50 protein-coding genes (1 of these 50 running past the window's edge) are annotated in these 56,252 nt (G+C 73.4%); 20 read left to right on the forward strand and 30 right to left on the reverse strand.

Translation table 11 applies throughout. From position 1 onward, the window contains the following. Window positions 1-81: 81 nt before the first annotated feature. The 9 genes from ACFYVJ_RS32605 to ACFYVJ_RS32645 form a co-directional block, all read right to left on the reverse strand. Entirely contained in the window at window positions 82-2,967 is a 2,886-nt protein-coding gene (locus tag ACFYVJ_RS32605) for a molybdopterin cofactor-binding domain-containing protein (protein ID WP_388899369.1), read from the reverse strand. A gap of 151 nt (window positions 2,968-3,118) precedes the next feature. Beyond that, on the reverse strand, window positions 3,119-4,333 hold the full coding sequence (locus tag ACFYVJ_RS32610; protein WP_388899372.1) for an ABC transporter substrate-binding protein: 1,215 nt from the start codon (window positions 4,331-4,333) through the stop codon (window positions 3,119-3,121). Next, on the reverse strand, window positions 4,330-5,568 hold the full coding sequence (locus ACFYVJ_RS32615) for a branched-chain amino acid ABC transporter permease (protein ID WP_388899375.1): 1,239 nt from the start codon (window positions 5,566-5,568) through the stop codon (window positions 4,330-4,332). The genes ACFYVJ_RS32610 and ACFYVJ_RS32615 overlap by 4 nt, the downstream gene beginning before the upstream one ends. Continuing rightward, on the reverse strand, window positions 5,561-6,454 hold the full coding sequence (locus ACFYVJ_RS32620; protein ID WP_388899378.1) for a branched-chain amino acid ABC transporter permease: 894 nt from the start codon (window positions 6,452-6,454) through the stop codon (window positions 5,561-5,563). Before ACFYVJ_RS32620 ends, ACFYVJ_RS32615 begins: the two co-directional genes overlap by 8 nt. 2 nt (window positions 6,455-6,456) lie before the next feature. Then, window positions 6,457-8,145: an ATP-binding cassette domain-containing protein gene (locus ACFYVJ_RS32625; RefSeq protein ID WP_388899382.1), complete on the reverse strand. Its 1,689-nt coding sequence runs from the start codon at window positions 8,143-8,145 to the stop codon at window positions 6,457-6,459. A 565-nt stretch (window positions 8,146-8,710) separates the two neighbouring features. Further along, window positions 8,711-10,315, reverse strand: a complete 1,605-nt coding sequence (locus ACFYVJ_RS32630; protein ID WP_388899385.1) for a serine/threonine-protein kinase — start codon at window positions 10,313-10,315, stop codon at window positions 8,711-8,713. A 268-nt stretch (window positions 10,316-10,583) separates the two neighbouring features. Continuing rightward, a complete protein-coding gene (locus ACFYVJ_RS32635; RefSeq protein WP_388899388.1) occupies window positions 10,584-11,570 on the reverse strand; it encodes an alpha/beta hydrolase family esterase in 987 nt (328 codons plus the stop codon). A 256-nt stretch (window positions 11,571-11,826) separates the two neighbouring features. Beyond that, the gene (locus ACFYVJ_RS32640) at window positions 11,827-12,957 is read right to left on the reverse strand and encodes an MFS transporter (protein ID WP_388899521.1); all 1,131 of its coding nucleotides are present in this window, start codon (window positions 12,955-12,957) and stop codon (window positions 11,827-11,829) included. 376 nt (window positions 12,958-13,333) lie between these two features. Further along, a complete protein-coding gene (locus ACFYVJ_RS32645; protein ID WP_388899391.1) occupies window positions 13,334-14,110 on the reverse strand; it encodes a DeoR/GlpR family DNA-binding transcription regulator in 777 nt (258 codons plus the stop codon). A 271-nt stretch (window positions 14,111-14,381) separates the two neighbouring features. On the opposite strand from ACFYVJ_RS32645, the gene ACFYVJ_RS32650 reads away from it, so the two are divergent. The 7 genes from ACFYVJ_RS32650 (at window position 14,382) to ACFYVJ_RS32680 (ending at window position 22,347) form a co-directional block, all read left to right on the forward strand. Beyond that, a complete protein-coding gene (locus tag ACFYVJ_RS32650) occupies window positions 14,382-15,848 on the forward strand; it encodes an APC family permease (RefSeq protein ID WP_388899394.1) in 1,467 nt (488 codons plus the stop codon). Next, a complete protein-coding gene (locus ACFYVJ_RS32655; protein WP_388899397.1) occupies window positions 15,845-17,272 on the forward strand; it encodes an FGGY family carbohydrate kinase in 1,428 nt (475 codons plus the stop codon). The genes ACFYVJ_RS32650 and ACFYVJ_RS32655 overlap by 4 nt, the downstream gene beginning before the upstream one ends. Beyond that, entirely contained in the window at window positions 17,269-18,705 is a 1,437-nt protein-coding gene (locus ACFYVJ_RS32660) for an NAD(P)/FAD-dependent oxidoreductase (RefSeq protein WP_388899400.1), read from the forward strand. Before ACFYVJ_RS32655 ends, ACFYVJ_RS32660 begins: the two co-directional genes overlap by 4 nt. Continuing rightward, entirely contained in the window at window positions 18,702-19,955 is a 1,254-nt protein-coding gene (locus ACFYVJ_RS32665; protein WP_388899403.1) for an NAD(P)/FAD-dependent oxidoreductase, read from the forward strand. The genes ACFYVJ_RS32660 and ACFYVJ_RS32665 overlap by 4 nt, the downstream gene beginning before the upstream one ends. Window positions 19,956-20,133: 178 nt before the next feature. After that, window positions 20,134-21,003: a helix-turn-helix domain-containing protein gene (locus ACFYVJ_RS32670; RefSeq protein WP_388899406.1), complete on the forward strand. Its 870-nt coding sequence runs from the start codon at window positions 20,134-20,136 to the stop codon at window positions 21,001-21,003. A gap of 176 nt (window positions 21,004-21,179) precedes the next feature. Beyond that, on the forward strand, window positions 21,180-21,944 hold the full coding sequence (locus ACFYVJ_RS32675) for an SDR family oxidoreductase (RefSeq protein ID WP_388899410.1): 765 nt from the start codon (window positions 21,180-21,182) through the stop codon (window positions 21,942-21,944). Window positions 21,945-22,032: 88 nt separating this feature from the next. Further along, window positions 22,033-22,347: a nuclear transport factor 2 family protein gene (locus ACFYVJ_RS32680; protein ID WP_388899413.1), complete on the forward strand. Its 315-nt coding sequence runs from the start codon at window positions 22,033-22,035 to the stop codon at window positions 22,345-22,347. 111 nt (window positions 22,348-22,458) lie between these two features. Here the strand turns inward: ACFYVJ_RS32680 and ACFYVJ_RS32685 are convergent, their stop codons facing one another. Next, window positions 22,459-22,971, reverse strand: coding sequence for a phospholipase A2 (locus tag ACFYVJ_RS32685; protein WP_388899415.1), 513 nt, complete (start codon window positions 22,969-22,971; stop codon window positions 22,459-22,461). Between the two features lie 150 nt (window positions 22,972-23,121). Then, window positions 23,122-23,400, reverse strand: coding sequence for a hypothetical protein (locus tag ACFYVJ_RS32690; RefSeq protein WP_388899418.1), 279 nt, complete (start codon window positions 23,398-23,400; stop codon window positions 23,122-23,124). 237 nt (window positions 23,401-23,637) lie between these two features. Between ACFYVJ_RS32690 and ACFYVJ_RS32695 the strand changes: the two genes are divergently transcribed. Next, window positions 23,638-25,461: an alkyl/aryl-sulfatase gene (locus ACFYVJ_RS32695; RefSeq protein ID WP_388899421.1), complete on the forward strand. Its 1,824-nt coding sequence runs from the start codon at window positions 23,638-23,640 to the stop codon at window positions 25,459-25,461. A gap of 12 nt (window positions 25,462-25,473) precedes the next feature. On the opposite strand, the gene ACFYVJ_RS32700 is transcribed toward ACFYVJ_RS32695, so the two are convergent. Both ACFYVJ_RS32700 and ACFYVJ_RS32705 read right to left on the reverse strand, forming a co-directional pair. Then, window positions 25,474-25,785, reverse strand: coding sequence for a hypothetical protein (locus ACFYVJ_RS32700; RefSeq protein WP_388899424.1), 312 nt, complete (start codon window positions 25,783-25,785; stop codon window positions 25,474-25,476). A 77-nt stretch (window positions 25,786-25,862) separates the two neighbouring features. Beyond that, window positions 25,863-26,138 carry a hypothetical protein gene (locus ACFYVJ_RS32705; RefSeq protein WP_388899426.1) on the reverse strand — a complete coding sequence of 92 codons (276 nt, stop codon included), beginning with the start codon at window positions 26,136-26,138 and terminating at the stop codon, window positions 25,863-25,865. 130 nt (window positions 26,139-26,268) lie between these two features. On the opposite strand from ACFYVJ_RS32705, the gene ACFYVJ_RS32710 reads away from it, so the two are divergent. Then, on the forward strand, window positions 26,269-26,655 hold the full coding sequence (locus ACFYVJ_RS32710; RefSeq protein WP_388899429.1) for a VOC family protein: 387 nt from the start codon (window positions 26,269-26,271) through the stop codon (window positions 26,653-26,655). A 24-nt stretch (window positions 26,656-26,679) separates the two neighbouring features. Here ACFYVJ_RS32710 and ACFYVJ_RS32715 read toward each other — a convergent pair whose 3' ends face one another. Continuing rightward, window positions 26,680-27,063, reverse strand: a complete 384-nt coding sequence (locus ACFYVJ_RS32715) for a winged helix-turn-helix transcriptional regulator (RefSeq protein ID WP_388899432.1) — start codon at window positions 27,061-27,063, stop codon at window positions 26,680-26,682. 99 nt (window positions 27,064-27,162) lie between these two features. Between ACFYVJ_RS32715 and ACFYVJ_RS32720 the strand changes: the two genes are divergently transcribed. Further along, window positions 27,163-27,564: a Rid family hydrolase gene (locus ACFYVJ_RS32720; RefSeq protein WP_388899435.1), complete on the forward strand. Its 402-nt coding sequence runs from the start codon at window positions 27,163-27,165 to the stop codon at window positions 27,562-27,564. 10 nt (window positions 27,565-27,574) lie between these two features. On the opposite strand, the gene ACFYVJ_RS32725 is transcribed toward ACFYVJ_RS32720, so the two are convergent. The 3 genes from ACFYVJ_RS32725 to ACFYVJ_RS32735 all read right to left on the reverse strand — a co-directional run bounded on the left by ACFYVJ_RS32725 (window position 27,575) and on the right by ACFYVJ_RS32735 (window position 31,107). Further along, window positions 27,575-28,051 carry a (2Fe-2S)-binding protein gene (locus ACFYVJ_RS32725; RefSeq protein WP_388899438.1) on the reverse strand — a complete coding sequence of 159 codons (477 nt, stop codon included), beginning with the start codon at window positions 28,049-28,051 and terminating at the stop codon, window positions 27,575-27,577. A 15-nt stretch (window positions 28,052-28,066) separates the two neighbouring features. Beyond that, window positions 28,067-30,358 carry a molybdopterin cofactor-binding domain-containing protein gene (locus ACFYVJ_RS32730; RefSeq protein ID WP_388899440.1) on the reverse strand — a complete coding sequence of 764 codons (2,292 nt, stop codon included), beginning with the start codon at window positions 30,356-30,358 and terminating at the stop codon, window positions 28,067-28,069. A 125-nt stretch (window positions 30,359-30,483) separates the two neighbouring features. Beyond that, window positions 30,484-31,107 carry a TetR/AcrR family transcriptional regulator gene (locus tag ACFYVJ_RS32735; RefSeq protein ID WP_388899442.1) on the reverse strand — a complete coding sequence of 208 codons (624 nt, stop codon included), beginning with the start codon at window positions 31,105-31,107 and terminating at the stop codon, window positions 30,484-30,486. Between the two features lie 48 nt (window positions 31,108-31,155). Between ACFYVJ_RS32735 and ACFYVJ_RS32740 the strand changes: the two genes are divergently transcribed. Next, window positions 31,156-31,449, forward strand: a complete 294-nt coding sequence (locus ACFYVJ_RS32740; RefSeq protein ID WP_388899445.1) for a hypothetical protein — start codon at window positions 31,156-31,158, stop codon at window positions 31,447-31,449. Window positions 31,450-31,487: 38 nt separating this feature from the next. Here ACFYVJ_RS32740 and ACFYVJ_RS32745 read toward each other — a convergent pair whose 3' ends face one another. From ACFYVJ_RS32745 to ACFYVJ_RS32785, 9 genes are all read right to left on the reverse strand, one after another. Beyond that, window positions 31,488-32,342 (reverse strand): indole-3-glycerol-phosphate synthase, encoded by an 855-nt coding sequence (locus tag ACFYVJ_RS32745; protein ID WP_388899448.1) that lies wholly within the window; start codon window positions 32,340-32,342, stop codon window positions 31,488-31,490. A 13-nt stretch (window positions 32,343-32,355) separates the two neighbouring features. Beyond that, complete coding sequence (locus ACFYVJ_RS32750; RefSeq protein ID WP_388899451.1) at window positions 32,356-32,484, reverse strand: hypothetical protein; 129 nt, start codon at window positions 32,482-32,484, stop codon at window positions 32,356-32,358. A 6-nt stretch (window positions 32,485-32,490) separates the two neighbouring features. After that, entirely contained in the window at window positions 32,491-33,180 is a 690-nt protein-coding gene (locus ACFYVJ_RS32755) for a transglutaminase family protein (RefSeq protein WP_388899454.1), read from the reverse strand. Window positions 33,181-33,195: 15 nt separating this feature from the next. Further along, on the reverse strand, window positions 33,196-34,347 hold the full coding sequence (locus ACFYVJ_RS32760) for an acyl-CoA dehydrogenase family protein (protein ID WP_388899457.1): 1,152 nt from the start codon (window positions 34,345-34,347) through the stop codon (window positions 33,196-33,198). Between the two features lie 125 nt (window positions 34,348-34,472). After that, window positions 34,473-34,658: a hypothetical protein gene (locus ACFYVJ_RS32765; protein ID WP_388899460.1), complete on the reverse strand. Its 186-nt coding sequence runs from the start codon at window positions 34,656-34,658 to the stop codon at window positions 34,473-34,475. Window positions 34,659-34,775: 117 nt separating this feature from the next. Continuing rightward, window positions 34,776-36,248: an AMP-binding protein gene (locus ACFYVJ_RS32770; RefSeq protein ID WP_388899462.1), complete on the reverse strand. Its 1,473-nt coding sequence runs from the start codon at window positions 36,246-36,248 to the stop codon at window positions 34,776-34,778. A gap of 250 nt (window positions 36,249-36,498) precedes the next feature. Further along, the gene (locus tag ACFYVJ_RS32775) at window positions 36,499-37,395 is read right to left on the reverse strand and encodes a DUF3152 domain-containing protein (RefSeq protein WP_388899465.1); all 897 of its coding nucleotides are present in this window, start codon (window positions 37,393-37,395) and stop codon (window positions 36,499-36,501) included. 16 nt (window positions 37,396-37,411) lie between these two features. Beyond that, window positions 37,412-38,044, reverse strand: a complete 633-nt coding sequence (locus tag ACFYVJ_RS32780; protein ID WP_388899468.1) for a superoxide dismutase family protein — start codon at window positions 38,042-38,044, stop codon at window positions 37,412-37,414. A gap of 133 nt (window positions 38,045-38,177) precedes the next feature. Continuing rightward, a complete protein-coding gene (locus tag ACFYVJ_RS32785; RefSeq protein WP_388899471.1) occupies window positions 38,178-38,822 on the reverse strand; it encodes a hypothetical protein in 645 nt (214 codons plus the stop codon). A gap of 602 nt (window positions 38,823-39,424) precedes the next feature. Between ACFYVJ_RS32785 and ACFYVJ_RS32790 the strand changes: the two genes are divergently transcribed. The 3 genes from ACFYVJ_RS32790 (at window position 39,425) to ACFYVJ_RS32800 (ending at window position 42,412) form a co-directional block, all read left to right on the forward strand. Then, window positions 39,425-40,444: a glycoside hydrolase family 6 protein gene (locus ACFYVJ_RS32790; RefSeq protein ID WP_388899474.1), complete on the forward strand. Its 1,020-nt coding sequence runs from the start codon at window positions 39,425-39,427 to the stop codon at window positions 40,442-40,444. Window positions 40,445-40,671: 227 nt separating this feature from the next. Further along, window positions 40,672-41,397, forward strand: coding sequence for a tRNA-dependent cyclodipeptide synthase (locus tag ACFYVJ_RS32795; RefSeq protein WP_388899477.1), 726 nt, complete (start codon window positions 40,672-40,674; stop codon window positions 41,395-41,397). Further along, window positions 41,384-42,412, forward strand: coding sequence for a squalene/phytoene synthase family protein (locus ACFYVJ_RS32800; RefSeq protein ID WP_388899480.1), 1,029 nt, complete (start codon window positions 41,384-41,386; stop codon window positions 42,410-42,412). Before ACFYVJ_RS32795 ends, ACFYVJ_RS32800 begins: the two co-directional genes overlap by 14 nt. Before the next feature lie 78 nt (window positions 42,413-42,490). Here ACFYVJ_RS32800 and ACFYVJ_RS32805 read toward each other — a convergent pair whose 3' ends face one another. Continuing rightward, window positions 42,491-42,874: an SH3 domain-containing protein gene (locus ACFYVJ_RS32805; protein ID WP_388899482.1), complete on the reverse strand. Its 384-nt coding sequence runs from the start codon at window positions 42,872-42,874 to the stop codon at window positions 42,491-42,493. A 276-nt stretch (window positions 42,875-43,150) separates the two neighbouring features. On the opposite strand from ACFYVJ_RS32805, the gene ACFYVJ_RS32810 reads away from it, so the two are divergent. Next, window positions 43,151-43,606, forward strand: a complete 456-nt coding sequence (locus tag ACFYVJ_RS32810) for an iron chaperone (RefSeq protein ID WP_388899486.1) — start codon at window positions 43,151-43,153, stop codon at window positions 43,604-43,606. A gap of 140 nt (window positions 43,607-43,746) precedes the next feature. On the opposite strand, the gene ACFYVJ_RS32815 is transcribed toward ACFYVJ_RS32810, so the two are convergent. Continuing rightward, a complete protein-coding gene (locus tag ACFYVJ_RS32815) occupies window positions 43,747-46,533 on the reverse strand; it encodes an ATP-binding protein (RefSeq protein ID WP_388899489.1) in 2,787 nt (928 codons plus the stop codon). 147 nt (window positions 46,534-46,680) lie between these two features. Here ACFYVJ_RS32815 and ACFYVJ_RS32820 point away from each other — a divergent pair, with 147 nt between their 5' ends. After that, on the forward strand, window positions 46,681-47,148 hold the full coding sequence (locus ACFYVJ_RS32820; protein ID WP_388899492.1) for a pyridoxamine 5'-phosphate oxidase family protein: 468 nt from the start codon (window positions 46,681-46,683) through the stop codon (window positions 47,146-47,148). 367 nt (window positions 47,149-47,515) lie between these two features. Here the strand turns inward: ACFYVJ_RS32820 and ACFYVJ_RS32825 are convergent, their stop codons facing one another. Next, entirely contained in the window at window positions 47,516-47,776 is a 261-nt protein-coding gene (locus ACFYVJ_RS32825; protein ID WP_388899495.1) for a DUF6059 family protein, read from the reverse strand. A 421-nt stretch (window positions 47,777-48,197) separates the two neighbouring features. Here ACFYVJ_RS32825 and ACFYVJ_RS32830 point away from each other — a divergent pair, with 421 nt between their 5' ends. From ACFYVJ_RS32830 to ACFYVJ_RS32845, 4 genes are all read left to right on the forward strand, one after another. Beyond that, window positions 48,198-50,930: a LuxR C-terminal-related transcriptional regulator gene (locus ACFYVJ_RS32830; RefSeq protein WP_388899498.1), complete on the forward strand. Its 2,733-nt coding sequence runs from the start codon at window positions 48,198-48,200 to the stop codon at window positions 50,928-50,930. Window positions 50,931-51,137: 207 nt separating this feature from the next. Beyond that, entirely contained in the window at window positions 51,138-51,920 is a 783-nt protein-coding gene (locus ACFYVJ_RS32835; protein WP_388899501.1) for a thioesterase II family protein, read from the forward strand. Window positions 51,921-51,947: 27 nt separating this feature from the next. Next, complete coding sequence (locus tag ACFYVJ_RS32840; protein ID WP_047014281.1) at window positions 51,948-52,175, forward strand: acyl carrier protein; 228 nt, start codon at window positions 51,948-51,950, stop codon at window positions 52,173-52,175. Then, window positions 52,172-53,119: a 2-oxo acid dehydrogenase subunit E2 gene (locus ACFYVJ_RS32845; RefSeq protein ID WP_388899505.1), complete on the forward strand. Its 948-nt coding sequence runs from the start codon at window positions 52,172-52,174 to the stop codon at window positions 53,117-53,119. The genes ACFYVJ_RS32840 and ACFYVJ_RS32845 overlap by 4 nt, the downstream gene beginning before the upstream one ends. Before the next feature lie 130 nt (window positions 53,120-53,249). Here ACFYVJ_RS32845 and ACFYVJ_RS32850 read toward each other — a convergent pair whose 3' ends face one another. After that, window positions 53,250-56,252 carry the final stretch of an SDR family NAD(P)-dependent oxidoreductase gene (locus ACFYVJ_RS32850; RefSeq protein ID WP_388899507.1) on the reverse strand. Its footprint extends 11,841 nt past the window's final position, so the window shows 3,003 of its 14,844 coding nt (coding positions 11,842-14,844); its start codon lies beyond the right edge, outside the window; it ends in the stop codon at window positions 53,250-53,252.

Consider the following 56,252-nt stretch of genomic DNA (forward strand, 5'->3'; position numbering starts at 1 on the left):
GGCGAGCGTGTTGTGGGCGCTGCTGCGTGACGGACGGACCTTCACCCCCACCCCGCCGGTCACGCACACGGCTTGACTCCATCATTGAGACTCCTCGTCCTGTCGGGTCGGGCCGGGTCGTCCGTCGGATCCCTCCGCGGCCGGTGGGGAAGGGGTCTCGGCGGCGGCGAGGACCGCGTCGACGATGTGGGTGTAGGCGCCGCAGCGGCACAGGTTGCCCGCCAGGTGGCGGCGTACCTGGTCCCGGCTGGGGCGGGGGGTGTGCTCCAGCAGTGCGGTGGCGGCCATGAGCATTCCCGGGGCGCAGTAGCCGCACTGGACCGCGCCGTGGTCGACGAATGCCTGCTGCAAGCGGCTCAGCTCTCCGGGGCGGGCGAGGTCCTCGACGGTGCGGACCGTGCCCGCGGTGCGGGCGGCCGGGGTGCGGCAGGCGCGGACCGGATGCCCGTCCAGCAGTACGGTGCACGTTCCGCATACGCCCTCGGCGTCGCAGCCCGCCTTCGTCCCGGTCAGTGCGAGCCGCTCCCGCAGCAGGCGCAGCAGTGACATTCCCGGCGGGATCTCCGCCGGTTCCCGCCCGTTGACGATCAGCGGCCCGGCCGCGCGCGCGGGCGGCTGCCCGGCCGGGGGCGCGGGGCGCTCGGGGAACAGGTCGGCGGGCAGGGGCAGGGCGGTGTGGCGGGTGCCGGTGGCGGCGTGCAGTGCGTTGCCGAGTGCGGCGGGCACGGGGACCAGGCCGATCTCGCCGATCCCGCGGGCACCGCCGGCCGGGCCGTCGGCGGTGGGGGTCTCCACCACCACGGCCTCGATGCCGGGGGCGCCGGTCATGGTGGGGATGCAGTACTCCCCCAGCCCCACGGCGTCCGGGCGTCCGGTGGAGAAGCCGACGTGTTCGGTGGTGGCCATCCCCCAGCCCTGGAGGGCCGCGCCGATGACCTGCTGCTCGCATGCCAGCGGGTTGACCGCTCTGCCGGCGTCGACCGCCACGGTCAGTCCTGCGGAGGTGATCCGCCCGGTGGCGGTGTCGACGCCGGTGGTGACCGCGGCCGCGGCGTAGGACCAGAAGGGTGTCGGCCGGGTCGAGCGGCCGGTGTGCGGATCGATCGGCGTGGTGGTGCCGTGCCCCGTCCGGCCGTGCCCGAGCAACTCACCCGGCCCCTGGAAGTGCCGGGCGAGCAGCGCGGCGTAGGACAGGTGCCGGCCCCGGGCGCCGACGGTGCCCTGGGCCATGACCACCTCCGCCTCGGTGGCGTGGAGTTCGGTGGCGGCGATGGCCCGGAGCTGGGCCGCGACGGACCGGGCGGCCGCCTGCACCGCACCGCCCACCGCGAAGGTGGTGCGCGAGGCGGTCGAGCCGCGGTCAAAGGACGGGGACGAGGTGTCGGTGTCCGCGAGGTGGATCCGCCCGGGCGGCAGCGACAGTGCCGCCGCGGCGATCTGCGCCATCGCGGTGCGGGCGCCTTGTCCGTTGTCGACGGCCGCGCAGGCGACCTCCGCGCTGCCGTCGTGCAGCAGCCGCACCGTGGCGAAGGACACCGCGGGCGCCAGCGCCGACTTCCACGCCAGCGCGTACCCGGTGGCGCGCCGTACACCCGCCGGACCCGCGCGAGGCGGCCGGCCGGGGCCGAGCTCGGTGCCGGGCTGGGGGGCGGGCCCGGTGCGGGCGGCGACCGCGTCCAGGCATGCCCGGGCGCCTACGTCCCGCATGACCTCTCCCGTCGCCGACACGTCACCGTCGCGCAGCAGGTTGTGCCGGCGCAGCTCCAGCGGGCCGATGCCCAGCTCGGCGGCGAGCGTGTCGATCTGCTGCTCGCCGGCCCAGCAGGTCTGCGGCGTACCCAGGCCCCGCATCGCCCCGGCGGGCAGCCGATTGGTGTACACGAGGCGGGCGTCGACGCGTACGTGCGGGATCCGGTAGGGCCCGGGTGAGCCGTAGCCGCAGTTGCGCAGGATCAGGGGCGCCGCGTCGGCGTAGGCACCCTGCTCGCCGACGATGGCGACCTCCCGCACGGTCAGCGTGCCGTCGCGGCGGGCGCCTGTGCGCATGCGGATCCGCATCGGCATCCGTCCGGTCGCCGAGGTGAACTCCTGGGCGCGGGTGAAGACGAGCCGCACCGGGCGGCCGGGTACGCAACGGGCCAGCAGCACGGCGGCGGGGTTGAGGGCGCGCAGGTACATCTTCGCGCCGAAGGCGCCGCCCACGTACGGCACCCGCACGGTCACCTTGTTCAGCGGGAGGTCGCACAGCTCGGCGAGCATCGCGCGCAGGGTGTGGGGCCCGGGCGTGGCCTGCCAGACCGTCAGCGCCCCGGCCGGGTCGAACCGGGCCACGACCGCGTGCGGTTCCAGGTGTGCGTGCTGCACGAAGGACGTGGTGTAGGTGTCCTCGACGACGACGTCGGCGGCGGCCAGCCCGGCCTCGGCATCGCCGGCGCGCAGCCGGAAGCGGAAGGGACTGTTGCCGTGCGGGTCGAAGCGGATGCCCAGCGCCCCGGTCAGCTCGTAGTGCCGCCAGCCGGGGTGGATGAGCCGGGCGTCGCCGGCGAGCGCCTCTTCGGGGGTGAGGAGGGCCGGCAGCGGCTCGTACTCGGCCTCGATCCGCTCGACCGCTTCCGCGGCCGCCTCCTCGGTCTCGGCGGCGACCGCGGCCACCACCTCCCCGTAGTGCCGCACCTGGTCGAAGGCGAGCGCGGGCTGGTCGCGGACGAACGGGCCGTGCCGGCGCGGCCAGTCGGCGCCGGTGACCACCGCCCTGACCCCCGGCACCCGCCGGGCCCTGCTGGTGTCCAGCCGGCGGATACGAGCGGCCGGGAGCGGGGACGTGAGCACACGTGCGGTCAGCACCCCGGGCGGCGCCACGTCCACGCCGTACTCGGCGGCGCCGGTGACCTTGGGTACCGCGTCCAGACGGGGCAGCGAGGCCCCCAAGGCGTCCGAAGCCGCCGCGTGCCGCCGGTCCTTGCCCATGTGGCCTCCCTCGGTCGGTCCGCCCGCGGATCAGCTCGGCAGCGCCGCGGACGGCCGCCGCCCCTCGCCGTCCCCGGCCTGCGCCCGGTGCAGCGTGCGTGGCCCGGTGTCCGGGTCGAGGGCCGCGCCGGGCGCATGCACGTGGTCGTGTTCACCGGGTGCCGGGGTTGGGGCGCAGTTCGGTCAGGAGTTTCAGCCCGCCGGGCTGCCCGGGGTCGGGGCGCAGCAGGTAGGAGGTGTGGGTGGGCGGTTCGCCGCGGGCGGTGAAGTCCAGCGCGGGCAGCAGTCCGCCGGTGTCGACCCCGGCGAGGTCGCGGTAGGTCTTCTCCACGTTCTCGCGGGTCAGGTCGCCTTCGGCGCAGGTGGCCTTGAGGACCTTGTGCATCACTTCCGCGGCACCGGCGCCGTGGACGACGGGCGGGTTGGGCATCTGGTCCGGCCATTTTTTCTCGAACGCCTCCAGGATGCGCGCGGGACCTTCCTGGCCGCTGGACAGAGGCGCCAGTGCCGAGGTCTGGTAGAAGTGCTCGGCCAGGGGGCCCTTCGCGCTGCCGTCCAGGAGGGAGGGCACGTAGGTGAAGGTGGAGCCGATGAAGTCGGCGTCGTAGTCGAGCGCCTTGGCGACCGAGACCGCCGAGGCGGTCTGGGTGGGGGCCGTGGTGAGCATGACGTAGTCGGCGCCGCTGCTGCGCAACGCGGAGACCTGCGCGGTCAGGTCCTTGTCGCTCGCCTTGACGACCTGGGCTGCCACCTCGCCCAGTCCGAGCTCGGCGGCCGCGTCCTCGGTGCCGGCCAGCGCGTCCTCGCCGTACTCGCCCTGGAGGTAGATGTGGCCGATCTTCTTGCCGCCCTTGAGCTTGCCGGTCTCCTGAAGCCAGTGGACGGCGTTGGACATCTCCTGCCGGTAGGTGGTGCCGGTGAGCGCGATGAGAGGACTCCGAAGGAGATTGCCGGCGAAGCTGGAGGGGACGGTGAGGACTTCGTCCTTGCCGATGCTGGGGGTGAGCGCGCTGACCATGGGTGAGCCCAGGAGCATCTGGAAGGCCAGGACGTCCGGCTCCATCTCGGTGTACTGACTCACGGCGGTCTCCGTGTTGTAGCCGTGGTCCTCGACGGCCAGCTCCACCTTCCTCCCGCACACCCCGCCCTCGTCGTTGATCTCGTCCCACTGCAGTTGCAGGCCGCGCAGCGTGTCCGTACCGCCGGCGACGAACGCGCCGGAGAGGTCGGTCAGCACGCCGAGGCTGATGGTGTCGCCGGCCACGCCCGGTGCCGCGGCGGACTGCGACGCCTTCGGCGAGCAGCCAAGCAGGACCAGCGACACGGCGGTGGAGACGGCCACGGCGGCGGGGAAAGAACGGTTCATCGGATTCCTTCCTTCGTGGCGGTGGGGCGGCGGCGCGGGCGCACCGCGGCACGGCAGGCTCCGGCCAGGCCGCCCCGGGCGAAGAGGAGTACGGCCACCACGGCGGCGCCGTAGAGGATCTGTGCGGCCACCCCGGCGCTCAGGCCGCCGGAGCCTTCGGCGGCCAGCAGCGGCAGTTGATCGCTGTAGTGGCGCAGCAGAATCGGCAGGGAGGTCACGAACGCGGCGCCCAGGACCGCGCCGAGGGGCGAGCCGAGGCCGCCGATGACGATCATGGCCATGTAGGAGAAGGCCAGTTCCACCTCGTACGAACCGGGCACCAGGCGCTGGAGGGTGAGCGCGAGCAGGACCCCGGCGGCGCCCGCGTAGGCGGCGGCGATGGCGAAGGCCGCGGCCTTGTAGCGGGGCACGTGGACGCCCATGGCGGCGGCCGCGGTCTCCCCGCCGCGGATGGCCGCGAGTGCGCGGCCGGGCCGGGTGTTGCGCAGCGAGGCGTACAGCGCGTACGCGGCGACCGCCGCCGCCAGCGCGACGTACCACAGCCTCTCGACGCGGCCGAACGGCACACCCAGGAGGTCGCCGCCGCCGTCGTCGAAGGCCAGCCCGAAGAGGTTCAGGGGCGGGGCGTCGCGGCCGTCGTAACCGCCGGTCAGGTCGGTGAGGTTGAGCAGCAGGTGCTGGCCGAGGACGACCAGGCCGAGGGAGGCGACGGCCAGGTAGATGCCCCGCACGCGCGCGGAGATCGGTGCGTAGCAGCCGCCGGCGACCCCGGCCAGGACGATGGCGCCGAGCGCGGCGAGCCCGGTGGGCCAGCCGGCGCCGGCCAGTTCGCCGGTGCCGTCGGAGGCGAGCGCGGTGTACCCGTAGCCGCCGATCGCGATGAAGAACGGGTGGGCCAGGGAGATCTGCCCGGTGTGACCGACCAGCAGATCCAGGCCGAGCGCGCCGACCACGGAAGCGGCGACCAGCAGGCCGAGGTGCAGCCAGAAATGGTCCAGGTAGAACGGGAGGGCTGCGGCGACCACCAGGGCACCGGCCGCGGCCGCCCCCCGCGCGGCAGCAGACCGCCGCCCCGGCCGCCGCAGCCCCGTCCCCGGCCCCCCGGTCCCCTGCCTCCCGGGCTCTTGCCCCCTGGTCTTCGCCTCGCCGGTCTCCGGCCGGCCGGTGCCGGTGTCCGGACCGGTCGTCGCGGTCTTCGTGGTCCTGCCGCTGCCCGCAGGGCGGTCGTCAGACACGGGCCACCTCCCGGCTGCCGAACAGCCCCGCCGGCCGGGCCAGGAGAAGGGCCATCATCAGCAGGTACGGCACGACGGAGTAGAAGCCCTGGCCGAGGAAGTCGATCCGGCTCTGGTAGCCCTGGGCGAGCACCTCGCAGGTCCCGACCAGGAATCCCCCGAGGACGGCGCCTTCCAGGGAATCGAGGCCCCCGATGATCGCGGCGGGCAGAGCGCGCAGCGCGACCGTGGCGGTGGTGGAATCCAGCCCCGGCGACGGGAAGGCGGTCAGGAACAGCACCGCGAGGGCGGCCAGCAGCCCGGCCAGTGCCCAGGCCGCCAGCGTGATCCGCCGCAGCGGGATGGCCATCAGTTGGGCCGTCTCGCGGTCCTCGGTCGCGGCCCGGGCCGCGATGCCCCAGGAGGACAACCGCAGCCAGGTGAACAGGGCCGCCACCACGACCAGGGTGACGGTGATCGCGACCGCGCGGCTCTCCGCCACGCTGAGGCCGCCGATGTCCAGCACACCCGAGCCCCAGGGGTCTTCGAGGTCGAGCACCCGTGAGCCCAGCCGCCGGTTGATCTCGGCCTGCAGCATGATGCCCGCGCCCAGGGTGACGATGGACGCGGTGACCACTGCCTGCGCCGCCACCGCGCGGGAGGTGAGGAACTCCAGGACCACGCCGATGGCGGCCGCCGCGCAGACGCCCGCCAGCACGGACAGGGCGAACGGGGCGTGCAGGTCGGTGACTTGCCAGGTGACCACCCCGGCAGCCATGACCATCCCGGGATGCGCGAAGTTCAGCACCCCGGTGGCCTTGAACACCACGACGAGCCCCAGTGCGAGCAGCGCGTAGATCGCACCGAGGGCCAGGCCACCGGTCAGGTGCGTGAGGAACGTATCCACACTCACTCCTCCCCGTCCACGCCGGACCGTCCCTGCACGCCCTGCCTGCGGCGCTGCCGGGGCGCGTCGCACCCGCCGGGCCGCCCGGTTTCTTCGCCGGTGCCGAGGTAGGCGGCGATGACCGCCGGGTCGGCGCTGACCTGCTCCGGTGTGCCGTGGGCGATCCGGACGCCGAAATCCAGCACGGTGACCGTCTGGGCCAGATCCATCACGACGTGCATGTCGTGGTCGACCAGGACCACGGTGGAGCCCAGCTCCCTGTGGCAGTGCCGGATCGTGGCCGCAACCCGGAGCTTTTCCTCCCTGTTCATCCCGGCCAGCGGCTCGTCCAGCAGCAGCACCGGCCGCTCCATGCACACCGCCCGCGCGACTTCCACGCGCTTGCGGTCGCCGTAGGACAACTCCCCGACGTCCTGGTCCAGCAGCGCCGCGATGCCCAACTGCCCGGCCAGCTCCCGCACTCTGCGGCGGTGCGCCCGCTCCTCGGCCCGCGCCGCGCGGGTACGCACCGCCGCGGCGGCGAAGGCCAGCGGCCCGCCCCGCATCAGGTGGTGCCGGCCCAGCAGGAGGTTGTCCTCGACCGACTGGTCCCCGTACAGGGCCAGGTTCTGAAAGGCCCGGGCCACGCCCAGCCCGGCCGCCGCATACGGTCGGCGGTGCGGCAGCACGCGGCCGCCGACCCGTACCGTTCCCTCGTCCGGGGCGAGGATGCCGCTGAGGACGTTCAGCAGCGTGGTCTTTCCCGCCCCGTTGGGGCCGATGATCGCGTGCACGGTGCCCCGGCCCACATCCAGATCCACCTTGCGCAGCGCCGTCACTCCCCCGAAGCGCACGGTGAGCGCCTCGGCCTTCACCAGCGACTCGGCCTTCTGTGCGGGGGCTTCCGCGGCGGCGGCAGCGGGAGCAGGTCGCGGAGCCGGGGGCCGGGAGCCGGGAGGCGTCCGGCCGGCCGTACGCACCCTCCTCGTGCCGTCCGGGCGGTTCCCTGCGGTGGCACCGAGGTAGCGGGCGGCCAGGTCGTCGCGCGCCAGTTCCTCCGCCGGGCCGGAGGCGACCACGCGGCCGGTCTCCAGCACAAGACCGGAGGTGGCGGTCTTGACCAGCGCGAGATTCTGCTCCACCAGCAGGACCGCGATGCCCTGTCCGGCGATCTTCTCCAGGTCCCGGCCGATGCGCTCGATGACCAACGGCGCCAGACCCAGGGTCGGTTCATCCAGCATCAGCAGCCGCGGACGGGACATCAGTCCCCGTCCGATGGCGAGCATCTGCTGCTCACCGCCGGAAAGGGTGGAGCCCGGCTGGCCCATCCGGGCTGCCAGTTCGGGGAAGAGGTCCAGCACGAGCTTCCGCTGCTGCCTCCGGAGCGGCTTGGGGGAGCCGAAGGCGCCGATCCGCAGGTTCTCGGCGACGGTGAGCGGGAAGATGCGCCGGCCCTCGGGTACGTGCACGACGCCGGAGCGCATCACGTCCTCCGTCTTGCCCGGCAGCGGCGCACCGTCGAACTCGACGCGGCCGCGGGCGTGGCCGCCGCGGGGCAGAGTACGGGAGATCGTCCGCAGCAGCGTCGTCTTGCCCGCACCGTTGGAGCCCAGTACCGCCACCACCTCACCGGGGCTGACCTGCAGCGACAGTCCGGCAAGGGCGTGGCCGGCGCCGCCGTAGCCCACGTGGAGGTCTTCGATGGTCAGCATCGGCGACCTCCGCCGCCCGGCGGGCCGGGCACATGAACGCCGTCAGTAGTGCTGACGAGAAGGTCGGTAGTCATGCGGGGCCTCCCGGGAGAGGCAGGAGGGAGAAGAGGGAGAAGGGGCAGCGGAGGCGATCTTCTCCGCGCGACTGGCCGGGCACGGGCGGGCCGCGCGCGGCGTACACAGGCCGTCGGGGTGGCCCGACCCGGTAGGGCAGGCACCGTATCGATCTGGTATACCGAATTGGTACTCCACTTTGGTATACCAGCGTGGGATCGGCGTCAATACCCCCGCCACGGACGCAAGTCGGTCTCCCCCGGGCGGTATGCGCCGGACCCGGTCACGGCCTGGCGGCCCACCCGGTGCCCGTCAGCAAGCGACAGGGGAGCACGTGGCGAGCGACGTGGGAGGAGGTTCGCGCGGGTCTGGCCGAGATGCCTCGACGTATCGCCGTACCGCGGGAATGGGGCGCCCTCGTCGGCAGAATCACTGGGCAAGATCCCGGCGGGCGTCGTGTGTGCGGTCCGCGACGATGGCCCCGGTGGCACATGGTCGCGCGGGTGTCAGGTCAACGCGCTCCGGTTGCGTCGGTCTCCAGGCGGATGCCGTCGCTCACGTTCTCGAACACCGGCTCGTGGAGATCCCAGTCCGCGCTGGGCGTGGAGAGGTAGATCGCGTACTCCTTCTCGCCGGGGCGTCCGAACCCCAGGTCCCGGGCGCGCCATTCGCGGGCGCGGCCCTGCCAGGTGAACTCCCAGATCGCGGCCGGCATGCCGCGGTAGGTCGTGCTCTGCATCCGCAGTTGGCGGTAGCCGGGGAGCTTTCCCTCCTCGATGGACTTGGTCTCGTTGTCCTTGAAGTGCTGCAGAGGGTCGCTGCTGGCGTAGTCGAGGGCGACGACGCGCAGGCCGGCCATTCCGGTCGGGTCGATGTACGCGATGCCCTCGCCTTCCTCCTCCAGGTCCTGGCGGGTCCAGCCGTCGGGTACGGGGAAGGAGATGTCGAACTCCTCTTCCCGCACCAGTTGGTAGCCCTCCGGGACGGGCGCGGGGGCCGGATCCGGCTTGGGCTTGGGCTTGGGGGCGGCGGTCGGGGAGTGCTTCTTCTCGGGGGTGGCGTTGCCGGAGTCCTTGCCGTCGTCGGGCAGCGCGAAGTAGACACCGGCGAGCACCGCCGGCACCGTGACGGCCATCGCCGTTGCCCAGACGCCGGTACGCCGTCCTCGTCCGCGTCCGTGCCGGACCGTGGCGGCTTCCGTTCCGTACGCCGGCGGTGGTGGCACCGGGGGCGCCGTGGCCGGAAGCTCGGGCACGGTGGGGCGTGCGTCCGCGACGGAGCCGGCGTCCGCCAGGTACCGCAGTCGCCGCTCCACCTCCGGGGCCGAGGGCCGGGCCTCCGGATCCTTGGCGAGCAGCTCCGCGATCAGGGGGGCCAGCGCCTGGCCGCCGGCCGGCTGTTCGAGTGGGTCGACGGCTATCGCGTACGCGGTTTCGAGCGGCGTGGCCCGGCGGAACGGCGGCCGCCCCTGCACCGCTTGGTAGAGGGTCGCGCCCAGGGCCCAGAGGTCGGAGGCGGGCGCCGGGTCCGCGCCCTTGAGGCGTTCCGGGGCGCAGAAGTCGACGGAACCGACCAGCTCACCGGTGCGCGTGAGGGTGGAGGTGTCCGCGACTACCGCGATCCCGAAGTCCGTCAGGACGACCCGCCCGTCGGCTCCGAGCAGGACATTGCCGGGCTTCACATCGCGGTGGAAGACGCCGGCCGCGTGCGCGGCCCGCAGCGCCGCGATCACGCCGATGCCGATTCTGACCGCCTCGGCGGTCGCCAGTGGGCCGTCCTTCTTCAGCACCTCGTCGAGCGCGGGCGCCGGCACGTACTCCATGACGATGCAGGGCAGTCCCGCGTCGTCCACCACGTCGTGCACCACCACGACGTTGGGATGCGTGATCCGGGCGGCGCTGCGCGCCTCCCGCCTCGTGCGCTCGAAGAGGGTGGCGCGTTCGGCGTCCTTCAGGTGCGGCGGCAGGTGCAGCTTCTTGAGCGCGACGTGCCGGCCGAGCACCTCGTCCTCGGCGTGCCAGACGGTACCCATGCCACCGCGGCCGATCCGCTCCAGCAAGCGGTACCGCCCCGCGATCAGCCGCCCGGGCCCGTCAGCCGCCGTGTCGTCCCCCACGTGATGCCCCTCATTCCGCGCCCGTGTACAAACTCGCGTCCGGTGTCGTGACCTTGACACGATATCCGTCCGGCCGCCGGCGACTTGGATGTACGTACAGACACGGACCGGCCGGCAGCCGCGAGTTCTGACCCGACACCGTAGACGGCCCGGCCGACGCCAAGTCCGGCGGGGCGCGGTCAGGTTGGGCCGTACGGCGCCGGACACACCCCGCCAGGGAACGCAGCACCGGGCCCGGCCGAGGACCGGGCCCGCTGCTGAGCCGGTGTCAGATCAGGCCCCAGAACTGCGCCGTGTAGTAGCTGGAGCAGATGCGGTCCGGGTAGTACGTGCCCGTGGCCCCGCACTGCCCGGCGGCCGTGCCCGGGTCGACGGGCAGGCCGTGGGCCATGCCGGAGATCGCGTACGTCTCCACCACGGAGCGGCCGGATGCGTCCTCGTACGCGGCCCGCGTCGTGCCGCCGGGCAGCGTCGTCGTCTCCGCCGGCGTCTGGCCCGTACCCCATACGTCCGTCCACTGGTCGCGCGACTCGGCCGCGTTCGCCGGCACCACCGTGGTGTCGCCGGTGCCGTGCCAGATCGCCACCCGCGGCCACGGCCCGCTCCAGCCGCCGGAGGCGGCGCGCGCCAAGTCGCCCCACTGCTGCGGGGTCTTGCCGGGCGGGACGTACATGCACGTGTACGCGTCGACGAGGCTGCGCGCACAGCCGGCCGGGATGCCCGCGGCGATGGAGCCGCCCGCGAAGACATCGGGGTACGCAGCCAGCAGCCCCGCGGTCATCGCGCCGCCGGCGGACAGGCCGGTGACGTAGACGCGGTCGGGGTCCGTGCCGTACAGCGCGGTGGCGTGATCGGCCATCTGCTTCACGGACAGCGCCTCGCCCTGGCCGCGTGCGGTGTCTCCCGACTGGAACCAGTTGAAGCAGGAGTTGGCGTTGTTGACGCTCGTGGTCTGCGGGTAGACCACGGCGAAGCCGTGTGCGTCGGCCAACTCGGCCCAGCCGGAATGGCCGTGGTAGTCGCTCGCACTCTGCGTGCACCCGTGCAGCGCGAGCACCAGCGGCGCGCCGGCGGACAGGCCGTCGGGCACGTAGGCGTACATGGCGAGGTTGCCGGGGTTGGAGCCGAAGCCGGTGACCGGCGTGAGGGCGGCAGCCGAGGCGCTCGCCGGCGCCGCGAACATCCCGGCGACCAGGGCGAGCAGCGCGAACAGCACCGCCCGGGGGCGAGCACGGGTACGGTCACGAACCGCCATGGGGTTCTCCCGTCGTGAGGGGGGTGTAGGACGGGCACCCGGCCAGGCCGTCCCTGTGCCGGGTGCCCGGTCTCGCACGCTAGGCACGCACCGCGGCCACGCCATCGGAGAGGCCGCACACACCTGCCGGCTCCGGCCTGTGGCCGGACTCCACCACCCGGTCAGGCCGTACGGCGCGGCACCACCGGAGCCGACGAACGCGCTGTCAGCGCGCGCCCCAGCGGAGAACCCGTCCCGGATGCCGTGGCCGGCGGGGTCAGCGCACCGCAGGCGGTCGCAGCCTCAGATAGCCGGCCACCGCGGAGACGAGCAGGATCACACAGCAGGCGAACACCAAACCGGCGTCACGCACGCCCAGTTCGACCGTCAGGGCGCCGACCCCGACCACCGGCAGCGAGATCCCCACGTAGGCGAAGACGAAGAAGGCCGAGAGGGTCGCGCTCCGCTGGAGCTCCGGCGCCGCCGAGCCGATCAGCGTGAGGCCCGCGCGGAAGGACAGGCCCTGTCCCACGCCGCCGGTGACCGCGCCGGCCACGAGGATCGGCAACGACTCCACCAGCAGCGAGACCCCGAGGAGCAGGAGGCCCAGGACCAGCACCACACACCCCAGGGGCAGCGCCTTGACCGGGCCGACGCGGCCCATGAGCAACTGGCCTGCGGTCGAGGCACAGAAGACGGAGAAGACGACGGCGCCGACGACCGCGAGGTTCTGCACGCCCAGGACCGTCGCCATGAAGTCCGCGGCGACCGCGGTGAACACCCCCAGCATGGAGAAACCGGCGAAGGCCGCCAGCGCGGAGGGCACGAAGACCCCGCGGACGCCGGGAGGGATCGTCATGCCCTGGGGCCGCAGGGAGGGCCGGGGACGGCGGCGGTGCACCGTCTCGGGAAGCATCCAGATGACCGCGGCGGCGACCGCCAGGAGCGACAGGTGCACGAGGTACGGCAGCTTCAGCGGCCAGGGCGCGTACTGGGCCAGGAGGCCGGAGAGGAGGGGCCCGAGGCCGAGTCCGCCCATGTTGGCGGCGGTCGCCGCGAAGGCGGCGCGGGCGCGGCGCCCCGGCGGCGCCAGGTCCAGGACGGCCGCGGTGGCGGTGCCGCTGAACAGGCCCGCGGAGAAGCCGGAAAGGACCCGGCCGACGAAGAGTTCGGGCAGCCCCTGCTCGAACACGAAGAACAGGGCGCTCCCCCCGGCCAGGGCCGCGGCACACAGCAGGATCGGCCGCCGGCCCAGGATGTCGGAGAAGTCGCCGGCCACCAGCAGGGCAACGATGACGCCCACCGCGTAGACGGCGAAAACCACCGTGACGATCAGCTCGGAGAATCCGATCTGCTGCCGGTAGAGCCCGTACAGCGGGGTCGGCAGCGTCGTGCCGAGCATGCCCACCGCGAAGGCACCCGCCGCTGCCGGATATCCCGGCCGGCGGGCCGGTGGGCGGCGGTGGAGCTTGCGGTCGGCCACGCTTCACCTGACGCCGATGCCCGCTACGCCGGCCCTTGCCCTGTGGCTTCCGCTGTCCACCGTGGTGTTCCTCAAGGGCCGCCTCTCGCGATGAAGTGAATCGACCTGCCAAAGGGAATTCGCACCGCCTGCCTAGCCCACGGAGCCGGAAAGTCCGCGGAGGCGCGCGTTCAGCTCACCCCGACGGAGGCACACCACCGGCGTACGACGGCGGTGGCGGCGGCAGTCGTGGAGTTCGGCGTGGGGCATGCGCGGGTGGACTGGCGGCCGCCGCTGCTTCCGGCCGGCACCGTCGCCGGCTTCAGCGGCGCGCGCGCCTGGCCACGATGACGTGGGCACCGGCCAGGCTGAGGGCCGTGTTCAGCTCGGGCGGGCACGGCTTGTCCGTGATCAGGGTGTCGAACCCGTGCAGCTCGCAGACGCGGTGCACGGCCGTGCGACCGAGCTTGCTGGAGTCCGCGAGCACGTAGCGGTGCGCGGCATTGGCGAGCATGACGCGCTTGGTGGCCACCTCGTCGAGGTGGAAGTCGGTCAGGCCGTACTCGGCGACTCCCCCGGAGCCGATGAAGGCGGTGTCGGCGCGCAGGTCGCTGAAGAACTCCACGGCCCGGACGTTGGCGCAGGCCAGGTCGCCCGCGCGCACCCGCCCGCCGCTGACCAGCACCTCGACCCCGGGCCGGGTGCTGACCTCCGCGGCCACGAGCAGGGAGGGGGTGGCGATGACACCGGCGTGGTCGGCGGGCAGGGCGCGCGCCACCTCCAGGGCGGTGGTTCCGACATCGATGACCACGGTCTGGTGGGGCTTGATCAGAGCTGCCGCGGCCTTGCCGATCGCGGCCTTCTCCTCGGCGAGGATGCCGCTGCGTTCCGCGAAGGACGCCTCCTCCCCGACCGGTTCCTGGCGGCTGGTGGCGCCGCCGTGGACCCGGGTGAGCTCGCCGCGCCGTTCGAGGAGGGCGAGATCCCGGCGGATCGTCTCCTGGGAGACGCCGAGCAGGGTGGTCAGGTCCTCGGTGGTGACGAACTTGAGCCGGGAGATCTCGGCGACGATCTTGCGGTGTCGCTCGGCAGCGAGCACGACTCACCCCTTGGATACGTGACCGTTTTTGTGGAGCTGTGACTGCATCCTACGGCTGCGCCACGCCGACGCCGGACCGAGCGTCCGGGCTCACGCACGGACAATGCCCGCGACGCCCTCTTGACTATGCTCGGGCACGGATCCACAATCACAGGAATTCTCAGTCAGAAATCCACATGAACGGTCAGGCGGTCGAGCTATGGCAGACGTAGAGGCACGTCCCCCGGGAGCGGAGCCTGCGGGTCGGGACGGCGGCCGGCCCCAGCAGCGGATGGCGCGCGAGCTGGGCTGGTACGCCTCGTTCTCCGTGGCCTTCGGCTTCGTCTCCATCGCCACCGGGATCTTCACCACCTACGGGGCCGTCCTGAGCACCTCGGGCCCGCGCGGCATCTGGGCCTGGCCGATCGCCGTGGTCGGCCAGCTCTCCATCGCCCTCGTCTTCGGCGCCCTCGCGGCCAGGATCCCGATCAGCGGCTACTCCTACCAGTGGGTGTCGCGGATCGTCGGGCCCGTATGGGGCTGGATCATGGGCTGGGTCTCGTTCGCCTTCCTGGGGGTGGTCCTGGTCGCCGTGGACTACACCATCGCCTCGACCATCCTCCCGGAGCTGTTCCAGTACGTGGGCACCACACAGAACGCCTGGGTGATCACGGCCGTCGTGGTGCTTCTCCAGGCCGTCCTGGTGGCCGCCTCGACGCGGTTCACCCACCGGGTCAACAGCACGGCGGTGACCGTGCAGCTCATCGGCATGATCGCCCTGACCGTGCTGCTCTTCGTCGTCGGCGCCCTGACCGGCAAGCTGGACTTCGGCCATCTCTTCGAGGCCGGTCCCGTTCCCGAGAGCGGGTACTACGCGCTGGGCGGTGCCACCGAGGCGGGTCCCTTCGCCCTGGCGTTCCTGCTGGGCGCGTTCACCATCGTCGGGTTCGAGTCGGCGGCGAACCTGGCGGAGGAGACCAAGAACCCGGCCCGCGTCATCCCCAGGGCCATGGTGCAGGCCGTGATCTCCCTGGGCGTGCTCGGCCTGCTCTTCCTGGTCGCGATCACCGCCGCGGCCGGGCGCGTCGACGGCGTCGGCGCGTCGGACACCCCGGTGGCCACCGTGATCACCGCCGTGCTCGGCTCGGTCGTGGGCAAGATCCTCCTGGTCCTGGTGGTGATCTCGATCTTCTCGTGCGGGCTCGTGATCACCCTGAGCGGCACCCGGCTGGTGTACGCGATGTCCCGGGACGAGCGCTTCCCCGGCTGGCAACTGCTGCGCCGCATCCACCCGCGTACCGCGACGCCGCTGAACGCCTCGGTGTTCATGATGCTGATCGCGCAGATCATCCTCGCGGTATTCTCCCAGTCCACCGACGCGCTGTTCGAGCTGTTCTCCGCCGGCACCCTGCTGCCCGCCCTCATCTACGCGGGAACCGTCGCGATGTACGCGGCCAAGCGCCGCTCCCTGCCGCCGTCCCGGGGGTTCACGCTGGGCCGCTGGGAGATCCCGGTCCTCGTCGTCGCGGCCGTGTGGCTGGTCTACGAGCTGCTGATCTTCCGCGACGCCTCGTTCCGGGCCCCGTGGATCTACGTGCTGGTCCTCTTCGCGATCGGCGCCGTCTACTTCGCCGGTCTGCTGCTCCGCAACGGCCGGGCCGGCCTGACGATGCCCGACCTGGCCGACGTCGACCGGTCGCTGGACACGGCCGACGCCTCGATTCCGCGGCCCAAGGCCGCGGAAGGGAACGCGCGATGAGCGCGATCCTCGCCATCGACCAGGGCACCTCCGGCACCAAGGCCATCGTCGTCGACGCCGAGGAGGGGATCGTCTCGATCGCCGAGGAGACGATCCGCCCGGCCTACCTCCCCGGCGGAGGCGTCGAGCAGGACCCGCGGGAACTGCTCGGCTCCGTCCTCAACACCGGCCGCCGTGCCGTCCGCGAGGCCGGCCGGCCGATCGACTGCGTGGCCCTGGCCAACCAGGGCGAAACCGTCCTGGCCTGGGATCCGGCCACCGGAGCACCGCTGTCCCCGGCCCTCGTCTGGCAGGACCGGCGGGCGGAGTCCGTCTGCGCGGAACTGGCCGACCGGGCAGACGACATCGCCCGGCGCACCGGGCTCGTTCTCGACCCGTACTTCTCCGCCCCCAAGATGGCCTGGCTGCGCCGCCACCTCACCCGCGAGGGGGTGGTGACGACCACCGACACCTGGCTGGTGCATCACCTCACCGGCGAGTTCGTGACCGACGCCGCCACCGCGAGCCGCTCCCTCGTCCTCGATCTCGACAGCGCCACCTGGGACGACGAGTTGCTCGACCTGTTCGGCCTGGGCGGCGAGCGCCTTCCCCGGATCGTCGCCTCCGACGAGATCGCCGGCACCACCCGGGCCTTCGGCCCGGCGGTGCCCGTGGCGGGCCTCGTCGTCGACCAGCAGGCGGCACTGGTCGCCGAGGGCTGCCTGGAGCCGGGCGCCGCGAAGTGCACCTACGGAACCGGGGCGTTCCTGCTGGCCAACACCGGCCCGAACCCGGTGCGTTCCGGCGCCGGACTCACCACGTCGGTGGCCTGGCAGCGGCACCGCGAGACCACGTACTGCGTGGACGGGCAGGTCTACACCGTCGCCTCCGCGGTGCGCTGGCTGGAAGACCTCGGCCTCGTACGGTCCGCGACCGAACTGGACACGCTCGCCGCCGCCGATACGGAAGGGGTGCTGTGCGTCCCCGCATTCGCCGGTCTTGCCGCCCCGTGGTGGGCCCCGGACGCCACCGCCTCCTTCACGGGCATGACGCTGGCAACCCGCCGCGAGCATCTCGTCGCCGCGGTGCTGCAGGGCATCGCGGCGCAGGTCGCCGAGTTGTGCAAGCTGGTGGCCGGCGACATCGGCAGGCCGCTGACCCGGCTGCGCGCGGACGGCGGTCTGACCAACTCCGCCGCCCTCATGCAGGCCCAGGCCGACATCGCGCAGATCCCCGTGGACGTCTACCCGCACGGCCACGCCACTCCCCTGGGCGCGGCCGCCCTGGCGCGCTGCGCCCTCGATCCGGCGCTCAGCCTCGAGGAGGCAGTGGGCGACTGGCGGCCCGCCACCGTCTACGAGCCACACTGGTCCCGGGAACGCGCCGAGGAGTTCCGTATCGCGTGGGCCGCCGCGGCCGAAGCCGCCAAGGGAGACCGCACATGACCGCCACCCCCCCTCGTCCGCACGACGGCGTCTTCGACGTCGCGGTGATCGGCGGAGGCATCGTCGGCGCGGCCATCGCCCGCGAGCTGTCCGGATACGACCTCGCCGTCGCCCTGCTCGAAGCCCGCGACGACGTGGGCGACGGCACCAGCAAGGCCAACACCGCCATCCTCCACACCGGATTCGACGCCAAGCCCGGCACCCTGGAGTCCGGACTGGTCGCCCGCGGCTACCGGTTGCTCGGCGCGTACGCCGAGGCCACCGGCATCCCCGTGGAACGCACCGGAGCCATCCTGGTGGCGTGGACCGGCGAGGAGCTCGACGCGCTGCCCGGGCTGAAGGAGAAGGCCGAGGCCAACGGCTACGGGCACTGCCGGATCGTCGGCCCCGACGAGGTCTACCGGGATCTCCCCGACCTCGGCGAGGGCGCGCTCGGCGGGCTGACCGTCCCGGACGAGGCCATCATCTGCACCTGGACCACCAACCTCGCGCTGGCCACCGACGCACGGCAGCGCGGTGCCACCATCCTGCTCCGGCACGCCGTCACCGGCGTCGACGCGGGAGACGAGGCGACCACCCTGCACACGGCGGCCGGTGACGTACGGGCCCGCTGGGTCGTCAACGCGGCCGGCCTCGGGGCCGACCACATCGACCGCCTCCTCGGTCACGACCGCTTCACGGTCACCCCCCGCCGCGGCGAGCTCTTCGTCTTCGACAAGCTGGCCCGCCCGCTGGCGAACAAGATCATCCTTCCGGTGCCCTCGTCCCGCGGCAAGGGCGTGCTCATCGCCCCGACCGTCTACGGCAACGTGATGCTCGGCCCCACCGCCGAGGACCTCACCGACCGCAGCGCCACGGGCACTTCGGAAGAGGGCTTCGACTTCCTCCTCAGCAAGGGCGCGCGCCTGATGCCGCGTCTGCTCGCAGAAGAGGTCACCGCCAGCTACGCGGGGCTGCGCGCCGCGATCGACCACCACGACTACCTCATCGAGACCGAACCGCGGCAGCGCTACGTCCTCGTCGGCGGCATCCGCTCCACCGGGCTGACCGCGGGCATGGCCATCGCCGAGCACGTCCGCGGGCTGCTGGCAGACGCCGGCCTGGCCATGCGGGCCCGCGACGCACTGCCCGAGCCGCCGCGGATGCCCAACATCGGCGAAGCCTCCCCGCGCCCGTACCAGGACACCGGCCTCATCGCCCGCGACCCCGCCTACGGCACCCTCACCTGCTTCTGCGAGCGGGTCACCGAGGGCGAGATCCGCGACGCCTGCCACGCCGCCGTACCCGCGCGGACCCTGGACGGCCTGCGCCGCAGGACCCGCGCCATGAACGGCCGCTGCCAGGGCTTCTACTGCGGCGCTGCCGTCGCCGCCCTGTACGAGCGGCACCAGACCCACGACGGCTGCCACCACCACAGCGGGGACGACCGATGACGCACCAGCCGCCTCTGACCACCCCCGACGTGCTCGTGATCGGCGCCGGCCCCGCCGGGCTGACGGCTGCCGCCGAGCTGGCGGCAGGCCGGGCCGGCAAGGTCCTCGTCGTCGACCGCGAGCCGGCCGCCGGCGGCGTCCCCCGGCACAGCGACCACACCGGCTACGGGCTGCGCGACCTTCACCGCGTGCTGTCCGGGCCCGCGTACGCTCGCCGGCTCGTCGACCGGGCCGCCGCGGCCGGGGCCGAGATCCGTACGCGTACCACCGTGACCGGCTGGTCCGGCGCGGACACGGTCGAGGTCACCAGCCCCGAGGGCCGCTACCGCATCCGGGCCAGGGCGATCGTGCTGGCCACCGGCGCACGGGAGCGCCCCCGCACCGCACGCCGCATCCCCGGAGACCGGCCCGAAGGGGTCCTCACCACCGGGCAGTTGCAGAATCTCGTCCACCTCCACCACCGCCCCGTCGGCAGCCGCGCCGTGATCGTCGGCGGCGAACTCGTGAGCTGGTCCGTGGCCCTCACCCTCCGCGAAGCGGGCTGCACCCCCGCCCTGATGATCAGCGAGCACCCGAAGGCGGAGTCCTACGCCGCGTTCAACGCCGCCGGGCGGACGGCGCTGCGCGTGCCCGTGGCCACCCGCACCCGCGTCACCCGCGTCATCGGCAAGAACCGCTGCGAGGCCGTGGAGATCGAGCACCTCGACACCGGCCGCCGCCGCACGGTCGCCTGCGACACCGTGGTCTTCACCGGCGACTGGATCCCCGACCACGAACTGGCCCGCGCGGCCGGCCTCACCCTCGACCCCGGCACCCTCGGCCCGCTCACGGACACCGCGCTGCGCACCAGCAGCCCCGGGATCTTCGCCGCCGGAAACCTCCTGCACCCGGTGGACACCGCGGACATCGCCGCCCTCGACGGCCGCCACGTCGCCGAACAGGTCCGCCGCCATCTGCACGGCGAACCCCGGCCGGCCGAGGGCGTACGCCTGATCGCGGACGCCCCGTTCCGCTGGATCTCGCCGCAAGTCCTGCGCCCCGGCGATCCGGCACCGCCGCACGGCCGGCTGCTGCTGTGGACGGACACCTTCGTCCGCTTCCCCAGGATCACCGTCCGGCAGGACTCCGGAACCGTCGCCACCCGCCGGCTCCCCTGGCCGGCCGCCCCCGGCCGCGCTTTCCGGATCCCGTCGGCCGTGCTGGACGGCGTCTCGCCCACGGGCGGCCCGGTGCACATCGGCGTGCGGTAGCCGTCCGGCGGCGCTCGGCCCGGCGGAGCCGGGACCGGCTCCGCGGACCACCGCGTCGAGGGAGTTCGGCGCGGCAGGATACAGGTCGACGTGGTGGCCGCGGGCGAGCAACGCACGGGTCGACGGGGGGCGCGGGCTTTCTCCGCGGCCGGGGTGGGGCCGCCGCGACAATGACGCGGTGAGCGGTTCTTGCATCAAACCTCATTTGACGTGTCTGCACGGCAGCGGGCGGGAGTTGGGCCACGCGGTGGTGGAACGGGCGGTGGAGCGTGCCGCCGGGGTGTCGGACACCGCGCCGCTGCCGGTCGGGCCGCCCGTACACGTACTGGTGGTGCACACCGGGCGGTCGGCGAACCTGCGTTGGTCCGCGGACGGGGCGGCACGCCGTGAGCGGTTCCACTCCGGGGAGGCGCTGATCAACCCGGCGGGGTGGGCCTCGCGGCCGCGCTGGCAGGAGGACGTCGAGCTGCTGTTGCTGGGGATGGAACCCGCGTGGCTGGAGCAGATGGCGGCGGAGGACGGCCGCCGGGGGCGGTTCGAGCTGGTGCCGCGCTTCCACTTCACCGACCCGCTGCTGACGATGCTGATGGAACGGCTCGCATCCGAGTACGCGCGCCCCGGCCCGGCCGACTCGCTCTACGCGCAGGCGCTGGTGCAGGCCGCGGCCGCCGTGGTGGTGCGGCGGGCGAGCGAGGGACGGGGCACCGCGGCGCGGGACGGCGCGATGCCGTCGCGGCGGCTGGCGCAGGTCATGGACTACATCCACGCCAACCTCGCCGAGCGGATGGCCTTGGCGGAACTCGCCGCGGTCGCGGGCGTGAGCACCTCCCACTTCACCCGGCTCTTCCGCGCCTCCACCGGGCAGTCCCCGCACCAGTTCGTGCTCCAGCAGCGGCTGGAACGGGCACGCCGCGCGCTGCTGCACACCCGGCGGCCGATCGCGGACATCGCGACCGAGGCCGGCTTCGCCGACCAGAGCCATCTCACCCGGATGATGCGGCGGCACGGCGGGATCACCCCGCAGATGCTGCGGGAGGGCGCGGGCTGACGGCATCCGCTCTGCCTCGGGTCGGCGTGCCGGGCGGGGTACGCCGGTGACGGGTGAGCGGTTCGTTCCACGGGTGCGCTGATCGTTCAAGAACCGCGCCCCGTGCTGCGGCGAGGGTGGTGGCGTGACCCGGACCACCGGGCCGTACCACCCGTGCGACACCGCAGGAGACCGCCATGGCGTACCCCCCGGACAACGCGCTCAGCGGCAAGGCCGCCTTCGTCGGCGGCGCATCGCGCAATCTCGGCGCCCTGATCAGTACGGCCCTGGGCGCCGAGGGCGCGCTGGTCGCCGTGCACTACAACAGCGACTCCTCCCGGGCCAGGGCCGAGGAAGTGGTCGCGCGGATCGACGGCGGCCCCGGCGAAGCCTTCGCCGTCCAGGCCGACTTGACCAGGCCCGCGGAGGTCGAGCGCGTCTTCGACACCGTCGTCGACCGCTTCGGCAGGCTCGACTACAGCGTCAACACCGCCGGCATGGTGCTGAAGAAGCCGCTGGCCGAGATCACGGAGGAGGAGTACGACCGGTTGTTCGCGGTCAACTCCAAGGCGGCGTTCTTCGTGATGCGGGAGGCCGCACGGCGGATCGAGGACGGCGGGAGGATCATCACGGTGCTCACCTCCCTGCTCGCCGCGTACACCGGTCTGTACTCCGCCTACGCCGGGAGCAAATCCCCGGTCGAGCACTTCACCCGGGCACTCTCGAAGGAGCTCTTCGGCCGCAACGTCTCGGTCAACAGCATCGCGCCCGGGCCGATGGACACCCCGTTCTTCTACCCGGCCGAGGACTCCGACTCCATCGCGTACCACAAGTCCTCGGCCATGAACGGCGAGCTGACGAGGATCGAGGACATCGTCCCCTGGATCCGCCACCTGCTCACCGACGGCTGGTGGGCCAACGGCCAGACGCTGTTCCTCAACGGCGGCTACACGACCCGCTGAAGGCCGGGCGGGCCGGCGACCACCGCTGCCCGCCGCCCACGGCCCAGCCGGCCGGCACACACTCGCCCACGACCCACGGGAGTCATTCATGTCCGCGCGGACCCTCGACCCGGCGGTGGCGGTCTTCGTCGCCGCCGTCAACGCCGGCGACCGCGGCGCGTTCTTCGCCGTGCTCACGGACGACGCCACGATGTCCGACGACGGCACCGACTACGGCCTCGTGCCCTGGACCGAGCGGGAGATCTTCTCGGCGGAGGGCCGCATGGACATCGAAACCGTGTCCCCCGACGGCCGCTCCCTGCTCGCCACGTACACGAACACCACGTGGGGCACCATGCACACCCGCTGGACCTTCACCATCACCGACGGCAAGATCAGCCACTTCGAGACCGGTCAGGCGTGATCTGCGCTGCGGGCGTCGGCGGGTGACGCGGTGGCGAAGCCGACTGCGGTCTGCACCCGGGCGGAGAGCAGCGGGTGGGGCGTTGCTGGTCTCCGCCTGGCTGGGTGTCTTCTAGAAGAACGAGCTGTCGCCGCCCAGTTGGACCGCCTCGTAGTACGCCTCCGCCGCGTTCACGCAGGTGAGGTGGGAGAGGCGGGAGCTGTCGCGGTCGTCGCAGATGCGGCGCATCTCGGTGCGGAAGCGGCCGTCGATCCAGTTCTTGGTCTCGCGGGTGGGGCTCAGCTTCAGCTCGTGATCGGCGCCGTAGTTGCGGTAGCCGAAGTCGTGGAGGACGCACGCGGGGCGGAACACCTCGCTGTACGGGGCGTAGCCGGTGGGGACGGAGCAGCCGTCGTTCGTCCAGTTGAACGGGGGGACGTGCGGAGTTTCGGCGAACTCCGCATAGGTGAGGTTCATGATGGCGTCGGCCTGCTCGCGCAGCGTCGGCGCTGCTGCGGGAGCGGAGTCGGTGCCGGTGCCGGCGGCCTCGGCCGTCGTGGCGCCGAGGGTGGCCGCTGTCAGGAGGGCCAGGGTGGCGGCCGCTGTCGACAGCTTCGCACGCAGGATGCGGCTGATCTTGTTCATGCCGGGAGGGTGCGCACCGGTGCCGCGATCATGCGGGGCTGGTCACGAATCCGCCCGTACGGGTCCGGTGGACCGCCCGGTCGGCCGAAGCGGGGCCCGCCCGGCGCGGAGGGCCCGTTCGCCCCCGCGCCGGGCAGGCGCCGGTTTCGGTCAGGGAGCGTCGAGGGACTCCTCGAGGCCCTTCATCTCCTCGTCCTGGACCTCCTGCACCAGACGCTGGCCGGTCTTGTCATCGATGCCCTCGCAAGCCTCAGGCTTGTCTTCGAGGGCGCCTTCCTTGCCCGCCGCGACGTCCTTGAACCCCTTGCTGATGGCCTCCTTGCAGGCTGCCTCATCCCCCTCGCTGTCGCTACCACAACCGGTCACGGCGAAGGTCAGTGCCGCCGCAGCCGCAACAAGAGCGGATACACGGGCAGTGCGCTTGTGCATGATTCCCCTAGCAAATACGTGTTCGGACCGGTGAATCCTGTCCGACCACGGCGGCCCGTGTCTTCCGGTGTGACTGTTTGGTGACCTGACCGGGACACGATCACAAGGATTCGGATCGTCAGGTTCGAAGAGCCGGCTGTTCTACGCGTGTCACTCGAACGGCCCGGCCCGGCGAGTCCGGCCTACGTGCCTGCCAGAGGCTGGTATCACGGCATTTACCCCCGTGGGAGGACCTGTATGGCCACGCCCGATCCCAGCGACCGCGCCGACTTCGAGGCCGCCGACCGCGGTTTCCTCGCCGGCCCCGTCGAGCGGCAGGTCACTGCCGCGGACGGACGGGTGGTGTGGGACTTCGACGACACCGCCTTCCTTGGTTCCCTTCCCAATGGCAACCATCCCGACACCGTGAACCCCAGCCTGTGGCGGCAGGCGAAGCTGTGTGCGCGGGCCGGGCTGTACGAGGTGGCCGAGGGCGTGCTGCAGGTGCGCGGGTACGACCTGTCGAACATGACCCTGATCGAGGGCGGCCAGGGGGTCGTCGTCGTGGATCCGCTGATCTCGCGGGAGACCGCCGCCGCCGCGCTGGCCCTGTACCGCGCGCAGCGCGGCGACCGGCCCGTCACCGGCGTGGTCATCACGCACTCGCACCTCGACCACTTCGGCGGCATCCTCGGGGTCCTCGACCCGGACGCGGACGCGGACGTGCCGGTCATCGCCCCGGCCGGGTATCTGGAGCACGCCGTGGCGGAGAACGTCTACGCCGGCACCGCGATGCTGCGCCGCGGCTTCTACTACGGCGGCATGAATCTGGAGCGCGGCCCCGCCGGGCTGGTCGGCATGGGGCTGGGCTTCACCGCCTCCACCGGTACGCCCGCGCTGCTGCCCGCCACCCTTGACGTCACTCACACCGGGCAGACCGAGACCGTCGACGGGGTGCGGTTCGTCTTCCAGATGACGCCCGGCACCGAGGCACCGTCGGAGATGAACTTCCTGCTGCCCGACCACCGCGCGCTGTGCATGGCCGAGAACGCCACCCACAACCTGCACAACATCCTGACCCTGCGCGGTGCCCTCGTCCGCGACGCCCGCGTGTGGGCCCGCTATCTCGACGAGGCGCTACGGCTCTTCGCCGCCGGCGCCGACGTGCTGTTCGCCTCCCACCACTGGCCGACCTGGGGGCAGCGGGCGATGCACGACTTCCTCACCGAGCAGCGGGACCTGTACGCGTATCTCCACGACCAGACCCTGCGGCTGGCCAACCAGGGCTACACCGGCACCGAGATCGCCGAGATCATCGAAATGCCGCCGTCGCTCGCCGCCGCCTGGCACACGCACGGCTACTACGGCACCGTCAGCCACAACGTCAAGGCCATCTACCAGCGCTATCTCGGCTGGTACGACGGCCACCCCGCCTCGCTGTGGGAGCACCCGCCGGCCGAGACCGCCAAGCGCTACGCCGAGTGCATGGGCGGCGTCGACGCCCTGGTGGCCAAGGCCGGCGCGTACGCCGAGGACGGCGATCTGCGCTTCGCCGCGCAGCTCCTCAAGCACGCGGTCTTCGCCGACCCCGCCCACACCGGCGCCAGGAACACACTCGCCGACGTCTTCGAACGGCTCGGCCACGGCGCCGAGTGCGCCACCTGGCGCAACTGCTATCTCGTCGGCGCCCGCGAGCTGCGCGAAGGCGTCAGCCGGACCGACATCGCCGCGAGCAGCCTGATGGCCGCGCTCAGCGTGGAGCAGCTTCTCGACTCCGTCGCCATCGTCGTCGACGGCCCCCGGGCGTGGGATCTCCACCTCACCCTGGACTGGCACGTCACCGATCTCGGCGAGCACCACCGCGCCACGCTCTCGCACGGCGCCCTCACCCACCACCGCCTCGACGGCCATCCCGCGGAGCCCGCCGACGTGTCGCTGACGCTGACCAAGGCCCAGTTGCTCGCGCTGCTGGCGGGCGAGGATCCGGAGGACATCGAGCACACGGGCGACCTTGGCGTGCTGCGCACCCTGCTGTCCGTCCTCGACAAGCCCGACCCGGACTTCGCCGTCGTCACCCCCTGAGGTCGCGCGGGATCAGCCCGCGGGCGGCGGGCCCCAGCCGCCCTGCGGCTGCTGCGGGGGCGGCGGGGCGCCGTAGGGCTGCTGCGCCGGGTACGCGGGGGGCTGGTGCGCGGTGTGCCGGGTCGAGCCGCCGGGGCCGCGGTCCAGTACGCCGCAGGCCACCGCGCCGATCATGAGGCCGATGCCGAGGTACGAGCTGGACTCGCGGATCTGCTGGAACTCGATGCTCTCCACGTCGGAACGCTCGGCGATCATCGGCATCGCGAATCCCTGCACGAGGAAGTACAGGCCGCAGACGAACAGCAGCCATCCGAAGATTTTCATACGCGGCACCCTACGTCGCACACGCGCGTTACCAGGCCGGATTCCGCTTCCCGAAGTCCGCGCGGACGCACCGGCGTTCAGGCTATGTCGCCCGCCCAGGCCCAGCGCCCCGGAGAGCCGGGCGCGGGGACGTACGTGGCGCGGCCGCCGGCGCCGAAGCGGCCCAGCTCGGTGGGCAGCGCCGCGCCCGCGGCGGTCTCCGCCGCGGTCCAGCCGGTGATGTCGAGCAGCAGCCCGTCCAGGGGGCCGCCGACCAGCTCCGCGTAGTCCCGGCCCGGCCGCGGCCCCGGGTGCGGATCGTCGTGTTCCGTGCCGTACACCCGGCCGCGCAGCAGCTCCTCGTCCCTGTCCATGACCCCAGCCTCTCAGCCGCCACTGACACTCCGCCCCGGCCGGAGCGGCCTGCGCGGCCGGCGCCGTGCGTGGCCCTGCCGGACCACCCGGGGCCGCGCGGGGCCGGGAAGCGGCCCGTATGCTGCCTGCATGGCATGCCGAATCACCGAACTGGTCATCGACACCGCCGATCCCGAGCGGCTCGCCGTGTTCTGGAGCGAGGTCCTCGGTTACGTCGAGCTCGGCCGGGAGGACGACGGCACCATCGAGATCGGGCCGCCCGACGCCGGTTTCGGGGGCCCGCAGCCCACGCTCGTCCTGAGCGCGAACAGCGATCCGCGCCGGGGGAAGCTGCCCCTGCACATCGACGTCAACGCCACCGACCGCGACCAGGATGCGGAGCTGGAGCGGCTGCTGGCGCTCGGGGCCAGGCGCGTCGACATCGGCCAGACGGGCGAGGAGAGCTGGTACCCGCTCGCCGACCCCGAGGGCAACGAGTTCTGCCTGCTGCGCTCCCGGGTGCGGCCCGTGGGCTGACGCCCTCCGTGCCCGCTCCGGCCGTCAGGCGTCGAAGCGGCTGCGCGCGTCCTCGATGTGGCCCAGGTACTGCTGGGTCCAGTCGCACATGGCGTCGACCGTGCCCCGCAGGGCGCGGCCGGGCTCGGTGAGGGTGTATTCGACGCGCGGCGGGACCGTGGGGTAGACCTTCCGGTCGACCAGGCCGTCCCGCTCCAGCGTGCGCAGGTTCTGGGTGAGCATCTTGTGGCTGACGCCCTCGACCTCCCTGCGCAGCTCGCTGAAGCGCAGGGTGCGCTCGCCGAGCGCTTCGATGATCAGCAGCGCCCACTTGTTGGCGACGTCGGAGAAGATCTCCCGGGCCAGGGAGTCCGCGCGCCTGAGGTCCGCGTCCGCGGGCAGGCCCTCACGTTCGTGCTTGGTCACCATCTGGTTCCTCAGTCACCGAAAAGTGCGTTCTTCCAGGTCAGCGTTCACTCTCTTACAGTTTCCGAGTAACCGCAAGAGAGCACAGGGAGGACCCCCACCATGGCCACCACCGACGCCTACAGCCACGGCGTGGCACCCGAGAACGACTTCGGCTACGCCCAGGCGATCAGGTCCGGCGAGCTGATCCACGTCTCCGGGCAGGTCGCCTTCGACGAGGGGGGCGAGTTCGCGTACGCGGACGACTGCGCCGGGCAGCTCACGCTGACGTACGCCAACCTCGACAAGGTCCTGGAGCACTACGGCGCCACCCGCAACCAGATCGTCTCGCAGACCGTGTACGGCGTGCACCTGCAGCGGCACGCCGAGGCGATCTCGGCCGGCAACCTGGCGTACTTCGGCACCCACCGCCCCGCCAGCACCGTCGTCGGCGTGACCGAGCTGGCCTTCCCCGGCCAGCTCGTCGAGATCGCCGTGGTCGTGGACACCCGGCTGCCCGCCTGAGCGACCCGCCTCACATCCGCTCGGCGCCCGCCCTGATGGCCTCGCGGATACGGACGTAGGTGCCGCAGCGGCAGATGTTGCGCAGGCCGTCGAGGTCGTCGTCGGTGATCTCGCGGCCCTCGGCGGCCACGCGGCGCACGAGGGCCACGGCGGCCATGATCTGGCCGGGCTGGCAGTAGCCGCACTGGACGACGTCGTGGTCGAGCCACGCCTGCTGCATGGGGTGCAGCTCGTCGGCGACCGTGTCCGCGAGCCCCTCGATCGTGGTGACCTCGTCGGCCGGCCGCAGGTCGCCGACGGGGATGGCGCAGGGGTTGACCGCCTTGCCGTTGAGGTGGCTGGTGCACGCCTTGCAGACGTTGATGCCGCAGCCGTACTTCGGTCCGGTGATGCCGAGGACGTCGCGCAGCACCCACAGCAGGCGCACGTCGTCGGCCACGTCGACGGTGACCTGCCGGCCGTTGACGCGGAATGTGTGCTCGGGCACGGGGGTCTCCTAGCCTCAGCGAGCCTGGTCCAGGCCGTCGGTGGGGGACGCGGGGATGGGCGGGACGGTCGGTTTGGGGGTGAAGGAGAGCGTGCCGTGGTTGATCGGGAAGACGGTCGGCATCGTTCCGGTCGCCCGCCCGTACGCACACGCCACCGCGGCCATCGACGCGGCCACCCCCAGCTCCCCCGCTCCGCCCGGCTCGTCGGAGGTGTCGGGCATGACGATGATCTTCAGCTCGGGCGGGGTGTTCCACTGCCGGGTGTAGAAGTAGTTGTCCCAACTGGCTTCGAGGAAGTGGCCGTCGCGCAGGTGCAGGCTCGACGTCAGGGCCAGCGCGATGCCGTCCATGAAGCAGCCCATCATCTGCGCTTCCAGCCCGCGCGGGTTGACCGTGAGGCCGACGTCGACGGCGAACACGGCCTTGGTGACACGGGGGCCCGCGACGCCGTCGCGGATCGGGCGGCCGACGGTCCCGGGCCGGCAGTCGATCTCCACCAGGGCCGCGCTGACCGACTTGTACTCGGAGTGGAAGGCGATGCCCTGCGCGGTGCCCTCGGGCATCCGCCGGCCCCAGTCGCCGGCCTCCGCGGCCTTCTCCAGGACCGCGCGGGAGCGGGCGTCGCGCAGGAAGTCGCGGCGGAAGCCGTACGGGTCCTTGCCCGTCTTCTCCGCGAGCCGGTCGACGATCAGCTCGCGGGCGCAGGTGACGTCCGGCGAGTAGACGTTGCGCATGCTGCCGGTGTTGAAGCCCTTGTCGGTCTCGTTGAGAAGCCGGGTGGCCGGCCCGAACCCGTACGGCATCGACTGGGTGAGGTGGAAGAACGTCTGGGAGAAGCCGATGTCGCCGACCGGCAGCCGCGCGGCCATGGCGGTGAGCAGCTCGCCGAGCCCGTGGCCGAAGTCGGTGGCGACGCTCGTGTGCCGCTGCCTGAAGCCGAGGACGGCGCCGCCGGCGTAGTCGGCGCGCACCCGGGAGGTGGCCATGGGGTGCGTACGGCCCTGGCGGGCGTCGTCGGCCCGGTGCCACATGAGCTTCACGGGCTTGCCGGTCCTGCGGGAGACCTCGACGGCTTCCAGCGCGGCGTCGAAGAACAGCTTGCGGCCGAAGGAGCCGCCGCCCTGGACGACATGGACGGTGACGCGGGCGAGGGGCAGGCCGAGCCTGGCGGCGATGGCCTCCTTGGCGACGATCGGCGACTTGAGCGACGACCAGACCTCGGCGCGGTCGGGGCGTACGTCGGCGATCGCGCAGTTGGGCTCCAGCGCGCTGTTGCTGCGGAAGTGGAAGGTGAACTTGCCCTCCACGTGGGGCGTGAGCGGCGGCAGCCCCATCGGCGGCTCGGCCGCGGCGAGTTCGCGCAGCACGGTCTCGTCCGACTTGCCCTCGGCGGTGCCGGGCAGCCAGTCGACGCGCAGTGCGCGTACGGCGTCGATGCACTGGCCGAAGGTCTCGGCGCGTACGGCCACGCCGGTGTCGATCGGCACGACGTCGGTGACCCCGGGCATGGCGGCGACGTCGGCGAGGTTGGCGACGGCGCCGGGCTTGCCGTTGATGGTCGGCGGGCGGCAGACCATCGTGGGCTTCGCGCCGGGGACGTCGAGGTCCATCGCGAACTTCTTGCGGCCGGTGACCGCGTCCCGGGCGTCGATGCGGTTGTGGGGCCGGCCGATGACGGTGAAGTCCTCGCGGGCAGTGAGCCGGACCTCGACGGTCTCGGAGCGGGTGGCGGCGGCCTTGGCGGCGAGGGCGCCGATGCCGACGGCGGCGCCTGAGCGGTCGTGGACGGCGCCGTCGCGCAGGGTCAGGTGCCCGACGGGCGCGCCGAGTTCGGCCGCGGCGGCGGTGAGCAGCCGGTGGCGGGCGACGGCGGCGGCGACGCGGATGGGGGTGTAGGTGGCGATGGTGGTGTTGGAGGCGCCGGTGAGCTGGTTGAACAGCAGCTCGGGGCGGGCCTCGGCCAGCGTGACCCGTACCCGCTCGGGCGGCACCGACAGCTCCTCGGCGACGAGCATCGCGGTGGAGGTGGTGATGCCCTGTCCGACCTCGGCGCGGGGCAGGGCGAAGGAGACGCTGCCGTCGGCCTCGACCTCGACGGTGATGAGGCCGGAGGTGGGCAGCGCGGCGGCGGTCATGACGTCGTTGAGGTCGAGGAGTTCGGTGAGGTCGGGCGAAGGGACGGCGCCGGCCGCTTGGGCCGGGGCCAGTTGGGCGGCGGCGACGAGGGTCGGGGCGGCCAGCACGTAGCCGAGGAACCTTCGCCGGCCCGGTCCTTCGTGCGGCCGTGCGCCGTTCGGTCCGGTCATCGTCCGGCTCCTTCCGCCCGGTTGCCCTGGGTGCCGCCGCCGCGGGCGGCGGCCCGCGGTGGGGAAGTACCAGAACGTACCGGCCGGGGCGCCGCGCGGCACAGAGAAGATCCGGCCGCGCGCCGTCAGCCGCCGCCCGGCCCCCCGCTGAGGGCCCCCACCGCGAGCGCGCGGGCGGTGTCGGCAAAGTACTGCTCGTCGGCGCCCGGCGCGAGGTCGAGCAGGACGCCCTGGGTGAGGCCGACGAACAGGGCCCTGAGCGCGGTGACGAGCCACTGCGCCTGACCGGGCGTGACGCTGCCGCCGCCGTGAGCGCGTCCGGTGAACAGCGCCGCGAGCCGGCGTTCCTGCGCCTGGATGGTCTGCGCGAGCTGCGCGCCGAGGCCGGGGTCGTGCAGGGCCATGTCCAGCAGGGTGATCTGCAGCGCGAGGTCGGACCTGGCCTCCGGGGTATCGCAGGAGCGCCGGTAGTAGCGGGCGAAGGCGCCGACCGCCGCCAGGAGGTCCGCCTCGCGCGGGACGGTCTGCTCGATCTCCGCGTAGTGGGGCCGCAGGTAGTCCTCGACCAGGGCCATGAGCAGGCCGTCCTTGCTGCCGAACAGGGAGTAGACCGCGCCGGTGGTCAGGTCCGCGTTCGCGGCGATGTCCTCCAGCCGGGCGCGGTAGCCGTCCCGGGCGACGAGCTGGAACGCCGCGTCCAGGAGGGCCCGGCGGTTGCGCTCCTTGGTCTCCGCTCTCGTCTTTCTCATAGTCTGGTTATTCTAATAATGAGATTACGCAAACGAAAGGGGCGGCTCATGATCGGGTGCGAGGTCGCGGCGGCGACCGGGCAGCGCGCGGCGGGGATCGTCGCCGACGGCGTGGTCAAGGTGCTGCTCGGCGCCGGATACGTCGCCGGGCACGGCTGGCTCGGCCAGCGGCTCGGTGTGCCCGGGTGGCTGCCGGCCGTCGCGGGCACGGCCCTGCTGGTCGCCGGCGCGGTGGAGTGGGTGCTGGTGCGGCGGCGGGCTGAGGGCACGTACATCCGGCTGATGATCGGCTACGACGCCGGGTGGCTGCTGGCGACGTTCGCCGGGCTGGTGATGGCGTAGCGGGGCGGTGGCGCCGGCGGTGAGGTGTGGGTCGGGTATCAGGCCGCGGCGGCGCCGGTGCTCGGTGCGCTGCTGGCGGCCGCCCGTCCCGTACGGCCGGCCGGCGCCGTCCGCACGGAGGGCTCCGCCGCCTGACGCCGCCGTCCGTCCGCGGGCGCCGGTTCCGCGCCGGGCAGCAGTGCGCGCAGGCCGCCGAACCAGGCGTCCAGGTCCTCCGCGCGCAGCAGCCCGGTGCCGATCGTCAGCCCGCGGAAGCCGGCCGCGAGCAGCCCGGCGGCCTCCTCCGGGGTGGCGATGCCGCCGGTGCTGACGGCCAGGCCCGCGCCGGCGGCCCGGACGCGCGGCAGCAGGTCGTGGCTGCGGCCCAGATCCGGCTCGTCGGCCTCGCGCGTGCGGATGTCCGTGTTGTTCACCGCCACGACGCACGCCTCGGCCCGGGTGAGCGCGGACAGCTCGGCGCCGGAGGTGATCTCGACGAACGGCGTGACCGCGTGGGCCAGGCAGGCGTCGATCAGCACCGCCATGAGCCGGTGCGGCAAGATCGTGGCGGTGAGCAGCACGGCCGCCGCGCCCGCCTCGGCGGCCTGCCTGATCTGCTTCTCCTTGGTGAAGAAGTCCTTGACGAGGACCGGCAGCGAGGTCGCCGCGGCGACCTCGTCCAGGAGCCGGGCCGTGCCGCCGAGCCACGAGCCGGTGACGACGGACAGCGCGGGCGCACCCAACTCCTCGTAGCGGCGCACCAGATCGCCGGGGGTACGGCCCTGCAGCAGGTCCTCACCGCCCGCCCTGGACTGCTTGATCTCCATGATCACCGGTAGCTCGGCCACCGCCAGGGCGTCGCCGAAGCGCTGGTCCGTCGCGTTCACGGGGGTGATGTCAGCCGGAAAGGGCATGCTGTTCCTCCTGCTAGTCCTGTCGCCGCGCCCGGTCCCGGGCGTGGCGGATGCCGCCGGCGGGTGCCGGCGTGAGGTGTCCTGCGGCGGCGCCGATGCCGCCGTGGTGCTCCGCGGTGCTGCCGCTCGCCTTGGACCACACGGGACTTCAGCCTTTCCGCGCGCGGGCGTCGGCGTGCAGCGAGCCGGTGACCAGCCGGGTGCTCGCGGGGTCCGCGAAGATGCCGGGGTGGGCGCCGCGCATGCCGTCGAGCACCCGCTCGTACGGCAGGTCGTCGAACTCGCCGTGCTCGCGGACGACTTCCATGTGCCGGGCGCCGTCCCCGTCGTACGGGTGGTGGACGCTGTCGGCCCGGCCGTCGAAGTCGAGGGGGCGCATGCCGTACAGGCGGCAGAGCAGCCGGTTGAAGACGGGGGTCGCGCGCACCCATCGGCCGTCGAGGTGGACGGTGGTGAAGGTGTGGTAGCGGAAGGTGTCCCCGCCGGCGAGCCTGCGCAGCGCGGGCGACGGCAGGTGGTTGCGCACGTCGGTGAGCACGAGCCGCGCGGGGATGCCGACCGCGCGCAGGGCGGCGGCGTACAGCACGGACTTGTGGATGCAGATGCCCTTGCCGGTACGTGCCACCTGCCCGGCGGTCGCGCCGGTGCGGGACAGGTCCGCGCCGTAGACCTCGTAGTCGATGCCGTCGCGCACCGCGTAGTAGAGGCGTACGGCCGCGTCCCTGCTGCCGAGCCCGTCCCGCGGCAGCGCGCGGCGGACGAAGTCGCGGACGCCGGGGTCGTCGGAGTTCAGGAACTCGGTGGGGGCGAGGGCGCCTTGCAGGTCTGTGGTCGTCATCGGTGTCCTCCCGCGTCAGGCGGCGCGCCCCAGTCCGAGCGTCGCGGCTATCCGGTCGTACTGGGTCCCGGTGGTGCCGGAGTGGATGGTCCCGGCGACGGCGCCGCGCAGCTCCCGGTCAAGGCCGGGCCCGGCGGCGCCGCCGTCGCCGCCGAAGACCTGCACGGCGCCGAGGGCGGAGTCGAGGGCCGCGCGGCCGGCGACGAGCTTCGCGGTCGCCAGGTCGGCGGTGACCTTGCGGCCCGCGGCGAACTTCTCGGCCGTGTCGTAGAGCCACTTCCTGGACGTCTCCAGGCCGATCTTCATGTCGACGATCCGGTGGGCGACGGCCTGGAAGCCGCCGATGGGCCGGCCGAAGTCGCCTCGCTCCCCCGCGTACTCGACACAGCGGTCGAGGCGGCGGCGCATCTCGCCTGTGCCGACGATGAAGCAGCACAGGGTCTCCCACGTCACCACGTGGTCCAGGACGAGGGATCCGGCGCCGACGCGGCCGAGGATGTGGGTCTTGGGCACCCGGCAGCCGTCGAGGAAGAGCGAGCACGGCGACGAGGACTGCAGCCCCGTCTTCTCACTTGGCTCGCCGAAGGCGAGGCCGGGCGTGTCCCGTTCCACGAGGAAGGCGGTGAGGCCGAGGGGTCCGGCGGCGGGTTCGGTCCTGGCGTACACGACGACGAGGTCGGCGACGGGCCCGTTGCCGACGAACGCCTTGGAGCCGCTGAGGCGGTAGCAGTCGCCGTCGGCGGTCGCGGTCGTCCGCATGCCGAGGGCGTCGGAGCCGCTGCCGGGTTCGGTGACGGCGTGGGCGCCGATGGCGGTTCCGGCGCTGATCCGCGGCAGGTACGTGTCCTTGAGCGCGGTGGAGCCGAAGCGCTGGAGGGCGATGCCGGTGCTCACCATGTGCGTGGTGACGGCGAAGTTCAATGCGCTGTTGGGGCAGCCGCGGCCCAGGTCCTCCAGCACGTACATGGTGGTGAGGAGGGACCGGCCGAGGCCGCCCCACTTCTCGTCGAAGGGCAGGCGCAGGAGGCCGGATTCCATGACGGCGAGCCAGGGTTCGCGCGCAAAGGCGCTTTCCCTTTCGTAGCGCGCGAAGTCCTCGCCGAACTTCCCGAACCACAGGCCGATCCCCTCTCTCAGCCTCTCGTCGTCCTTCGACCACGCGATCACTGCGGGCTCCTTTGCTCGGACTGCTGCCGGTGGTCAGCAGCGGGCGTCCTGGGAATCGGACTCGTCGCCTTCAGCGCGGGGCCGAAGACCCGGACCGCGCGAGCCCGGGTGGCGGGTGGGGGGCGCTAGGCACGAACACCGGCCACCTGCCTTGCCGTCTGGGTCCCGCGGCGGGCGCGCGGCCGCTCGACGAGCCGGACGGCGGCGGCGCGCGGCGCGTCCTCGGCGGCGTGGAACGGGTCGTTGCGGGTCAGCCAGAGCGCGCGGTGTGGGCGGCCGTCGGCGAGGGCGGGCAGCACGTCGGCGGGCACGGTCAGCCGGCCTTCGCCGTCGGGACGGCGGATGCGTCGAAGGCGTCGATCGACACGGCGGTGTCCGTGGCGTCGATGCGGGACATACGCCGTTCCTTCCTCGTACGGGATCCGCGGTCAGAGGCTGTTCGCCACGGTGCGCCGGTCGATCTTCCCGGTGGCGGTACGCGGCAGCGGCGCGTCGACGAACTCGATGCCGCTCGGGATGCCCGCCCGCGGCAGTTCCGGGGCGACGTGCTCGCGCAGCCGCAGGCTGTTGAGCATCGACCCGGCGGCGCGGTGCACGACGGCGTGCAGCCGTCTGCCGGTCCGCTCGTCCGGCAGCGCGAGGACCACGGCGTCCGCCACCTCGGGGTGGGAGCGCAGCGCGCTTTCGACGGCGGCGGTGTTGATGCAGATGTCGTGGATCTTGACGATGAAGTCGCTGCGGCCGTCGAGGGTGAGCGCTCCGTCGGGGTGGCGGGTCACGAGGTCCCCGGTGCGGTAGTACGGGCCGGGAGTCACGCCGTCGGGATGGCCGACGAACGACTTGGCGTGCTGCGCCGGGTCGATGTAGCCGCTGGTCTGGAAGGGCGAGGCGACGATCAGCTCGCCGTGCCCCGGTCCTTCGAGGACGGTGCCGTCGTCGGTGACGACGTCCGCGGCGACGCCTTCGACGGGGCGGCCGATCGGCACGGCTCCGTAGCGGCGGAGGTCGACGGCGGGGTCCATCTCGTGGACGAAGGTGTCGTTGGTCTCCGTACAGCCGTAGACGTTGTGCATACGTGCCCGGGGGAAGAGGCCGGGCAGCGCGGCGAGGCCGGCGGGGGACAGCGAATCGCCGGTGACGAGGACTTCGGCGACCGAGGGGAACTCGTCGCCGCCGGAGTGCCCTTCGGCCGCCGCGAGGAGCTGGAAGAGCATCGGCACGCCCTGCACCACGTGCACCGGGCACTGCCGCAGCAGCGTGCGCAGGTGGCCGGGCTGGGCGGCGCGGTCCTGCGCCACCAGGGCGACCTGGCCGCCGTGGGACAGGGTGGTCCAGACGTCGAAGAGGCTGAGGTCGAAGTTGAGCGGCGCGTAGCTCAGTACGCACGTGCCGGCGCGGATCCGGAACGTCGCCGCGGCCCACTCCACGAAGGCGCCGATCGCCGCGGCGGGCAGGGGCACCGCCTTGGGGAAACTCGCGGATCCGGAGGTCGTGAGGATCAGCGCGGTGCCCTCGGGCACCCGGCTCTCGGCGGGCTTCCCGGCGACGGCCGGTCCCGCGGTGCCGGCGGTGAGGGCGCGCGGGTCGGGGAGTACGAGGGCGCCGGTTTCGCCGAGGAGTCCGTCCAGCGGCTTGCCCGTCACGTCGGCGGAGGGCACCAGCACCGGCCTGGCGGTGTGCATGCAGGCGAGGAGGACGGCGATGCTCTCCGGCGACTTCGCGGCGACGACGGCGACGGGGTGTCCCTCCGGGATGCGGAGCGCGGCGATGCTCTTCTCCGCGGTGCGGGCCATCGCCAGCAGGTCCCGGTACGACACCGGGCGGCCCTGCCAGAACAGTGCGGGGTTCTCCGGGTGCCGACGCGCGACCGTCGCTATTCGTTCCGCCAGCGGGAGAGCCATGCGGGACTCCTCCACATTCCTGTTCGGCGGGCCTTCCGCCGCACCCAGGATGGGAACAGATGGCCCTTTGCCGCATCTCGGACAACGCCCTCCGGACTGCCCTCCAGGACGCCTTCAGCCGCCGCGCCGAGTCCGCTGATCAGCCACGTTTCCGTAAGTCCGGTCGCGGCGGCCGGGGGTCGGGGGAGGCCCGGGGCGCACGCGGTGGTGAGCCGAACGGGTGAGCGGGATGCCTCGGTTCCGGGCCGGGTCAGCCCCGGTCCGGGTACGGCCAGGGGTTGGTCTCGCACCGCGCGCCGTCCGTGGTGAGGGACAGCGTCTGCTGCATCATCACGGGCGCGCGCTCCCCGTCCCGTTCGCAGTAGGCGTGCAGGTGCCCCAGCCGGTGGCCCACCTCGTGGTTGATCAGCATCTGGCGGTAGCCGAACATGTCGTCGCCGTAGGTCGTCGAGCCCTGGGCCCAGCGGAAGGCGTTGATGAGGACGCGCTCGGTCAGGCCGGAGTCGCACGAGACGTTGTCGACGGTGGTGTCGAAGCCCGACATGGCACACCACTCCCCCGTCGTCCCGGGGCTGGCGAGGGTGACGGCGAAGTCGGCGGGGCCGGTCGAGACGCGCTCGAAGGTCCGCCGGCCGTCCTCGCCCCAGCTCCGCGCGTCGTTGAGGGTTTCCTGTACGGCCCGCGCGAACATCCTGCCGTCCAGGGGTACGTCGTCCTCGACGTCGACGCGGTAGCGCACCACCTGGCCCGATCCCGGGGCGCGGTCATGGCCGGGGACGGTCTCGAAGGTGCCGGGGCCGGCGAGCCCGGCGGGGACCGGGTACGACTCGCTCATCCGGCGCCGGTACAGCAGGTCGCCGAGGGCGGGCATGTCCGCCGAGCCGCCGGCGGCGAAGCCGGAGCTGTGCGGCAGCCCGGTGACCGGCGCACGGTACGGCACCCGGAAGCCCGACGTGCGCTGCTGCACCTGGAGGGGCGGGGGTTTGGCGTCCTCGACGACGACCTGCGGCACGTGGGAGCGCAGGGCGTCGGGGACGAGGCTCGGGGGGAGCGCGAAGAGCCAGACCGCCAGCCCGGCGGCGCCGAGGAGTGCGAGTGCCACCGCGCCCGCCGCGAGGCGCGTCGACGTACGCGTACGACCGGCCACTCCAGCCCCTCCCCCGCTACTCGAACGGGACCGACAGGCAGGCCAGCCGCGTGCCCGCCATGCCGGCCTCGCCCGGGTGCGTCATCGTCGCGTGCTCGTGGATGACGACGGAGCGGGCTTCGCCCGCCCGGAACCGCCAGTCCTGGTGCGCCGTGGCTTCGGCGTTGCCCCGGAGGTCGGTGGTGAAGTCGAGCCACACCTCGTTCTCGGGGTTGGCGTACGCGGGGTCGGCGGACGGCTGCACGGGGTCCGGCTCGTTCTGGTAGTGCGGCCCTGCCTGGTCGGGGCTGCTGCCGCAGGGCCGGGTGTGGACGTGCGCGCCGTACGTGCGGTCGGGAATCAGGCCGGTCAGCGCCAGCCGGAGGTGGGTCGTGCCGCGCCGGGCCACCTCGACCACGCCGATGCCGGCTCCCGCGGGCACCAGCGCCGGGTCGTACGTGAGCCCGTCGCCCGGCTCGGCGTCCTCCGGCGGCAGGAAGTACGCCTCGCGGGCGACGGCATCGGGGCCTTCGCCCTCCGCGGCCGACGCCGGCGCGGGTCCCGCCGCCCCGGACACCAGCAGCGCCACCGCCGCGGGCACCGCGGCCAGCGCCGCCGCCCGGCCCCGGTTCCGCCGCACCGCCTTAGCCGCCCTCACCACCGCCTGCATCGCCACCACTCCTCGCCGCCGCTCCACGCGCCTGCACGTACGCCTCCACCCTGGCGGCGCCGGGGGTGGCAGTCGTGTCGTACGCGCGTGGCGTCCGGGTGACGCGGCGGGCGGCGGGGCGCCGGGGGCGCGCCTACTTGCCGTGGTGCGGGCCGCCGGAGCCGCTGCGGCTCCAGGTCTGGCAGCCCGTGCTCCGGACGAACTCGCCCTCGTGGACGGTGATCCGGGTCGGCCCCGAGGCGGAGCCGCTGATGATCGGGATCAGCTCGCCGCGGTTATCGGCCAGCCGTGCCCACCGGCAGCCGCCGGGTTCGCCGTCGGAGCCCTGGGTCACGTACGTGCCGGGGGCGATGGCGGCGCCGACGAAGACCGTGCCGTTGTCGAACGAGGTGGCGAGCCGGTGTCCATCGCCGCCGGAGCGGCGCGGCTGGTGGTGCTCGCCGCCGGAGGGCGCGGGCGGCTGCTCGCCGTGCTTCGCCGAATCCTCCGCCCCGCTGCGGGGTTCGGCGGCCTCCTCCTGGCCGGACTGCGCCCCGGCCCCCTCCTCGGTCTCCTTCCCCGCCGCTTCCCCGGACCGGTCCTCGGGCTCGGCGGCCTCGGCCGCGGTGTCCCGTACGGCCGACTTGGCGTCGCTGACCGGTTCGGTTCCGCCGGTGGTCAGCATGGCGGCCACCACCCCCGTCACCACCATGAGGGCGCACGCGGCACCGATCGCCAAGCGGTTGCCCAGGAACCGCTGCACCAGCGGCAGATCAAGGTATTTCGTCAGTCTCTTCATGGCCCCATCGCTCGCATGCGCATAGTGGATGATTAGCTACATAACCTACTTTTCGCATGCGGGAACCGGGCCCTTGTCCGGCCGCGCCACGGCGCGCGTCACCGCATTGGCGCAGAGAACTCCGTGCGGCACCCACCGGTTGTCGGCGCTCTCTGCCCACGGAGGGGGTCAAGCCCGGCGGGTACCGCACGGAGGCTTCACCCCGGCTCGACGGGCGCGGCGTCGGCCGCGGCGAGTATGCGGGGCATGGCCGGGTCCTCCAGTGGCGATGCCGGGCGCGGTATCCGGGCGCGGCGGAAGGGGACTTGCTGCTGATTCGAGGAAAGCGGTGAATGCGGCGGGGTGCATATCCATGCCGCGCCGGTACGGGCCGCGGCCGCCGCGCGTCGCCATGTCTGCGCAGCTCAGGGCCGATGCGGGCGCCGTCGTACGGGTTTGGCGGACGTGCCCCGTCCGGGTGAACCGGGCGCGGGCGGCGGCCGGTGAAGGCGCTCGTCCGGTCGGGTGCCCGGGTACGGACGGGATTCGGGGTTGCGGCGCGGGAGCGATTGCTCGTGCCATGATCACGACCGTTTCTCGGCGCCTATTTCGCGGGGGAAGAGATGTCAGCGCGGATCCGTACGCTCGTGTGCGTCGTGCTTCTCGTGGTCGCTCTCGGCTGCCCGCCCCCGGCCGGTGCCCGGGATGCCGCGGGCGGGCGGGTGGAGCCGGCGGCGGCCGCGCCGCCGCTCTGGGTCGACCCCGACTCCGCCGCCGCCAGGCAGGTGCGGGAGTGGCGGCGGCAGGGGCGCGGCGGGGACGCGGAGTTGCTCGAGCAGATCGCGGAGCGCCCCGTGGCCAGGTGGCCGAGGTGGGACGATCCCCGCCCCGACGTGGAGCGGGCGGTCGAGAGCGCGGCGGCGGCGGGGCGCCGGGCGGTGCTCGTCGCGTACAACATCCCGCACCGTGACTGCGGCCTGCACTCCGCGGGCGGCGCGGCGGACGGCGCGGCGTACCGCGCCTGGATCGGCGCCTTCGCGGACGCGATCGGGGACGGCCCGGCGCTGGTGGTCCTGGAGCCCGACGCCGTCGCGCACATGGTGGCGGGCTGCACACCGCCGGAGTACCACCCGGAGCGCCTGGAGCTGCTGTCCGACGCCGTCACGCGGCTGAAGCAGCACCCGGGGGTCGAGGTATACCTCGACGCGGGCCACTCCAACTGGATCGCCAACGTGGCCGACGTGGCCCGGTCGTTGCGCTCCGCCGGCGTCGGCCGGGCCGACGGCTTCGCGCTGAACGTCTCCAACTTCCAGACCACCGAGTCGGAGATCGGCTACGGCCGCCGGCTGTCCGAACTCCTCGGCGGCGCCCGCTTCGTCATCGACACCAGCCGCAACGGCAACGGCCCGCTGCGCGGCGGCGCGGACGAGGCGTGGTGCAACCCGCCGGGACGCGCGCTGGGCCACCCGCCGACGACGCGGACGGGCGTCGAGGGCGTCGCCGCGTACCTGTGGATCAAGCGGCCCGGGGACTCCGACGGCACCTGCCGCGGCGGCCCGCCGGCCGGCCGCTGGTGGCCGCAGTACGCCCTGGGGCTGGCCCGCGCCACGGCGGCGAACGACGGCGGGATGCCCGGCGGCTGAGCCGCGGCGTCCCGCGCCCTGGATCCCGGCGGCGCAGTCGGGGGCGCGGGCGTACCGCAGGGGCGCTTTAGCGCACACGCTTTCACTTTCAGTGTCCGTGCAAACGCTATGGGTAATCAACGGGCGATCCAGTGGTGCCCCCATCGTCCGGATCGGTTCGCCGTCCCTCGTATCCCGCCCCGGGCTCCGCCCCCGTCACCGGCGGGAACCTCTCGGAGGTGTCCCTGGTGGAATTCACCGACACGCCCCTGACACCGAACTGCGCCCGGGTGTTCGACTCCGGCGTGCACGTCGTCGTCGGAGTCAGCCTGGGCAACAGCTACTTCAACGGCGATGTGCTGCGCGGGCTGCTGCGATGGCTGCACGCGCGCTTCGAGACGATCGACGTCGTCGTCCCCGACTCCTCCTACCACGACAACCTGCTGGTCGCGGGGCACCCGGCGGCGTACGCGAAGCGCAAGACCACCCGGGAGACCGCCACCGCGCGCAGCCGGATCCTGCGGTCGTGGCAGCAGGCGGGGATCGGAATGCCGGGCGCCGAGCACCTGCACCTGCTGTCGGGCCTCGGCGGCGACGCGGTCTACCGGAGCCTGCGCGCGCAGGTGGTGCGGGGGCTCGCGGAGGACGCCGAACTGCGGCGCTGCTGCCTGGAGATGAGCGCGTCCGCGCTGCGCTCGCAGTTACGGGGCGCGGAGCCCTCACCGGGCCAGGTCGAGGCGGGCCTGGGGTACTTGGAGGCCGAGCTGCCGTTCTTCCTGGGCTCCGCGGACGTGTTCGGCGTCACCTCGTCGGTGTGCTTCTACCACCGGCCCATTCCGGCGGCGGAGTTGCTCTTCTCCGGCGGCGGGAGCCTGCGCCCGCCGCCTTCGCAGGGGTACGCGCTGATCCGCCCGGCGCACGAGGCGGCCGGCCCGGTGCCGGCGGAAGGAGAGGTGCAGGGTGTTCGCCCATGAACTGAGCGCCGCCGGGCTGCGCGGCGCGGAGGCGGAGGCCGCATACACCGCCTGCGGCCGGTACTTGAGGCGCCGCAACTCCGCGGCGTTTCCCATCGCGCGCTTCCTGCTGCCGCCCGGCAAGCGCCCGTACTACGACGCGATGCTCGCGTTCTGCGGGTACGCGGACGACGTCCTCGACACCACCGAGCAGGGCATGCACGAGCGCGCCGAGCGGTTCGACGCCCTACGGCACGAGGCGCTGCGCCGGATCGACCGGGGCACCGCCGCGACCGCGGGCACCGGTGCCGGGCCCGTGACCGCGGAGGCCGTGCTGATCTGCCGGGCGCTGGCCCACACGGTGCGCACCTGGGACATGGATCCGGAGGGGATCCGGCGCTTCCTGCGCACGCTGCGGACGGACCTGGACACCAGCTCGTACGCGACGTTCGAGGATCTGGAGCTGTACATGCGCTCCGTCAGCGGGGACATGAGCATCTGGGTGAACACGCTGCTGGAGCCGGTCGACGACGAGGCCACGGTGAAGGCCATCGCCCTGGGCTACGGCGTCTACATGCTCGACTTCCTCGACGACATCGCCGAGGACGCCGCCCTGGGCCGCGTCTACCTCCCCCTCGCCGACCTCGAACGCCACGGGCTCAGCCGCCACGACCTCACCACCGCGGCCGCCCGGCAGCGGATGACCCCGTCGCTGAAGGAGGCGGTCCGGTTCGAGGCCGAGCGGGTCCGGCGCTTCTTCCGGCTCGCGGACGGCTGGCACCGCCACGTCCACCCGTCGGGGCAGGAACTGCCGCGGCAGTACCTGGAGCTGGGCCGTACGGTGCTGGCCGAGCTGATCCGCGACGACTACGACATCTTCCAGCGCCGCCGCAGCACCCGTCTGCTGTGCACGGCGCGCGCCGGCGGCACCACCGCGCGCTCGTACCTGCGCACCCTCCGGCACCGCCGCGTGCACCCCCACCGCGTCCCGGGCATCCCCGCACAGCGCGCGGACGGGGAGGCCAAGGACGGCTAGGGTCCGTCCGGCCACCCACGCGAACGCCCGGCCGGTGGGACCGGCCGGGCGTGGCGGCGGGGGTGAGCCGCGGCGGGGTCACCGCCGGCAGAAGGGAATCTGGTCCAGGTTCCGCACGTAGCGGGCGGACATGTAGCCGTGACCGCCGCTCACGGGCACGCGGTACCACCTGTCGTTGCCCAGCACGTTCTGGCCGATGACCTTGCACTGGATACGGACGATCGTCCCGGAGTCCGCCCACCCGAGGATGTCGCTGCGCGTCGTCGGCTTGGCCCGCTTGTAGACCACGCTGTTGCCGAGCACCTTGCCCCGGTACGGGTAGGGGTTGGCCTGCGCGGCGGGCGCGGCCTGCGCCTTCTGCCCTTCGGAGTCGGCTGCGGCGAGCGACGGCGTCGTGGCGAGCGCGCCCAGGGTCAGCGCGGCGGTGGCCACCAGGGTGGCGGCGGCCTTGCGGATCGACATCGGGGATCTCCTTTCGCGGTGCTCACGCACCAGAGCGGGGAGGAACGTGAGAACCGTAGGAGAAGCCGGTCGCGGCACCGCCCTATTGCGGGCAGACACACCCAACTGCCCCCCGTCCAGCCCAATCCAGGCGGGACCGTGGGCCACGGGTGCGTACGTCCGTGACGGAATCCGTGGTCGGCACGGAGGCGTTCCGCGGCTCCCCGGGGCGAGGCTGTGCGTATGGCGAGCGGCCCGGTGCAGGACCGGGGCGGAGCCGGGAACACGGGAGTGATCATGGGCAAGAGCGAGACCGGCGGCGCGTACGAGGGGTTCTCGGCCGACGAGCGGGCCGCGATGAAGGAGTACGCCCAGGAGCAGAAGAAGGCGGCGCGCCGCGGTTCGAAGGCGGACAAGGCGGCGGAGGCGGTGCGGGACGTGCTCGCGAAGATCGCGGAGATGGACGACTCGGACCGGGTGATGGCGGAGCGCATCCACGCGGTCGTCACGGCGACGGCGCCGGAGCTGGCGCCGAAGACCTGGTACGGCATGCCGGCGTACGCGCGGGACGGCAAGGTCGTCTGCTTCTTCCAGAGCGCGGGGAAGTTCAACGCGCGCTACGCGACGCTGGGGTTCAGCGATCTGGCGAACCTGGACGAGGGCACGATGTGGGCGGCGGGCTTCGCGCTGACCGAGGTGACGGACGAGGTGGAGGCGCGAATCACGGCGCTGGTGAAGCAGGCGGTCAGCTAGCGGGGCGCGGGTGCCGCGACGGCGGCGGTGCGGCGGCCCTCGGTGCGGGATTCGTCTGCCGGCGCCGTCCGGTGCGGGGTCGTTCGGTCCGGGGTTCCCTCTCCGGCGCCGGTCGTTCCGGCGCCCCGCGGGGCGGTGTCCTACGGTACGAGGCCGAGCCCGGTCAGCGCCGCCTCGCCCGTCGCGGTGTGGTCGCCGCCGGCGAGCAGCAGCGTACGGGCCGCCTGGTACGGGCTCCCCGCCGCCGCGAACGCCCCCGCGAGCGCCGGCAGCCGCGGCAGGTCGCCGTCGAGCAGCGCCTCGGCGCGGTCGACCTGGGCGGCGGCCACCGGGTTGCCGGAGACGACGGCGCGGGCCGCGGAGATCCGCTCGCGGGCGGCCGGGTGGCCGGTGAGCACCGCCGCCTCCGCGCGCAGCGCCACGTACCAGTGCAGCCAGATCCAGCACACCCACTTCCACACCTCCTCCGGCTCGGGCGCGACCCGCTCCAGCGCGGCCTGCGCGTCGCCGCGGTGGAGCAGGACGGTGGCGTCGAACACCGCGCCGTAGCCGTGCCGGTGGTCCGTCGTGGTGTCCGCGCGGGCCGCGAGGTCGAGCCAGGTGGCGCGGGCGGTGTCGTCGCCGCGCAGCCCGTGGACCATGGCGACCGACGCGGCTCCGGCGGCGAGGGAGAGCGACTGCTGCCCGCCGCCGTGCTCGAACGAGTCGCGGAAGCGGACGGCGTAGGCGAGGGCTTCGTCGGCGCGGCCGGCGAAGGCGTCGGCGACGAGCAGCCAGGAGGTGGCGTGGTGGCCGGCTTCCGCGAGCAGCGGGTGGTCGGCGAGTTCCCTGCCCCACTCGCGGGCGCGCTCCAGTTCGCCGGCGCCGACCGCGGTGCCGGCGGCCATGGCGAGGGCGTCCATCCGCTCGTGGGTGGCGGCGGGGGTGGGCGGCAGGGGCGCCAGCGCCTCGGTCCTGCGGCGGGTGGCGGCGGCGGTGGCGAAGGCGTCGCCGGCCCAGCTCAGGGCGCCGGACAGGGCGTCGAGGGCGGCTGATTCCGCCACCGGGTCGGCCGCGCGGCGGGCCAGGTCGACGGCCCGTTCGACGCGCCCGATCGTCTCGGCCACGGCGTTGTCCACGTCGCCCTGCACCGCGCCGTACGCGTCGCTGACCACCGCCGCCTCGGCCAGCGCGACAGCCGCGCCCGCGCGGGGGTCGGCGCCGGCCAGCTCGCGGGCGCGGGCGAGCATCGCCGTGACCTCGGCGACGGCGGGGAGTCGGGTGAAGGAGGTCGAGAAGCGGTACGCGGCGGTGGCGGCCTCGGCGAGGTCCCGGCCGGCGCCCGCGGGGTCGCCCGCGCGCTCGGCGGCCGCGGCGGCGGCGCGGTGCAGGCGGTACACGTCGTCGCCGAGCCGCCGGCAGCCCGCCACCGCCGCGGCGTGCCGCAGCGCGACCGCGGCGCCCGCGTCGTCGGCGAGGGCGGCGGCCTGCTCGTACCGCTGCTGGGCCTCGCCGAGCAGGGTGCGGGTGAACGCGAGTCCGGCCAGCGACAGGGCGAGCCGGTGAGCCTCGGCGTGTAGCTCCGGCCGGGTGGCGGCCCAGCCCAGCGCGACCCGCAGGTCCTCGGCGAGGTCGTCGAACCGGGCGCGCCAGTCCGGGCCGCCGGCGCCGGTCAGGGCGTCGGCGGCGGCGGTGCACCAGCCGAGGTGGCGGGTGCGTACGGCGGTCTCCTCGCCTGCGGCGCCGAGGTGCTCGGCGCCGTACTGGCGGATGGTCTCCAGGGCCCGGTAGCGGGTGCCCGTCGCGGACGGGGCAACGGCGAGGAGGCTCTGCTCGGCGAGCCGGGCGAGCCCGTCGGCGACGGCGGCGGTGTCCTGCGGGCCGTCACCGGCGACCTCGGCGGCCGCCGCGGCGGTGAAGGGGGCGACGAACACCGACACCCGGCGCAGCAGCACCTGGTCCTCCGGCTCCAGCAGGTCGTGGCTCCAGTCGAGGACCGCGCGCACCGAGCGGTGGCGGTCGTCGGCACGGGCGCCGCCGGTGAGGATCCGGAGCTGGTCGCCGAGGCCGGCGGTCAGGCCGTCGAGCCCGAGCGTGGCCCAGCGGGCGGCGGCCAGCTCGATGGCCAGCGCCATGCCGTCGAGCCGCTCGCAGACGGCCGCGACGCCCTCACCGGTGCCCGGTCCTGGCGGCCAGCCGACCGCGGCGGCGCGGTCCATGAACAGGGCCACGGCGTCGGATTCGTCGCCGCCGTCGCGGGAGAGCGGGGGCACCGGGAAGGCGCGTTCGAAGGGGACCAGGAGGCGGGCCCTGCTGGTGGCGAGCACCCGCAGCCTGGGGCAGGCGGCGAGCAGCCGTTCCAGGAACGGGGCGACTCCTTCGCGTACGTGCTCGCAGTTGTCCAGGACGAGCAGTGCGTCGTGGTCCGCGAGCGCGGCGAGTACGGCGTCGTCCACGTCGCGTCCCGGCTGCTCGCCGACGCCGACGGCGGCGGCGACCGCTGCGCCCACCCGCGCCGGTTCCGTGACCGGGACCAGGTCGGCGAACCACACGCCGTCGGCGAACTCGCCGGCCAGGTCGCCGGCCGCGGCGAGCGCGAGTCGGGTCTTGCCGACGCCCCCGGGGCCGACGGCGGTGACCTGCCGCCCGGCCCGTACCGCGGCGGCCAGCTCGGCGCGCTCCGCCGCGCGGCCGACGAACGCGGTCAGCGGCGCGGGCAGGGCGGGCGCGTCCTTCCCGGGGCGGGCCTCGGCGGCGGTGGAGGCGGCGGCGTGCCGGGCGAGGGCGCGCCGGTCGGGCAGGTGCAGCTTGCGCAGGAGGGAGGAGACGTGCGATTCGACGGTGCGTACGGAGATGAAGAGGCGGCCGGCGATCTCGGCGTTGCTCAGGTGCTCGCCGAGGAGCGCGAGCACTTCGGCTTCGCGGGCGGAGATCGACGGGGTGGACACGATCTCATTATCCGCGGTGTTCTCCGTGGTCAGCACGGAGGCGGCGCGGGGGTGGGCGCGGCGAGGCTGAGGTGGCGGCGATCGGGCCCGGTGCGGTTTGCGCCGGGGCGGATCGCGTACGAGCCTCACGACGACCAGGAGCGAGTGATGACCGCAGCCCCGCACCCCGCCGAGCCCCGCACCCGCGCGCTGCGCCGCCGGGACACCGAGCAGCGGCTGGCCCATGACGTCGACGTCTGGGTGGCGAGCGCGGCGCCGGACGGCGTGCCGTATCTCGTACCGCTGTCGTTCTCCTGGGACGGCGAGGCGCTGTGGGTGGCGACGCCGGCGGAGAGCCCGACCGGCAGGAACCTGGCCGCTACCGGGGCCGCGCGGCTGGCGCTGGGGCCGACGCGGGACGTGACGGTGATCGACGGCGAGGTCGAGGTCTTCGAGCTGGACGCGCTGTCACGGGAGCACGGGGACCGCTTCGCGGCGCGCTCGGGCTTCGACCCGCGGGGGCTGGCCGCCCGGTACCGCTGGTTCCGGATCGCTCCGCGGCGGATCCAGGCGTGGCGCGAGGTGAACGAGCTGCCGGGGCGGGAGCTGATGCGCGGAGGCCGCTGGCTGGACTGACGCCGCACCCTGCTGTGTCGCGCTTCACACCGTCCCGGGCGGGGGCACGGAACAACCGGAGGTCCCCTCCCGTTGAAGACGGTGTGGGTACGGAGGGAACAGTGTCCCCGGGCCTCACCTCTCGCCTGTGGGGAAGATCGTTCGGCTGAAGCCCCATGGAGCCTTTCGCCGCGAGGCGACCGCCCTCCGTATCCGCCTCAGACCGCCCCGGTCGGATCCCCCCTCCGACCGGGGCTTCCCCATGCCCCGCCGCGCACGGCGACTCCTTCGCCTTCGTACGGGGTGCCCGCGGGCCGGTGCGCTCGTCGTGTCGCACGGCGGTTCCCTCGAACCTGCGCCCCCGTCAGCCACCGACCCCGCCGGGTTGCTACGCGCCCGGGCTCTTGTCCTCGCCGATCGTGTCGGGGAGGGATATGTCGTCCAACTGGCGGCGCAGGGCTTCCTCTTGCACCGTGAACGGGAGGTCGGGGCGCAGGCGTTCGGGGTGGCCGGGGGCGGGGCCCGGCGGGGGTGCCGGTGGGGGCGCGGGCGGGACGGGGGGCGGGGAGGGGATGAAGAACCAGACCCGGCCGAGCGACGTCAAGGCTTCCTGCAGCGCGCGCAGCAGCCAGGCAAGGGCAGCAACCATCCGGGAAGACTGTTGCGCGGCGCCAAAGTCCCGCCAAAATCTCGCTGCGCCACCCCCCTACGGACCGGCCGCGGCGCCACGATGGGACCCGCGGGCGCACCTCGGGGGCTCACGCGCCGTCCGGTACGCCCGCCTTCGCTCCCGTAAGTCGGGAGCGACGCTCGCGAGCCGATGCGATTGTCCCAGGGGATGTATACTCCGCAGCACCGCAACATGGCCGGGATGAATGACGCAAAACGGACCTAGGCATTATCTCGCGACCTGAGAAAACCCGGCCTTGCGTAACCAAACTCGACCTGTGAAACTACTAACCGAATACGCGGTACGGCGCTTCCCCTGAGCGCCGTATGACCTGGACTTGCTCAGGTGCATTGATTCACACGACGAATCAATTGCGCCAACGGGAGGTGAGTAATCCGGTATGGCTTTCGTCATCCGTGCGGCCGAATTCGAGGCGCTGCGGTCTGCTTTCTCTCGCTGTCTCCACGGAATGTCGCGCACAATTCTGATCGAAGGCGGCGTGGGTTGCGGCAAGAGTGCGCTTTTACACGCCATCACAGAACACGCGGCCGACATGGGCGCGACCATTCTCAGCGTCCAGGGACGGAGCACGGCGGCGCACCCGCCGATCTCCCTGTTCCAGCAGCTCGTCGCGCAAGTGCCCGCCCCGCCGCCCGGCGAGGGCCCGGCGGGGGCCACGCCCGCGCTGCAGTTCAGCGCCGCGCTGCCGCACGTCGCGGAGAACGGCGCGGTGGTGATCAGCATCGACGACGTGCAGGACATCCCCTGGTCCGAGCTGGACTTCCTGCTCCAGGCGGTCGGCTGGCACCGTAGCCGGCGCACCCTCATCCTGCTGTCCCACTGCCCGCACCTGCGCCATCGCGACCAGCCGGTCAAGACCGAGCTGCTGCGGCGGCCGAACGCCCAGCGCATCCACCTGGGCCCGCTGGACGAGCGCGGGGTGCGGGCGGCGGTCACCACGCGCGTCAACCGGCCGCACGAGCAGTGGATCGAGCTGCTGCACCACCTCAGCGGCGGCAGCCCGCTGCTGCTGCGCGCGCTGCTCGAGGATCTGCGCGACGAGGACATGGAGGCCCGGCCGACGGGCGCGGAGTCCGCGGCGGAGCTGGGCATGTACGGCCGCGCGGTCGTGTCCTGCCTTTACCGCAGCGGCGCCAGCGCCGTGGAGCTGGGGCGGCTGATCTCCGTTCTCGGGGATTCGGCGGCGCCCGAGCTGCTGGCGGGCATGACCCGTATTTCACCGGCCGTCATGGACCAGCAGTTGGAGGCGCTGCGCCACTCGGGCCTCCTGGACGGTACGAATTTCCGGCACGAGAGCGCTCCCCGGGAAATTCTTGCGGACCTCGGCACCCTGCAGCGAAACGAATTGCACCGGCGCGCGGCCGTGGTCCAGAACAATGCCGGCAGCCCCACCACGGAAGTGGCCCGGCATCTCCTCGCCGCCCGGCACGCGGCGGAGGCGTGGCAGCGGTCGGCGTTGCGCGACGCCGCGGAGACGGCCATCGGACAGGAAAACATCAGGCTGGCCGTCAGGTATCTCGAACTGGCGCTGGAAAACAGCCCGAGCAGCCCGGACCGTATCGAGATATACATGCGCCTGGCGCTCATCACGCAGCGCATCAGCCCCGCGGCCACGGAAATCCGGCATCTGACCGCATTGCTCAGCGCCTTCCACGCGGACAAGATGCCGGCCACGGCGTACGACGGGCTCGCGGATCTGCTCTTCAGCTACGGCAAGGTCCAGGAGGCGTTCGCCGTGCTGCAGCGGCAGGGCGCCGAGTCGAGCGCCGCCGACGTACGCGCCGGTGATCACCCCAGCATCGCCTGGCTGTGGGCCTGGTACAGCCACCACTCGTCCGGGCAGGAGGACGCCGGGCAGGACGGGCAGGAGGGCGAGGCGCGGACCGCGCGGCTCCCGCCCGCCGACGGCGGCGCGCCGAGCACGTACGCGTCGGCGACCTCCCTGTTCCAGACCTTCGAGGGCTCGTTCCTCTTCGGCGGCCGGGGCGACTGGGCGGCCGCCGCCGAGAACCTGCTGGAGGTCTCGACCCTCTCCGACGCCACGGTCTGGTCGCTGGCCAGCTCGATCAAGGCCCTCGTCATCGCGGACCGGCTCGACGCGGCCTGGCAGTGGTGCGAGTGGCTGGTCAAGGAGTCGGCGAGCCGGGACGCACCCGGCTGGCAGGCCATCTTCTCGCTCCAGCAGGCGATCGTCGCGCTGCGGCAGGGCAAGCTGGCCGCGGGCCTGGACTGCGTCCGGCTGGTGGAGAGTGTCATCACCGAGCGCAGCACGGGCTACGCGTGCGCGGCCGAGGCCGTACTCGCCGCGCTGCACATGGAGATGGGGCGCTACGACGAGGTGGCGCGGGTGTTCGCCAAGCCGATTCCCCCGGCGTGGGAGAAGAGCGTCTACTGGCTGAGCTACCTGTGCATCCGCGGCTGCTTCCACCTCGCCACGAACAGGCCGCACTCGGCGCTCGCCGACTTCCTGCGGATCGGGAAGGTGGCCGAGCGCACCCTGGTCGACCACCCCACGCTGGTGCCGTGGCGGCTCTACGTCGCCCAGGCGTGGCTGCACCTGGGCGACAGCCAGATGTCCGCCCGCATGCTCGCCGAGCACACCGCGCGCGCCCCCGGCCACGGCGGTCGCGACCACGCGATGGTGCTGCGGCTACGGGCCCGGCTGGCGCCGCCGCACAAGCGCCCCGGCCTGCTGTTCCGGGCGATCGACGAACTCCTGGACACCGGCGACCGGTTGGACCAGGCGCGTACGCTGCACGAGCTGGGCGTCGCGCTGCACGGGCTCGGGCACGAGTCCTGGGCCGCCAGGGCGCAGGCCGCGGGGGCGCACATCGCGCGCAACTGCCTGCCCGACCATGCCGTGACGCGCACGCTCGTACCGGAGCGGACCAGCAAGGCCGTGCACGAGGCCCTGGGCAAGGAGAGGCTGCTCACCCGGGCCGAGCACCGCGTGGCCGCGCTCGTCGCCAAGGGCCTGACCAACCGTCAGGTCGCGAACCGGCTCCACATCACCGTGAGCACCGTCGAGCAGCACCTGACCCGCATCTACCAGAAGCTCGGCATCTCCCAGCGCGCCGACATCGGCACGCGGCTGAAGAGCATCCCGCCCTGATCACCGCAGGCCCACGCCGCGGGGCGCGGCCGGCACCGCGCCCCTCTGCACTCTCCACCGGTCCCGTACCTCTTTAGAAGCTCTTTGTCGGGCTTTCAACCGGTGTCCGTAGCGTCGCAGTCCACAAACGAGTCGGAGTGCTCAAGGTGCGCTCTCCACCGTGTGCCGCCTCTCGCACCCGGGAGAGCGCGGGAAGGCGTTGGCACGGTGCCCACTGAGATCCCGTTCGACGAGACGTGGCTGCGCCGCTTCGGCACGGCCCGGCAGCCGGACGTACGGCTTGTCTGCCTGCCCCACGCGGGCGGCGCGGCAACCACGTTCTTCCCGCTGCAGCGGGAACTGCCGCCGTCGGTCGAGTTCGTGGCCGTGCAGTACCCGGGCCGGCACGACCGCAGGCACGAGCAGCCGCTGCGCGACGTCCGTACCCTCGCCGACCGCGTGGCCGCCGCGCTCCGGCCGCTGACCGACCTGCCGCTGGTCCTCTTCGGGCACAGCATGGGCGCGGTCGTCGGCTTCGAGACCGCCGCCCGGCTGGAGCGGGACGGCGCCAACCCGCCCCTCGGGCTGATCGCCTCGGGCCGGCACTCCCCGGCGACACCGCGCGTCGAGACCGTGCACCAGCGCGACGACGACGGGCTCATCGACGAGATCACCAAGCTGAGCGGCACCGACCCGCAGGTCCTCGCCGATCCGGACATGCGCGCCATGATCCTGCCGGCGCTGCGCGCCGACTACACCGCCGTGGAGACGTACCGCTACGACCGGAGCTTCCTGCTGCGCTGCCCGGTCAGCGTCTTCACCGGCACCGCGGACCCGAAGGTGGCCGAGCACGAGGCGGCGGCCTGGGAGCCGCTGACCTCCGGCGCGTTCCGCATCGAGCGCTTCCCCGGCGGCCACTTCTACCTCGACGGCGCGGAGCGGGCCGTCGCCACCGCCCTCCTGCGCGACATCCGGGCGTTCACGAACGCGCCCGCGCCGCAGCCCCGTTGACCCACCCCGAAAGGTAGTGCCCGCTTCATGACGACCATCGACGATCTTGTGGTGCTGATCCGTGACGAACTGGGGCTGCCGGTGTCCGTCGAGGACGCCGACCGGCCTCTGGACGAGATCGCCGGCTGGGACTCGGTGCACCTGCTCTGGCTGACCGCGGCCATCGAGCGCCGCACCGGCCGCAGCGTGTCGCTGCCGGACCTGCTGGAGGCGGGCAGCCTCAGCGGCATCCACAAGGCGGCGGTCGCGGCGTGAGCGTCAGCCGCTTTCCCGCCGAGCGCCGCCACACGCTCTACCACTGCGACGAGATACGGGCCACGGCGCCGGTCTTCCTCGACACCGAGGTGGACATGAGCCGGGTGCAGGAGCACCGGGCGGAGGCCAGGCGCGACGGCCGCCGGTACTCGGTCGTCTCGTACGTCCTCAAGGCGTCCGGCAGCGTGCTGGCCGCGCACCCGGAGGCCAACGCCGCCATCCGCGGCCGGCTCCGCCCCAAGGTCGCGCGCTACGCGACCGTCGGCGGCAAGGTGACGCTGGACAAGACCCTGGGCGGGCGCCGCGTGGTGCTGTCGTCGGTCGTGCCGAAGCTGGAGCAGTCGAGCCTGGACGACGTGCAGCAGCACGTGGACCGGCTGCGCGACGGCGACCCGGAGACGATGCCGGAGTTCGAGGCGGTACGCAAGCTGCACCGGCTGCCCGTGCCGGTGGGCCGCACCCTGTTCCGGCTGGCCACGCGGTCGTTCGCGCACCGGCCCGAGCTGCGGGGCACCGTCGCCGTCACGTCGCTGGGCCACCGAGCGGTGGACGGCTTCCACTCCGTCGGCGGCACGACCGTCACACTGGGTCTGGGGCGGATCGTGGACCGCCCGGTCGTCAGGGACGGCGCGGTCGTCGTGGCGCCGGTGATGCGGCTGAGCCTCGCCTTCGACCACAGGGTGATCGACGGGGCGGAGGCGGCGGACGTGCTGTCCGAGCTCAAGGACTTCCTGGAGGGGTACGCACCGGAGGCGGCCCCTGAAACGGCCGCCGCCGCGGAGGCCGGCGCCCCGCCGGCGGCCGTCGCCGAGCCGGCCGCGGAGGAGTCGTCCGGAAAGCCGGCCGCCGAGAAGCCGGTTGCGCAGGAGGACGCCGCCGGCGAGGAGGCCGTGCACGAGGCGGTCGATGCCCGCGACCCGGCCTCTCCCGCCCCGAGTACCTGACCTTCTTCGCACCGCCCCCGCGGGGTTCGTTCGCCGCCCCCGCGACCTGCCCCGCCGGCCCGCGTACTCTCGTCGCGGGCCGGCGGTCTTTTCGTCTGCCCCGGCCCACCGGCCGGGCCGGGCGCGGGAGTCAGTCCCGGCCCAGCTCCCGGTCGATCATCGCGAACATCTCCTCGTCGCTCGCCTCGTCCAACTCGCCGCCGGGCTCCCCGGCGGTCGGACCGGCCTCCTCGGCCCCGTCCTGCCGCACGTCTTCGAGCTGCCACAGCAGGGCCTTAAGCCGCGCGGCGAGCCGCGCCTGCTCCTGCTCGCCGAGCGTGCCCGCGGCCAGCATGTCCTCCAGCTCGCCGAGGCTCCCCGCCCCGGGGTCCGCCGGGGTCTCCGCGGCGGGCGCGCCCGGCAACTCCCCGTCGATCAGGGCGGCGAGCGCGTCGGCGGTCGGGTTGTCGAAGACGGCGGTGGCCGGGAGCCGCAGGCCGGTGGCGGCGTTGAGCCGGTTGCGCAGCTCCACGGCGGCCAGCGAGTCGAAGCCGATGGTCTTGAACGCGGCTTCGCGCGGTACGGAGTTGGCCGAGCCGTGTCCGAGCACGGCGGCGGCGTGCGTGCGTACGAGCCGCACCAGGGCCTCGGCCCGCTCGGCGGCCGGCAGCTCCGCGAGCTGCGCCCCCGACCCGCCCGACGCGGTCGGGTCGTCCGCCGCGACGGTGCGCCGCGCCGGCCTGACCACCTGCCGCAGCACCGCCGGCACCGCCACGCCCTCTTCGGCGCGCGTGCTCAGCCGCGCCGGCACCACGGCGGCGTCGCCCAGCGCCACGGCCTCGTCGAGCAGCGCCAGGCCCTCGTCGGTGGCCAGCGGCAGGATGCCCGTGCGGCTCAGCCTGGCCACGTCCGCGTCGCTGAGGTGGCCGGACAGCTCGCTCTCCTCGGCCCAGTAGCCCCAGGCGAGCGAGACCGCCGGATGGCCCTGGGCCTGACGGCGCTGCGCGAGCCCGTCCAGCCAGGCGTTGGCGGCGGCGTAGTTGCCCTGCCCCGCCGTGCCGAGGGTGCCCGCGATGGACGAGAACAGCACGAAGCCGCTGAGGTCGAGGCCGCGGGTCAGCTCGTCCAGGTGGGCGACCGCGTCCACCTTGGGCGCGAGCACCCGGTCGACCGCGGCGGCGTCGAGCGTCTCGACGGTGCCGTCCGCGGTCACGCCCGCCGCGTGGACGACGGCGGTGAGAGGGTGCTCCGCCGGTACGCAGGACAGGAGCCGTACGACGTCCTCGCGCCGCGACACGTCGCACGCGGCGACGGTGGCCTCGGCCCCGAGTCCGGCCAGCTCGGTCCGGAGCGCCGCGGCCCCCGGCGCGTCCATCCCGCGGCGGCTGGTGAGCAGCAGGTGCCGTACGCCGTGGACGGTCGCCAGATGGCGCGCGACCTGCGCGCCCAGCGCGCCCGTGCCGCCGGTGACGAGCACCGTGCCGGCCGGGTCCCGCGGCGCCGGCACGGTCAGCACGATCTTGCCGACGTGCCGGGCCTGGCTCATGAAGCGGTACGCCTCGGGCGCGCGCCGCACGTCCCAGGTGCGCAGCGGCAGCGGGGTGAGCACGTCCGACTCCAGCAGCGTGACGATCTCGGCGAGCATCTCGCGGATCCGGTCGGGGCCCGCCTCCATCAGGTCGAACGCCTGGTACGCGACGCCCGGGTGGCGCTCCGCGACGTCGGCGGCGGCGCGGATGTCGGTCTTGCCCATCTCCACGAACCGCCCGCCCGCGGGCAGCAGTTCGAGCGAGGCGTCCACGAACTCCCGGGCGAGCGAGTTGAGGACGACGTTCATGCCCGCGCCGCCTGACGCACGCCGGAACCGCTCGGCGAAGTCGAGGTCGCGGGAGGACGCGATCCGCTCCTCCGGCAGCCCCAGCTCGCGCAGCAGCCCCTGCTTCGGCGGACTGGCGGTGGCGTACACGTCCGCACCCCAGTGCCGCGCCAGTTGGACGGCCGCCATGCCGACGCCGCCGGTGGCGGCGTGCACGAGCACCGCGTCGCCCTTGGCCAGCCGGCCCAGGTCGCGCAGGCCGTAGTACGCGGTGAGGAAGACGACGGGCACCGCCGCGGCCTGCGCGAAGGTCCAGCCCTCGGGCATCGGGGCGAGCATTCGCCGGTCGGCGACCGCGACCGGGCCGAAGGAGTGCGGGAGCAGGCCGAGCACCCGGTCGCCGGGGGCGAGGTCCGTCACGCCGGGGCCCACCTCGGTGACGACGCCGGCGCCCTCGCTGCCCATGATCTGCTCGCCCGGGTACATCCCGAGCGCCATGAGCACGTCGCGGAAGTTGAGCCCGGCGGCGCGTACGGACACGCGCACCGTGCCGGGGGCGAGCGGCGCCAGCGCTTCGGGCTGGGGCAGCAGTTGCAGGGACTCGATGGTGCCGGGGGTGGTGGTGTCCAGCCTCCAGGCGCCCGCGCCGGCGGGCGGGGTCAGCGGCGGATCGTCGCGGAGGTGGGTGAGGAGTGGGGTGTGCGCGGTGCCGTGGTGGAGGGCGAGTTGGGGGTTGGTGAGCGCGTGGGCCAGGGCGCGCGGGAGGTGGGTGCGGGTGTCGGTGTGGTCGTCGGCGTCGACGAGGTGGATACGGCCCGGGTGCTCGGCCTGCGCGGAGCGGGCCAGGCCCCACAGCGCGGTGTGCGCGGGGTCGGTCGCGGGGTCGGGGTCGGTGGGCAGGGCGTGGGCGTGGCGGGTGAGGAGGACGAGGGGGGTGTCGGTGAGCCGGGGTTCGGCGAGGTACTGCTGAAGCAGGGTGAGCAGGTCGTGTACGGCGCGGTGGGCGGCAGCGGGGGTGAGGCCGGCCGGGGCGGGGGCGTAGACGACGGCGGTGGGCTGGTCGTCGGCGGCGAGGAGAGCGGTGAGGTCGAAGTGGTGCGGGGCTGTGGTGTCGGGGACCGGTGCGGCAGGGCCGAGGGTTGCCCAGCCGGTGAGGTCCGTTGCGGCGGGCGGAAGTTGCTCCGGGGTCCAGCGCAGGGCGTAGAGGTGGTCCGGGATGCCGGTCGGCTGGGGGCCGGCGGGCAGGGTGCGCAGGGTCAGCTCGCCGACCTCGGCGACGAGGCCGCCCTGCGTGTCGTACAGGGTGATCGCGACGGTGTCGGGGCCGACGGTGACTGC

The sequence above is a fragment of the Streptomyces sp. NPDC004134 genome, from assembly GCF_042874195.1.
Taxonomy (GTDB): Bacteria; Actinomycetota; Actinomycetes; order Streptomycetales; family Streptomycetaceae; genus Streptomyces.

What these genes read in the sequence shown, in the direction of transcription:
- ACFYVJ_RS32730 (WP_388899440.1), bottom strand. Translation starts at nt 30,358, where the DNA reads ATGACCGGACCGAACGGCGCACGGCCGCACGAAGGACCGGGCCGGCGA.
- ACFYVJ_RS32735 (WP_388899442.1), bottom strand. Translation starts at nt 31,107, where the DNA reads ATGAGAAAGACGAGAGCGGAGACCAAGGAGCGCAACCGCCGGGCCCTC.
- ACFYVJ_RS32720 (WP_388899435.1), top strand. Translation starts at nt 27,163, where the DNA reads ATGGCCACCACCGACGCCTACAGCCACGGCGTGGCACCCGAGAACGAC.
- ACFYVJ_RS32605 (WP_388899369.1), bottom strand. Translation starts at nt 2,967, where the DNA reads ATGGGCAAGGACCGGCGGCACGCGGCGGCTTCGGACGCCTTGGGGGCC.
- ACFYVJ_RS32780 (WP_388899468.1), bottom strand. Translation starts at nt 38,044, where the DNA reads ATGCAGGCGGTGGTGAGGGCGGCTAAGGCGGTGCGGCGGAACCGGGGC.
- ACFYVJ_RS32840 (WP_047014281.1), top strand. Translation starts at nt 51,948, where the DNA reads ATGACGACCATCGACGATCTTGTGGTGCTGATCCGTGACGAACTGGGG.
- ACFYVJ_RS32660 (WP_388899400.1), top strand. Translation starts at nt 17,269, where the DNA reads ATGACCGCCACCCCCCCTCGTCCGCACGACGGCGTCTTCGACGTCGCG.
- ACFYVJ_RS32715 (WP_388899432.1), bottom strand. Translation starts at nt 27,063, where the DNA reads ATGGTGACCAAGCACGAACGTGAGGGCCTGCCCGCGGACGCGGACCTC.
- ACFYVJ_RS32695 (WP_388899421.1), top strand. Translation starts at nt 23,638, where the DNA reads ATGGCCACGCCCGATCCCAGCGACCGCGCCGACTTCGAGGCCGCCGAC.
- ACFYVJ_RS32825 (WP_388899495.1), bottom strand. Translation starts at nt 47,776, where the DNA reads ATGGTTGCTGCCCTTGCCTGGCTGCTGCGCGCGCTGCAGGAAGCCTTG.
- ACFYVJ_RS32710 (WP_388899429.1), top strand. Translation starts at nt 26,269, where the DNA reads ATGGCATGCCGAATCACCGAACTGGTCATCGACACCGCCGATCCCGAG.
- ACFYVJ_RS32770 (WP_388899462.1), bottom strand. Translation starts at nt 36,248, where the DNA reads ATGGCTCTCCCGCTGGCGGAACGAATAGCGACGGTCGCGCGTCGGCAC.
- ACFYVJ_RS32610 (WP_388899372.1), bottom strand. Translation starts at nt 4,333, where the DNA reads ATGAACCGTTCTTTCCCCGCCGCCGTGGCCGTCTCCACCGCCGTGTCG.
- ACFYVJ_RS32705 (WP_388899426.1), bottom strand. Translation starts at nt 26,138, where the DNA reads ATGGACAGGGACGAGGAGCTGCTGCGCGGCCGGGTGTACGGCACGGAA.
- ACFYVJ_RS32820 (WP_388899492.1), top strand. Translation starts at nt 46,681, where the DNA reads ATGACCGCAGCCCCGCACCCCGCCGAGCCCCGCACCCGCGCGCTGCGC.
- ACFYVJ_RS32625 (WP_388899382.1), bottom strand. Translation starts at nt 8,145, where the DNA reads ATGCTGACCATCGAAGACCTCCACGTGGGCTACGGCGGCGCCGGCCAC.
- ACFYVJ_RS32690 (WP_388899418.1), bottom strand. Translation starts at nt 23,400, where the DNA reads ATGCACAAGCGCACTGCCCGTGTATCCGCTCTTGTTGCGGCTGCGGCG.
- ACFYVJ_RS32655 (WP_388899397.1), top strand. Translation starts at nt 15,845, where the DNA reads ATGAGCGCGATCCTCGCCATCGACCAGGGCACCTCCGGCACCAAGGCC.
- ACFYVJ_RS32785 (WP_388899471.1), bottom strand. Translation starts at nt 38,822, where the DNA reads ATGAAGAGACTGACGAAATACCTTGATCTGCCGCTGGTGCAGCGGTTC.
- ACFYVJ_RS32635 (WP_388899388.1), bottom strand. Translation starts at nt 11,570, where the DNA reads ATGGCGGTTCGTGACCGTACCCGTGCTCGCCCCCGGGCGGTGCTGTTC.
- ACFYVJ_RS32685 (WP_388899415.1), bottom strand. Translation starts at nt 22,971, where the DNA reads ATGAACAAGATCAGCCGCATCCTGCGTGCGAAGCTGTCGACAGCGGCC.
- ACFYVJ_RS32805 (WP_388899482.1), bottom strand. Translation starts at nt 42,874, where the DNA reads ATGTCGATCCGCAAGGCCGCCGCCACCCTGGTGGCCACCGCCGCGCTG.
- ACFYVJ_RS32755 (WP_388899454.1), bottom strand. Translation starts at nt 33,180, where the DNA reads ATGACGACCACAGACCTGCAAGGCGCCCTCGCCCCCACCGAGTTCCTG.
- ACFYVJ_RS32700 (WP_388899424.1), bottom strand. Translation starts at nt 25,785, where the DNA reads ATGAAAATCTTCGGATGGCTGCTGTTCGTCTGCGGCCTGTACTTCCTC.
- ACFYVJ_RS32830 (WP_388899498.1), top strand. Translation starts at nt 48,198, where the DNA reads ATGGCTTTCGTCATCCGTGCGGCCGAATTCGAGGCGCTGCGGTCTGCT.
- ACFYVJ_RS32790 (WP_388899474.1), top strand. Translation starts at nt 39,425, where the DNA reads ATGTCAGCGCGGATCCGTACGCTCGTGTGCGTCGTGCTTCTCGTGGTC.
- ACFYVJ_RS32675 (WP_388899410.1), top strand. Translation starts at nt 21,180, where the DNA reads ATGGCGTACCCCCCGGACAACGCGCTCAGCGGCAAGGCCGCCTTCGTC.
- ACFYVJ_RS32745 (WP_388899448.1), bottom strand. Translation starts at nt 32,342, where the DNA reads ATGCCCTTTCCGGCTGACATCACCCCCGTGAACGCGACGGACCAGCGC.
- ACFYVJ_RS32665 (WP_388899403.1), top strand. Translation starts at nt 18,702, where the DNA reads ATGACGCACCAGCCGCCTCTGACCACCCCCGACGTGCTCGTGATCGGC.
- ACFYVJ_RS32810 (WP_388899486.1), top strand. Translation starts at nt 43,151, where the DNA reads ATGGGCAAGAGCGAGACCGGCGGCGCGTACGAGGGGTTCTCGGCCGAC.
- ACFYVJ_RS32680 (WP_388899413.1), top strand. Translation starts at nt 22,033, where the DNA reads ATGTCCGCGCGGACCCTCGACCCGGCGGTGGCGGTCTTCGTCGCCGCC.
- ACFYVJ_RS32740 (WP_388899445.1), top strand. Translation starts at nt 31,156, where the DNA reads ATGATCGGGTGCGAGGTCGCGGCGGCGACCGGGCAGCGCGCGGCGGGG.
- ACFYVJ_RS32650 (WP_388899394.1), top strand. Translation starts at nt 14,382, where the DNA reads ATGGCGCGCGAGCTGGGCTGGTACGCCTCGTTCTCCGTGGCCTTCGGC.